Source organism: Allobosea vaviloviae, from assembly GCF_001298265.1.
GTDB lineage: Bacteria > Pseudomonadota > Alphaproteobacteria > Rhizobiales > Beijerinckiaceae > Allobosea > Allobosea vaviloviae_B.
This window is the reverse complement of sequence record NZ_LGSZ01000047.1, coordinates 1-56,185: the sequence shown is the minus strand read 5'-3', so window position 1 is coordinate 56,185 and position 56,185 is coordinate 1. Positions and strand designations below refer to the sequence as shown.

Sequence of the window (56,185 nt, the reverse complement as noted above, 5' to 3'; positions counted from 1 at the left end):
CGGCCTGGAGGCGATCGCCCATGCGGCGCGCCGCGTCGTGATGGACGGCGTTCCGGTCGCAGTCGGCGGCGGTGTCGAGTCGATCAGCCTCGTCCAGCCGGTGGTGCGGCGCGAGCTGACCCAGAACGACTGGCTGATGGCGCATAAGCCGTCGATCTACACCTCGATGATCGAGACCGCCGACAATGTGGCGCAGCGCTACGGCATCTCGCGACAGGCTCAGGACGAATTTTCGCTGGAGAGCCAGAGGCGCACGGCAGCCGCCCAGCAGCGCCAGCTGTTCGACAATGAGATCGTGCCGATGAGCGCCGTCATGGCGGTCACCGACAAGGCAACCGGCACGGTCAGCCAGCAGGAGGTGACGCTGTCCAAGGACGAGGGCAACCGGCCCGAGACCACGCTGGACGGTCTGCTCAAGCTCAAGCCGGTGCGCGGGGAGGACCAGTTCATCACGGCCGGCAATGCCAGCCAGCTCTCGGACGGGGCGGCAGCCAGCGTGGTGATGTCGGCCGCCGAGGCGTCGCGGCGTGGTTTGTCGCCGCTCGGCATCTTCCGCGGCTTCGCCTCGGCCGGATGCGAGCCCGACGAGATGGGCATTGGTCCCGTGTTCGCCGTCCCGCGCCTGCTCGAACGCAACGGCCTCACCGTCGACGACATCGACCTCTGGGAGCTGAACGAGGCCTTTGCCTCGCAGTCGATCTATTGTCGCGACACGCTGGGGATCGATCCCGACAAGGTCAACGTCAATGGCGGCGCGATCGCGATCGGTCATCCCTTCGGCATGAGCGGCGCGCGGCTCGTCGGTCATGCGCTGCTGGAAGGGAGCCGCCGCAAGGCGCGCTATGCGGTCGTGACGATGTGCGTCGCCGGCGGCATGGGCTGTGCCGGCCTGTTCGAAATCAACCAGGGCTGAACCAAAACGGCGCTGCCGCGTCTTGTTGACGGGGCGGCCGCGGCGGATGATCTGCCGCGCCGCCCTTCATCATGGAGACAAGACGTGGCTTCCGGATTGTTCGCGCTGCTGGATGATATCGCAGGCATCGCCAAGGTTGCCGCTTCGTCCGTGGACGATGTGGTGGCGCAGGCGACCAAGGCCGGCACCAAGGCGGCCGGCATCGTCATCGACGATGCGGCCGTGACGCCGCGCTATGCGGTGGGCTTCGCTGCGTCGCGCGAGCTGCCGATCATCTGGAAAATCGCGCTCGGTTCGCTCAAGAACAAGCTGCTCTTCCTGCTGCCGGGCGCGCTGATCCTGGCCCTCGTCGCGCCCTGGCTGATCACACCGCTGCTGATGATGGGCGGCGTCTATCTCTGCTATGAGGGCGCCGAGAAGATCCTCGAACTGGTCGTGCCGCACGCGGCGGCCACCCCGGATGAGGCCGGCAAGGCGGTGCTCGATCCCAAGCTGCTCGAGGAGCAGAAGATCGCGGGCGCGATCAAGACCGATTTCATCCTCTCGGCCGAGATCATGGCGATCACCCTGTCGACCGTCTCGACCGCCTCCTTCCAGATGCAGGCGATCGTCCTGGCGCTGGTCGGCATCGGCATCACCGTGCTGGTCTATGGCGTGGTGGCGCTGATCGTGAAGGCGGACGATGTCGGGCTCGCGTTGGCGCAGCGGCGCTTTGCGCCGGTGCGGCTGCTCGGTCGCGCGCTGGTCGTCGGCATGCCGCATTTCCTGACCGCGCTCAGCGCGGTCGGCACGGCGGCGATGCTGTGGGTTGGCGGCGGCATTATCATCCATGGGCTGGAAGAATTCGGCCTGACCGGGCTCGGCCATGCCAGCCATGGGCTGGCGGTCGCAGCCGGCGCGATGCTGCCGCTGGGCGGTGTCCTGGAATGGCTGACGGGGGCGGTGTTCTCAGCCGTGTTCGGCCTGATCGTCGGCGGCATCGCGATCGTGGCGATGCACTATGTCGTGCAGCCGATCATGAAGAGCGTGCGCAAGACCGGCCAACCGGCCTGAAGCCGCCCGCAGCGTTTAATCGAGCCAGGTCGTGAAGCCCTCGACCGGCTCGCGCTCCGGCACGAGCGCGTTCTGCGGCGCGTCGGGGTCCGCGTGCCCGATGGCAATGCCGCAGACCACGACCTCGCTTTCGGGAATGGACAATTCGCGTCGCACCACCGGATGGAAGCGCGCGAAGATCGCCTGCGGGCAGGATTGCAGGCCGTTCCCCTGCGCGGCGATCAGCAGGCTCTGGACGAACATGCCGAGATCGAGCCAGGAGCCGATTTCGAGATCGCGGTCGACGGTCAGCATCAGCGCGACCGGCGCGCCGAAAAAGCGCAGATTGGCGGCGCTCTGGCGCTTCATACCCTCGATGTCGCCCTTGGTCACGCCAAGCAGGCCATAGAGATCCCAGCCGACCTTGCGGCGGCGCGAGAGGTAGGGCTCGCGAAGGCGCTCGGGGTAATAGCGATACTCCTCCTCCGCCGGCAGATCGGGCGAATCGAGTGCCGCGATCAAGGCTGCTTCCAACCGTTCACGCGTATCCGGGCCAATCACCCGAAGCTTCCAGGGCTGCATGTTGGTGCCACTGGGGGCCCGGGCCGCGACCTCGATCAGGCGGCGGACGAGGGCGGGGTCGATGGGATCAGGCAGGAAGGCACGGATGGCGCGGCGGGAGGTGATGGCTTGCTCGACGGTACGGGCAGACACCGTCGTCAGATCGTCTTCAGCCATGTCGCAAGGGTCCTGCAGGGTCCGGGTGAACAGCTTGGTTGGTTCCCAAGCCCAGACTAACGTCGGCCCGCCTTGCGCTCCAATCCCCTGGCCATGCGACGCTGCATCTGGCTGGGCCGACGACCGTCCGTCGTCCTGCCCGCTGTCGTAGCCTCACGCGCTCGTTTGCGGCTCAGCGTGCCTGCTCAGAGCCGCCCCTTCCCGGCGCCATCGGCTGCCCTGACCGCTTGCACCTCGTCCTGAAGCGGGATCACACGCTGGATCACGTCGGGACGGCGCAGCCGGGACGACGCCATGCCGGTCGCGGGGAGAAAGTCGGCCTGTCGGTTCCAATTACCGTTGAACTGCCAGCCGAACATGTCTTCGGCACCGGGCGAACCGACGTAATAGCCCGAGGGTGTCCAGGCGACGAAGCGCAGATCGTGCCGGTTGACGAACACGGCGAGGAGTTCGGCTCCGTCGCTCCAGCGGAACCACCGGATCGTTCCATCCATATAGGCGACGATCACGAGGCTGCCGTTTGCTGCGAGCTGAACGCCGCCGACAGGCGTCGCCAGCTTGCCCTTCCAGCGCCGCTTGCCGGTGCCGTCGTAGCTGCGCAGGCTCGACCAGGAGCCGAGCACGAAGCCGCCGCGATCGGGCCGGATGGCGAGCGTTTGCCCGGAATAGTCGGGACCGGAGCCGCGAGGCCGCACGCTCCTGCCGGTGTCGACCGCGCCTGTGCTGCGATTGATGGCCAATGTGTCGGTGACGGGGCCGGCGAGATCGTCCGCATCTCCGAGGGCAGGACCGACCGTGCCGGCTGCGACATCGATCAGCACCGGCATCGCCGTCGCCTCGAAACCGAGATGAAACCTCACCTTCGTGCCATCCGCCGAGACCCTGAAGGCATCGCCCGTCTTGAAGCGCATGTCGGCTGCGTCGCTGTCGACGAGCGTCTTCAAGACGCCGTCGGGCTGGAGCAGGGCGAGCGCCGGCTCGACCGCCGAGAGGATCATCGCATCGCCGCAGGGCTGCAGGTCGAGGAGATAGTGAACCGGGTCGAGATCGCGCAGATGCCGGCCCGACTTGTCGAACAGATGCAGCGGCGAGGCGGGACGGCCGGTGTCGCCGCCGGCGACGATGCGTCCGGCAGCATCCCAGCCGACCCGAGAAATGTTGTCGTCGGCCCATTTCGCCGAGTTGGTCAGCGCGACCGGAGCTAGCGTCGCTGCATCGAGAATCTCGACCTGGCGTGAATCGGCGAAGCCGACGGAGATGGTCTGGCCGTGGCGGGAGACGGCGACCGTGTAGGGCATGCGCCCGCTTTTCGTCGCGACCTTGTGCGTGCGGGCGCCGCTGGCATCGTAGCGCCGGACATAGCCGTCATAGCTCGCGGCGAAGAGGCTGCCGTCCGGCCCGAAGGCCAGGCCGTTGGTGGACTCGGAGACATCGGGATCGCTCGCCATCGGCTCGCCGCCGGGCATGGCGAGGATGCGGATGCCATCATCGCCCGCCGCGATGGCGAGCCGTTTGCCATCGGGGGAGTAGGCCAGTGCGCCCACCTGGTTGCCGAAACGGGCAAGCGCGCGGACCGGCTGTTCCGCCTGCGTGTCCCAGAGGAATGCCGTGTTCCCGCTTTCGCGCGCATCCCAGCCGCCGACGGCGATCCATCGTCCATCCGGCGACATGGCGAGGCCGTCGAATTCATCCCCGACCGCGAAGGGAAAGCGGACGACCCGCAGCGGCTTGCCGTCGGGCAGCGACCACAGGCGCAGGGTCTTGTCATAGGACACCGTCGCGGCGACGCGGCATTCGCGATCGACGGCGATACGCCGGATGGGTGTCGTCGGCCGCCCGGTTTCGATGGACAGGAACGGGGTGGGGTCCGGGCAGCGCTTGAGCATCTCGCGCAGCGCGGCGCGGGTGTCGAGACCGGAAGGCCCAGCGGCGCAGCCGAGTTCGCGCAGACGCCGATGGGCGATCGCGATCTCGGCCGGAGACATAGCGTTCAGGTCAGGGGCCGCGATCGCCGCACTGGGGCAGATGGACAGCAGGAGCAAGCAGCCGAACAGCGCCGCGCTGGCGAAGCTCGCCAGTCCGCGCCGCGCCGCAATCGGCGAAGCCATCCGGGATCGGCGGGCAGGAAGCTCAACTGTCATGCCGCATCTCCCGCCTTGCTCACATCGGAGCATTGAGCGCGGAGACGGAGGCGACCGCATCCTCCAATCGGATGACGGCCGCCTTCGTGGCAGACCTAGCCCGCTTTGCGCGTCTCGACGAAGGCGGCGTGCTCCTCGACCAGCCCGCCAGCCAGCGCCTTGGCGATCAGGGCGCGGGTGTTGGGCAGGCCGTAGATCGCGGCAAACGAGCCGAAGCGCGGGCCCTGCTCCTCGCCGAACAGCACCTGGTAGATCGCCTTCCACCAGTCGCCGGAGACGCCGGGTCGTTCGGGGGTGGCGTTCTTGGCGGTCAGGTTCTGGTAGCGCGGCACGGCGCGGGCGACATCGAGCGCGGTGTCCTGCACCATCTCGGCTGTGGCGTCGGCCGGCAGCGCGGCGATGGCGGCGTCGAGCGCCAGGAAGGCCGCGGTTTCCGTCTCGTCGGCGAGGCGGTAATGCTTTGCCGGCTTCACGAAGTCGCGGAAATAGGCGATGGCGTAGCCGACCAGCGCATCGAGGCGCGGATGGGTCGCCGGCGAGATGCCCGGCGCATAGCGCTGGAGGAAGCCCCAGAGAACGGCCTTGTCCTCGGAATTCGCGACCGCGACGAGGTTCATCAGCAGGCCGAAGGTGATCTGCGCGCGCGACGCGTTCTCGCCTTCGCCGGTCGCGATGATCTCAGGCTCCGGCGGCTCGCCGCCGTGGAGATGCCAGACAGGATTGCCGAGGCGGTTCTTCCAGTCCTGCTTCTCATAGCCGCCAAGGAACTGCAGATACTCGTCGACCGCGCGCGGGATGACGTCGAAATGCAGCTTCTTGGCCTCGCGCGGGCGCTGGAACATGTAGAGCGCCAGGCTCTCCGGGGGGCCGTATTCGAGCCAGTCCTCGATGGTCAGGCCATTGCCCTTCGACTTGGAGATCTTCTGGCCCTGCTCGTCGAGGAAGAGTTCGTAGTTGAAGCCTTCCGGCGGCGTGCCGCCGATCGCGCGGGCGATCTGGGAGGAGACCTTGACCGAGTCGATCAGGTCCTTGCCGGCCATCTCGTAGTCGACGCCGAGCGCGACCCAGCGCATCGCCCAGTCCGGCTTCCATTGCAGCTTGACGTGGCCGCCGGTGACGGGCGTGACGAAGCGTTCTCCAGTGGCCGGGTCGGCCCAGGCGATGGTGCCGGCGTCGACATCGACCTCGTCGATGGGCACCTGCATGACCACGCGCGTCACCGGATGGATCGGCAGGAAGGGCGAATAGGTCGCGGCCCGCTCCTCGCGCAACGTCGCCAGCATGATCTTCATGACGGCATCGTAGCGCGCCAGCATCGTCAGCAGCGTCGCGTCGAACTCGCCGGCCCGGTAGCTGTCGGTCGAGGATTTGAACTCGTAGTCGAAGCCGAACTGGTCGAGGAAGGCGCGCAGGCGCGCGTTGTTGTGCCGCCCGAAGGAGTCATGCGTGCCGAAGGGGTCGGGCACCTCGGTCAGCGGCTTGCCGAGATTGGCCGCCAGCAGCTCCTTGTTGGGAACATTGTCGGGAACCTTGCGCAGGCCGTCCATGTCGTCGGAGAAGGCGATCAGGCGGGTCTTGATCGTGTTGCCGGTGAGGACGCGAAAGGCGTGGCGGACCATCGAGGTGCGCGCGACTTCGCCGAAGGTGCCGATATGGGGCAGGCCCGAGGGACCGTAGCCGGTCTCGAAGACGACCTCCTTCTTGCCCGATTTCTCGATCCGCGCGACGAGCTTGCGAGCTTCCTCGAACGGCCAGGCGGCCGAACGCTGGGCGGCGTCCACAAGGGCGGGGTCGAAAACGGGCATCGGGACTGGTGTCCTCTCCGGATCTGGCGAAAAGCGGGCTAGGGCTTTCGCAGATTGCCAAGGGGGGCGTCAATGCGTCTGACCCGCTCCGGCGTCGCCGAAGGTTGTTCATGCTGTCGCCGGGTATAGTGTGCTGGGCTTCTTGCCTTGAGAAGGACGCCTGCCTTGACCCCTGAACTGTGCGAAAAGCTGACCACCTGGCGCCGACATCTGCATGCCCATCCCGAACTGGGGCGGCACGAGGCGCAGACCAGCGCCTTCGTGCAGGCCCGGCTGACCGAGCTCGGCGTTCCCTTCACCCCCGGCATCGGCGGCCATGGCGTGGTGGCGACGCTGAAGCGCGGCGGTTCGGAGCGGTCGGTGGGCTTGCGCGCCGACATGGACGCGCTGCCGATCGCGGAGGCGAACGACCTGCCCTACAAGTCGGGCACACCCCATGTGATGCATGCCTGCGGCCATGATGGGCACACCACCGCGCTGCTGGGCGCCGCGGCGCTGCTGGCCGGCGACGCGGACTGGAGCGGAACGGTCCAGTTCGTCTTCCAGCCGGCGGAAGAGGGCGCCGGCGGCGCGCAGGCGATGATTGCCGACGGCGTGCTCGAGCGGTTTCCGATGGAGCGCATTTTCGCCCTGCACAACTGGCCGGGGCTGGATGCGGGCACGATCGCGGTCCATCGCGGGCCGGTGATGTCCGAGCCGGGTCGATTCAAGATCACGCTCACCGGCACGGCAGGCCACGCCGCCCTGCCCGAGACGACGCGCGATCCGATCGTCGCCATGGGGCATCTCATCGTCGCGCTGCAGACGATCGTCTCGCGCAATGTCGGTCCGATGGAATCGGCGGTGGTCTCGATCGGGCAGGTCCATGGCGGCTCGGCCTCCAACCAGATCCCGACCAGCGTCTTCATCGAGGGCACCTTTCGCACCTTCGTGCCGGCTGTCCGCGAGCGTTTGCTGGCGCGGCTCAACGGCATCGCCCAGAATATCGCCGCGACCTTCGAGATGACGGCCGAGGTCGAGACGACGCATGGCGCGGCCACGGTCAACACGGCCGCCGAGGAGGAACTGGCCGCCGCAGCGGGCGAGGCGGCGGGCCTGCCTGTCCGGCGCGACCTGAAGGCCAGCACCACGGGCGAGGATTTCGCCTATTTCCTTCAGCGCCTGCCGGGCTGCTACATCTGGATCGGCAACGGGCCGGTCAAGGACGGTGGGGAACTTCACAACGACCGCTACGACTTCAACGACGCGATCCTGCCGGCTGCTGCGGGGTGGCTCGCGGCGGTGGCGAAGCAGGCGCTCAGCGCGAACGCGCCGGCGGCGAAAGCCTAATATCGCGCGCGTCATGCTCGGGCGCAGACCCGAGCATCTCCTGCAAGAGATTCTCGGGTCGAAGCTTCGCTCCGCCCGAGAATGACGGGTGCGTCAGAACGGGCTGACCGGAAAGAACCTCAGATAGAGCCTGGCATAGGTGCCGTCGTCCCAGAGCGATTGCAGGGCATAGTCGAGGGCGCGCTTGAGCGCGGTCTCGTCCTTGCGGATGAGGAAGCCGATGCCCTCGCCGAAATAGCGGCTCTCGAGGAAGGGCCCGCCGGTGAAGGCGAGTTCGCTGCCGCTTGTGCCGGCGAGCAGCAGCGACAGCGCGACGCCGTCGGCGAAGACGAACTCGGCATCGCCGCTGCGCAAGGCCGTGATGGCCGCCGTCAGGGTGCCGGTCTCGCGGCGCTGGACGAAGGGCATGAGCCGTTCGAGAAAGGCCTGATGCGCCGTGCCGCCGACCACGGCGACCCGCTTGCCCTGCAAGGAGCGCGTGTCGATCTCGGCCTGGGCGTTGCCGCGTGTGGTGGCGAGGCGGGCGGTGCTGCGGAAATAGAGATGGCTCGCGGCAAAGCGCGCGCGGATTTGCGGGCTCAGGTTGATCGCGGCCGCCAGCACATCGCCGCGCCCCTCTGCCAGCGACTCAAGCAGCGTGTCGAAGCGGCGCGCCTGCACCGTGCAGGTCCAGCCCAGCTTTTCGCAGGCGGCGCGGGCAAGCTCGACCGAGAAGCCGGTGAGCCCGCCATCGGGCGCGGCAAAATGCAAGGGGGGATAGTCATCGTCGGTCAGGAAGCGGATGACGCGGGGCGGGCCGGCTTCTGGCCGGTCGAGCCTGATGCGCTGGTCCCAGAAATTCGGCACGGTGACCCGCGATTGGGCGAGTGCGCTGTGGCCCGCAAGGAGTGCCAGCAAGACCGTGACGGTTGTGAGAGCGCGCATCATCGGGATCGGGGGTGGTGAGGGGTCGGCCGTTTGAAGCGATAGCTGTACCCAACTGCAGGCATTGTCTATAGCGCCCCACCGGTCCAGGGGCCGACACCTCACCCCTGCCCCTCTCACTGATCTCGGCCTGCCCGAGATCAGCACCTTGAGTGTCGAAGGCGGGTCGACCCGACTTCGATGCAGGAGAGGGGTTCCCCGCGCCTGATCTCAAGCTGACAGAGAAGCCGCGGTCGCCTTCGCGCCCTTTTCGAACAGGGCCGCCAGATGCCGCTCGACGGCCTGCGTGAACCGCTCCTCGCGCGGCAGATCGGAGCCGAAGATCGCCTCGATGCCGAGCAGCGACCGGCTCAGCGCCGCAGCATTGCGGCCGGCCTCCTTGGCCTTCTCTGCGAAACTCGCCGCCAGCGGGTCGCGCACGTCGATGGCGGCGCCCTTCTCGTCGGTACCGCTGACATAGCGCATCCAGGCGGCGACGCCGAGCGCGAGATGATCGATCGGCGCGCCGGCCTTGAGCCGGTCGCGGATGGTGCCGAGCAGGCGCTGCGGCAGTTTCTGCGACCCGTCCATGGCGATCTGCCAGGTGCGGTGGCGGATGGCGGGATTGCGGAAGCGGGCCAGCAGCGCATCGGCGTAATCGGCGAGCACGACGCCCTGCGGCGCCGGCACGGTCGGGATGATCTCTGCCCAAAGCCCCTGCAGGAAGCGGGCGAGGACGGGATCGCCGCTGGCCTCGGCGACCGTCTCGTGGCCGGCGAGATAGCCGAGATAGGCGAGGCTGGAATGGGCGCCGTTGAGCATGCGCAGCTTCATGAACTCGAAGGGCGCGACCTCGGAGACCATCTGCGCGCCAACCTCGTGCCAGGCCGGGCGGCCCGCCGCGAAGACGTCCTGGATCGCCCATTGCCGGAAGGGCTCGCCGATCACGGGCGCGGCATCCTCAAGCCCGGTCAGCCCTGCGACCTCTGCGATATCGGCCTCGGTGGTGGCCGGCACGATGCGGTCGACCATGCTGGCGGGAAAGGCGCCGTTGGCCTCGATCCACTGGCTCAAGCCATCATCGCTCAGCGCCGCGAAATCGCGCACCAGGCCGCGCAGCACGCCGCCATTATGGGGAAGGTTGTCGCAGCTCAGAGCCGTGAAGGGGCCGAGGCCTGCCGCGCGGCGCGCCTTCAACCCGGCGACGATGATGCCCACGGCCGAGCGAGGCGCCAGCGGATGGCTGAGGTCATGGATGATGTCGGGATGGTCGGCCTTGAGCTTGCCGGTCGCCGGATCGTGGCAGTAGCCCTTCTCGGTCACCGTCAGCGAGACGATGCGGGTTTCCGGCGCGGCGATGCGGGCGATCAGCGCGACCGGGCTCTCCGGCGCGACCAGCACCTCACCGATGCAGCCGATGATGCGCAGCTCCGGCCCAGCGGGCGCGCGCTTCAGCAGCGTGTAGAGCCCGTCCTGCGGCGCCAGGCGGTCACGCTGGTCGGGCCGTTGCAGGCTCGCGCCGGTCACGCCCCAGGCGCCGAAGTCTAGCTCCAGCGCGTCCTCGGTGTATTCGCAGAGATGGCCGCGGGCGAAGGCGCCCAAGCCCAGATGGACGATTCCGGGCGTCAGCCGCGCGCGGTCATAGGCGGGGCGGCGAACGCCGGCCTTCAGACCGGCGAGGTTTGCGACAGTCAGTCTCGTCAACGGAATACGCCCGGAAGCCAGAGGGAGAAGGCCGGGACATAGGTGATCAGCAGCAGCACGGCAACGCTGGCTCCATAGAACGGCCAGATCGTCTTCATGGATTCGCTGATCGAGACCTTGCCGATGGCACAGGCGACGAACTGGACCGAGCCGACGGGCGGCGTGTTCAGGCCGATGCCGGCGTTCAGGATCAGGATGACGCCGAAATGCACGGGATCGACACCGATGGCCTTGACCACGGGCAGGAAGATCGGCGTGCAGATGATGATCATCGGCGCCATATCCATGAAGGTGCCAAGCACCAGCAGGATGACGTTGATCATCAGCAGGATCACCAGAGGGTTGTCGGAGATCGACTGCATCAACGCGATCGTCGCCTTGGGCACCTCGAGGAAGGCCATCAGCCAGCCGAATGAGCTTGCCGCACCGATGATCAGCAGCACCATGGCGGTTGTGCGGACCGCGCCGAGCGTGGCGTGGGGGAACCCCTTCAGGTCGAGCCCGCGATAGACGAAAATTGTGATCAGCAGCGCGTAGATCACTGCGATGCAGGAGGATTCGGTTGCGGTGAAGATGCCGGAACGGACGCCGCCGAAGATGATGCCGATCAGCAGCAGGCCTGGTGTCGCCGCCACGAAGAGGCGGGCGACCGTCAGGAAGCCCGGGAAGATATCGGCCGGGTAGCCGCGGTTTACCGCCACAGCCCAGGCTGCGACCATCAGAGCAAGGCAGAGGATTGCGCCGGGAATGACGCCGGCGGTGAAGAGATCGGCGATCGAGATCGTGCCGCCCGCCGCCAGCGAATAGATGATCATGTTGTGCGAGGGCGGGATCAGGAGCGCGATGATCGCCGCGTTGGCGGTGACGTTGACGGCGTAATCGGGCGCATAGCCGCGCTTGACCATTTGCGGGATCATGATGCCGCCAACCGCCGAGGCATCCGCCACGGCCGAGCCGGAGATGCCGCCGAAGAGCGTGCAGGTGATGACGTTGACCTGGCCGAGCCCGCCGCGCAGATGCCCGACCAGCGAGGAGGCAAACTGGATCAGCCGGTCGGCGATGCCACCGCGGATCATCAGGTCGCCGGAATAAATGAAGAACGGGATCGCCAGCATGGCGAAGGCGTTCATGCCGGTGGACATCTGCTGGAAGATCACGACCGGCGGGATGCCGATAAAGAGCACGGTCGCCATCGAGGAGAGGCCGAGACAGAAGGCGACGGGCACGCCCATCAGCAGCAACGTGGCGAAGGAGGTGAAGAGGATCGTGATGGCCATGGCTCAGGCCTCCCCGCCGAGGCCGTTGGCGTTCAGCGGCATCGGTGCGAGTTCTTCGCCTGTGATGAAGAGCAGGAGCTTTTCAATCGAGAACAGCGCGATCAGGCATCCGCCGGCGATGATCGGGACATAGTCCCAGCCCTTGGAGATGCCGATCATCGGCAGCCGGTCGCTCCAGACCTTGGCGGCGAGTTCGGTGCCGTACCAGACCATGGCGAAGGCGAAGAGCGTGACCAGCACCTCGTTGGCGATGATCAGGACGCTCTTGGCTGTGCCGCGGAGGTAGTGGAGTCCGACATCGAAGCCCATATGGTCGAGTTCGCGGACACCGACGGAGCCGCCGAGCAGGATGAACCAGAGCATCAGGAACAGCGAAGCGGGCTCACCCCAGGTCGGAGTCGCATTCAGGATGTAGCGTCCGAAGACTGTCCAGGCGACGATCGCGGTCATCGCGATCAAACCCAGTCCGGCCGCGAGCAGGGCGATCAGGCTGAGGCGCGCATTGATACGCGTAAGCATCCGGGCGAAACCGCTCATGGACAGGTCCTGGCACTGGGGCTCGAAATGAAAACGGGCGGCGGAGGCCGCCGCCCGTCGATCGATGGAGCGGCGTTACTTGACCGCCTGGATCTTGGCGACGAGGTCCTTGAGGGCCGCATCGGTGACGAACTTGTCGTAGACCGGCTTCATCGCGTCGATGAAAGGCTGCTTCTCGACGGCGTTGATCACGGCGCCGCCGGCCTTGACCTTGGCTTCCGAGGCCTTTTCGCGCGCGTCCCAGAGCTCGCGCATCTTGGCGACCGATTCCTTGGCGGCGACCTTCATGATCTCCTGGTCTTCCTTGGAGAGCTTGTCGAAGGAGCGCTTGGACATCACCAGCACCTCGGGCGAGAGCGAGTGCTCGGTCAGCGAGTAGAACTTCGAGACCTCGAAGTGCTTCGTCGATTCGAAGGACGGCCAGTTGTTCTCGGCACCGTCGATGACGCCGGTCTGCAGGGCGGAGTAGACCTCGCCGAAGGCCATCGGGGTCGCGTTGGCGCCGAGCGCGGAGACCAGCGCGACGAACATGTCCGACTGCTGCACGCGGATCTTCATGCCCTTCATGTCGGCGGGTGTGTTGATCGGGCGCTTGGAGTTGTAGAAGGAGCGCGAGCCGGAATCGTAGAAGGCGAGACCGACCAGATCATGCTTCTCGAATTCCTTGAGGATCGAGTCGCCGATCGGGCCGTCCATGACGGTGCGCATATGTGCGACCGAGCGGAAGATGAAGGGCAGGGACGGCACGTTTGTCGCCGGGATCAGGTTGTTGAACGGCGCCATGTTGATGCGGTTCAGGTCGATCACGCCGAAGCGGGTCTGCTCGATCGTGTCCTTCTCGTTGCCGAGCTGGGCCGAGTGGAAGACGTTGATCTTGATGCGGCCCTTGGTGCGCTCTTCCAGCAGCTTGCTGATGTGGCGGACAGCCTCGACCGTCGGATAGTCGGTCGGGTGGATGTCGGTCGAGCGCAGGGTGGTCTGGGCGGCCGCGGGAAGCGCGGCGAAGGCGAGCATGGCGGCGCCCGCAAGCAGGCCGAAAGTCCTCTTGGTGATCGTCATCGGTGTCTCTCCCGTTATGGTTCGCCGGATTTTCCGGTCGTTGTTGCCCCGTGATGGGAGCCCGGCCGACACCCGCCGGCGGGCCTGCTTCTAAAGAAATTCCTCACGCATCGGCGTGAAGGAATCGACGAGCTGCCCAGCCTCGACCGCGGTGACGCCGTGGACGAGATTTGTGGGCACGAAGAACGTGTCGCCGGCGGCGAGCCGCTGCGTCTTCCCATCGATGGTGACGTCGAAGACGCCGCTCTCGACATAGGACGCCTGGCGGTGCGGGTGCCGATGGGCCTTGCCGACGGCGCCGGCCTCGAAGACGACGCGGACCACCATGAGGTCGCTGCCATAGGCCATGATCTTGCGCTTCACGCCGGGCTCCGTCGGCTCCCAGGCGAAGTCGGCGTCGTGCTGGAAGAAGGAGTCGAGATGGTCAGTCATCGGGCGAGCCAGCCTCCGTCGACGGGAATGATGGCGCCGTGCATGTAGGCGGCGGCGTCGCTTGCGAGGAACACCGCGGCGCCGCCGATATCGGACGGCTTGCCCCAGCGCGCGGCCGGGATGCGGGCGAGGATGGCGCGGTCGCGGTCCGGGTCGGCGCGCAGCGCCTGCGTATTGTTGCTCTCGATGTAGCCGGGAGCGATGGCGTTCACATTGATGCCCTTCTGCGCCCATTCGCAGGCCAGAAGCTTGGTCAGCCCGGCCAGCCCGCTCTTGCTTGCGGTGTAGGAGGCGACGCGGATCCCGCCCTGGAAGGAGAGCAGCGAGGCGATGTTGACGATGCGCGCGCTGCGTCCGGCCTCGACCGCCGTCTTCGCGAAGGCCTGGGCGAGGAAGAACGTTGCCTTGAGGTTGACGTTCATCACCTCGTCCCAGTCGCTCTCGCTGAAATCGAGCGCGTCGGCACGGCGGATAATGCCGGCGTTGTTGACGAGGATATCGAGCGGGCCGGCGAGGTCCGCCGCCTGCGCGATCACATCAGGCGCAATGCCCTGCTCCTGCAGATCGACCTTCAGGGCGTGAGCGCGGCCGCCTTCAGCCGCGATCAGTTCCAGCGTCTCGCCCATGTCGGAACGCCCGGCCGCCACCACCGTGGCGCCGGCCTGCGCGAGCGCGAGCGCGATGCCCTGGCCGATGCCGGTATTGGCGCCGGTCACCAGGGCGGTGCGCCCCGTGAGGTCGAAGGGCGACGCTGCCGTCATCAGCGTAGAGTGTCCACGGGGGCTGCGTCCATGTCGGTGAACTCGACATTGTCGCCGGCCATGGCCCAGACGAAGGCGTAGTTGGAGGTGCCGCAGCCGCAATGGATCGACCAGTTCGGCGCGATCACGGCCTGCTCGTTGGCGACCAGCAGATGGCGGGTCTGCTGAGGCTCGCCCATGAAGTGGAAGACGCGGTGGGCCGGGTCGAGGTTGAAGTAGAGATAGGCCTCCATCCGCCGCGTATGGGTATGGCAGGGCATCGAGTTCCAGACCGAGCCCGGCTCCAGCGCCGTCATGCCCATCACCAGCTGATTGGTGCCGGTCGTGTTGGGCATGATGTATTGCCGGATGGTGCGTTTGTTGGAGGTTTCCGACGAGCCGAGATGGATCGTGTTGGCGTCATCCTTGCGGATGAGCTGATGGGGCGCCTCGCGATGGGCGGGCGCGCTGGTCAGGTAGAACTTGGCCGGGTCGGCGGCATCCGCGCTGGCGAAGGAGACCTCCTTCGCGCCCAAGCCCACATAGAGCGCATCGAGATGGGGCAGATCGAAGACGGTCCCGTCGACGGTGACGTGGCCTTTGCCGCCAAGGTTGATCACGCCGAGTTCGCGTCGGGCCAGGAAGAAGGGCGTGCCGGTCGGGGCGAAGGGGTCGAGCGTCAGCGGCTTGGCCGAAGGCGTCGCGCCGCCGACGATCATGCGGTCGTAATGGCTATAGGTCAGCGTGACCTCGCCAGCCACGAAGATGCGTTCGATCAGAAAGTCCGCGCGCAGCGTCTGCGTGTCGTAGCCCTTGACGTCGCGCGGGTGCGAGGCCTGGCGTTCGTCGATCGTCTTGGCGGCGGTCACAGGCGATAGGCCTCCTTGGCCAGTCGATAGGCGAGGTCATGGGCGACTTCGACAGCCTCGTCCTCGTCGAGCCGGTGTTCGGCGACGAGCTTGGCGAGATAGGTGCAATCGCAGCGGCGGGCGACGTCATGGCGCGCGGGGATCGAGAGATAGGCGCGGGTGTCGTCGTTGAAGCCGACGGTGTTGTAGAAGCCGGCCGTCTCGGTGGTGAGTTCGCGGAAGCGCAGCATCGCCTCGGGAGCATCGAGGAACCACCAGCCGGGTCCGAGCTTCAGCGCAGGGTAGTGGCCGGCCAGCGGCGCGAGTTCGCGCGAATAGCTGGTCTCGTCGAGGGTGAAGGCGATGACGGTCAGGTTGGGCTCATTGCCGACCGCGTCGAGCAAAGGCTTGAGCGCCGTGACGTAGTCGGTCTGGCGCGGGATGTCGGCGCCCATGTCGCGCCCGAAATGCTCGAACAGCGAGGCGTTGTGGTTGCGCGAGGAGCCGGGATGGATCTGCAGGACGAGGCCGTCGTCGAGGCTCATCTTGGCCATCTCGGTCAGCATCTGGCCGCGGAAGAGGTCTGCTTCCTCGGCCGAGACGGGCCCCGCGACGACCTTGGCGAACAGCGCCTTGGCATCCGCCGTCGAGAGATTGGCGGTGCGCGCGGTAGCATGGCCGTGGTCGGAGGAGGTCGCGCCGCGCTGGCGGAAATAGTCGCGGCGCTGGCGGTGGGCGGCGAGATAGCCGGTCCAGCTATGGGCATCCTCACCGGTGAGTTCGCCGAACTGCTCGAGATTGGCGGCAAAGCCCTCGAATTCGGGATCGACGACGCTGTCGGGGCGATAGGCGGTGACGACCTTGCCGGTCCAACCGGAGGCCTTGATCATGTCGTGCCACTTCAGGTCGTCGAGTGCGCCCTCAGTGGTCGAGATCGCCTCGATGTTGAAACGCTCGAACAGGGCGCGGGGGCGCAGCTCGGGCTGCTCCAGCTTCTCGGCGATGCGGTCGTAGATATTGTCGGCGTTCTGGGGCGACAGGCGCTCGTTGATGCCGAAGACCGATGAGAGCGCGTGCTCGAACCAGAGCCGGGTCGGGGTGCCGCGAAACAAGTACCAATGCTTGGCAAAGAGCTTCCAGATCGCGCGCGGATCGGTCTCGACCGCGGCGCCGTCCTTGCGCGGAATGCCAAGCTGCTCGAGCCGCACGCCCTGAGAATACAGCATGCGGAAGATGTAGTGGTCCGGCTTGACCAGGAGCGTTGCGGGATCGGCGAATGGCTGGTCTTCCGCGAACCAGCGCGGGTCGGTGTGGCCATGCGGCGAGATGATCGGGAGGTCGCGAATCGTCGCGTAGAGCCGGCGCGCGATGCCGCGCGTCACGGGGTCGGCGGGAAACAGGCGATCATCGTGAAGCAGCATCGGATCGGCACTCTTCGAAAGGCCCTGGGCAGGCGCCGGCGGACCATAATCACCGCAGGGTCGCAAGGTCAATATACTAATATACTAGTATGTCGGGCGAGCCCATGCTATTCGCAGAAGGGCGTAGGCGGCGTCCGCTGGGCGGCCGTCAAGCTTGCTGAATCGGCGTGGGTTCGGGACCAAGGCGAGGCGATGTCGCAGATCACGATCCCTCCGCAAGCCAACGATGAGAGCCCGCGCCGCGAGCGCCGCCGCCAGCCACTCGGCGGTGTCCCGGCCGGGCGCTCGACCGCGGCCTCGCTGGTGCAGGACGAGCTGAGGCGCGCCATCCTGGCGATGGAGATCACGCCGGGCGCGGCACTGGTCGAGAAGGACCTGACGGCGCGATTCGGCACCAGCCGCACGCCGGTGCGCGAGGCCCTGATCCGGCTCAAGGAGGAAGGCCTCGTCGAGATCTTCCCGCAGGCCGGCACCTTCGTGGCGCGGATCCCGACCGAGGCGATTCCCGAGGCCGTCTTCATCCGGCAGGCGCTGGAATGCGCCACGGTCGCGCTTGTGGCGCAGACCGGCACGGAGCAGGCCATTGCCAGACTGGACGCGACGATCGCGCGCCAGCACGAGGCGCTGGAGGCGGGGAACCAGGAAGGTTTCCACCTCGCCGACGAAGCCTTCCACGAGACGCTGGCCGTCATCGCCGGCTATCCCGGCATCTGGAAGATCGCCCATGCCGCCAAGAGCCAGATCGACCGCTGCCGGCGCATGACATTGCCGGTGCCCGGCCGCATGGCGATGGTGATCCGCGAGCATCTGTCGATCGTCGATGCCGTCCGCCGCCATGACGGGCCTGCGGCCGAGGTCGCGATGCGCAAGCATCTGGGCACGCTGCTGCCCGACCTGCTGCATCTGCAGGTGGAGAATCCCGGCTATTTCGTCTGAGGTGCTTTTCGTCTGATCTGCGCTTCGGCGCGGCGCTTGCTTGGCTGGACGCTGCGTGGAGGCCGGCGTGGGTTGCGCCGCGCGGTCGCGCGGTTTCAGATCAGCCGTGGCATGGATCCATGCTGCGCCGTGCCATGCCTGACGAGGATGACTGCCGATGCCCGATCCCGCCGATCTCAACGCCGTCGAACTGCTCGACGCTTATCGTTCCAAGGCGCTTTCACCGGTCGAGGTCACGGATGCCGTGATCGCCCGGATCGAGGCCTGCGACCCCAAGATCAAGGCGCTCTATGCCTATCAACCCGAGGTGGCGCGCGCGGCAGCGAAGGCTTCGGAGGCGCGCTGGATGAAGGGCGAGGCCCTGCCGCTCGACGGCGTGCCCGGCACGATCAAGGAGAACATCGCTACCCGGGGCACGCCGATGCCGATCGGCACCGCGGCGCGCGATCTCGTGCCGATGCCGCAGGATGCGCCCGTGGCGGCGCGGCTGCGCGAGGCGGGTTTCGTCCTGCTCGCCAAGACGACGATGCCCGATTACGGGATGCTGTCCTCGGGGCTGTCGAGCTTTCATGAACTGACCCGCAACCCCTGGGACCTGACAAAAAATCCTGGCGGCTCATCGGCCGGCGCCGGGGCGGCCGGCGCCGCCGGATACGGCCCGCTGCATGTCGGGACCGATATCGGCGGCTCGGTGCGCCTGCCGGCGGGCTGGTGCGGGCTGGTCGGCCTGAAGCCGAGCTTCGGGCGGGTGCCGATCGATCCCAGCTATTATGGCCGTGTCGCCGGGCCGATGACCCGCACCGTCACTGACACGGCGCTGATGATGCGCGAAATCTCGAAGCCCGATGCGCGCGACGGCATGAGTCTGCCGCCCCACGAGATCGACTGGCTCGCGCTCGACCTCGATGTGAAGGGCTTGCGGATCGGCCTGCAGCTCGATCCCGGCATCGGGATCCCGGTCGAGCCTGAAACGAAGGCTGCGATCGAGGCGGCGGCAGCCGCTTTTGCGGCCGCAGGGGCGATCGTCGAGGAGGCGCCAGCCTTCATGACGCGGCAGATGCTCGACGGGCTCGACGATTTCTGGCGCCAGCGCGCCTGGGCCGATATCGGTGCGCTGTCGACCGAGAAGCAGGGCAAGGTTTTGTCCTACATCTACGCTTGGGCCAATGTCGGGGAGTCGCTGTCGGGCCTTCGCGTCTACAATGGCATGAGCCAGATGCTGGCGATCAAGGATGCGGCTCTGAAGCAGAGCGCGCCGTTCGATTTCGTGCTCTCGCCGGTTTCGCCGGTCCCGACCTTTCCGGCCGATTATGCATCCCCGATCGACGATCCGCGCGAGCCTTTCGAGCATATCGTCTTCACGCTGCCGGCCAACATGTCGGACCAGCCCTCGATATCCGTCCATGCCGGGCTGACGGTGGGCGGGCTCCCGATCGGCCTGCAGATCACCGGACGGCGTTTCGACGATCTCGGCGTCCTGCGGATGGCGCGGGCGTGGGAGCAGTTGCGCGGCGGCGAGGTGCCGTGGCCGAGCTTGCCGCAATAGCAGGCGAAATCATAACCGGAGAGGCAGCCAACGACCCCCTGCCGACAACGACAGAGCTTGCGATTCCATGCATTGGAGGACATGCTGCTGCCGCTCAGACCCGACTTTATCGCGGAGATTTGCATGGCAAAGGCATATTGGATTGCAACCTACCGCTCAGTCAGTGACTCGGATGCATTGGCGGCATACGCTAAACTGAGTGGGCCAGCGATCATTGCCGGTGGGGGCCGGATCTTGGTGCGAGGCTTGCCAGCACTGACATACGAAGCCGGTCTGCAGCAAAGAACGGTCGTTATAGAGTTCGATAGCGTTGACCATGCGAAACAGGTTCACGACAGCCCAGCTTATCAAGAAGCGTTGGCCGTGCTCGGCAAAGGTGCCGAACGAGATATTCGCATCGTCGAGGGCGCCTGACGCCCGACGGGGAGTCCCTATTTTGTGTGCGTGGCTGGTGAGGTCGCGTTGCCGGCTCTTGCTGAGGTTCCGTTTGCGACCCCTGGCTAACGCCCGCTGATGACTTCACTGGCATGGCCCCGGCGCAGCGTCACGGCTTAAAACAGGGCGGTCGGCGCCAGTTGCGCCACGAACATCAGGGCCAGCGCGGCAAGACCGAGCGCTCCGCCGGTCCAGGCGAGCAGGCCGATGCCGGTGATGATCGCGGCCGAGGAGATCACGATCGCGATCTGCAGCAGGCCTGAGACGATGTCGTATTTGTCGTCGCGGGCGCTGGAGATGTCGCGCTGGGCCTCTGCCGCCTTGGCGCGGACCATCAGCTCCTTGCGGCCTTCGTTGGTCTCAGGTTCGGAATCGTAGCGGGCGATCGTCGCCTTCCAGCTATCGATGCGCTTCTGCAGGCGTTCGCGGGCGGCGGGGTCGGTCGCTCCGGCCAGCTCGACCTCCATGGCTTCGGCTGCGGTCCGCAAGGTGGTGCCGCGAATGGTCTTGGCCTGGAAGAAGGCCCAGAGATTCGAGGCCTCGACATTTTTGGCAAGCGCATCCTGCTCGGCGTTCTTGCCACCGATCTCTGAGAAGGCGAGCATCAGCGCCAGGATCGCGATGAGCAATGCGATGCGCTTGTTGCCGCCTTGCGGTGTTTCGATTTCGGTCGACATGAATCAGGCGGCTCCGCGCGATGGGAGCCGCGCTTTACGTCATTCCGTTGCGGCAGCAAACCGCTTTCTGAGCGGCATCCGCCTGCCGTTGCGCGTCAGCGCCCGGCGCGCGGATGAGCGGCGTCATAGGCCGCCATCAGCCGGGTGGAATCGATGCGGGTGTAGATCTGCGTGGTTGAGAGCGAGGCGTGGCCGAGCAGTTCCTGGATGGCGCGCAATTCGCCGCCGCGCCCCAGCAGATGGGTGGCGAAGGAGTGGCGCAGCGAGTGCGGCGTCGCCGTGGACGGCAGGCCGAGCGCGCCGCGTAAGGACTCCACCGCAAGCTGGATGATGCGCGGCGACAAGGGCCCTCCCTTGGCCCCGAGAAAGAGCGGGCCGTCCGGCGGCAGGCGCCAGGGGCAGAGCGCAATGTATTCGGAGATCGCCGTGACGACGACCGGCAGCACCGGGACCATGCGGGTCTTGGCTCCCTTGCCGAGGACGGTGAGCGTGTCGCCTGCATGGACGGGGGCCTGGGCGCGGGTCAGCGACAGCGCCTCGGAGATGCGCAGGCCGCAGCCATAGAGCAGGGCCAGGACGGCTGCGTCGCGGGCAAGGATCCATTCCTCGCGGTCCTCGCCGGCGCGGGTGTCGGCCTGCGTCACGGCCTTCGCCGCGCTGGCGTCGAGCGGGCGCGGCAGGGACTTGCCGATGCGTGGGCCGCGCGTCGCGGCGAAGGCGGCGGCCTTGAGCTTGCCGGTGCGTTCGCCGAAGCGGGCGAGCGAGCGCAGCGCCGCGAGCTGGCGCATCAGCGTGCGGTTGCCGACGCCGTCGCGGCGGCGCCGGCCGAGAAAGGCGCGCAGATCGGCGGGCTTCAGCGCGGCGATGTCGGCAAGCGTGGGTTCGCCGCCGAGATGCTCGGTGATGAAGGCCGCAAACTGCCTGATGTCTCGGCCATAAGCTTCGAGCGTCTTAGGCGAGAGCCGGCGCTCATGGGCGAGGTGGTTCAGCCAGCCGCGGGTCAGGGTGTCGAAGTCGGTCACGAATGCGGTCGCCCTTGGCCGTCATGGTCGGGCTTGACCCGACCGTCTCTCGCCGCGCTCTCGTCCGCGAGATGCTCGGGTCAAGCCCGAGCATGACGCGGGTACCTTAACGCAGTGCGAACCGCCGCCCAGCAGCATTACGTCCTGGGGCAGGCGAAGGGCATGAAGGTGCTGGCCATGCCCTGGTTCATGCCCATGATGACCATGACATTGGCGAGGTCGAGCTCCTCCTTGCTGCGCGGGCAGACCTCCCCCTTGATGCTGCAGCCGGACGTCAGAAAAGCCTCATGCGCCTCGATGAAGGGCTGGCCGAGCCCCTTGCGTCCGAACTTCGCCAGCGCCTCGCCCCAGGCCTTGGTGTAGCGCTCGCATTTGATCGCGGGCCAGTTCTCTGGCGGCACCGGTTGCGCGAGGCTTTGCGAGGCCGTGGCGACGACGAGGCTCGCGGCGAGGGCAGCACCGACACGGCGAAGGGCAACGCTCGTCATAGATCTGCTCGCGGTTGGTGTCAGACGGCGGCAGACATCACGCGATCGCGGCAATGCCAAGGCAGGCGATTGCCGCTCCCGGCGCGAGAGGCTAGGCACGGGCCATGAACGGCGACGCGGGGCAAATAGCGGAAGGCGACACGGTGGATGTGCTGATCCCGCTCGGGCTCGACCAGGCCTACAGCTATGCGGTTCCGCCGGGGCTCGTGCTCAAGCCCGGCGATGTCGTGCAGGTGCCGCTGGGAACGCGCGAGACGGTCGGCGTGGTCTGGGAGATCGGCTCCGGGCGCGGCGGCAATCTCAAGACAGTCACCGGCAAGCTCGACATGCCGCCGCTCGACGCCGCGCTGAGGAAGCTGGTCGATTGGGTGGCCTGGTACACGCTGGCGCCCAAGGGCTCGGTGCTGGCCTTGGCGCTGCGGCGCCCGCCCGACGATACGCCGGAGCGGCCCAAGCTCGGTATCCGGCTCGTCGGGCCGCCGCCCGCCCGGATGACCCCGGCCCGTGCGCGCGCCATCGCAGCGGCCGAAGGCGGATTGCTGATGGCCAAGGGCGCGCTCGCCGAGGCGGCCTCGGTCAGCGCGGCGGTGATCGATTCGCTGGTCGATGCCGGCACCTTCGCCATCGAGCCGTTGCCGCGCGAGGCGATTGCCGCGCTGCCCGATCCGGATCACGCACAGCCGAAGCTCTCCGAGGATCAGGCTGCCGCGGCCGCGGCGCTCGTCGCGTCGGTGAAGGCAGCCGCCTATGGCGTGACGCTGCTCGAAGGCGTCACCGGCTCGGGCAAGACCGAGGTCTATTTCGAGGCGGTGGCGGAAGCCGTCAGACTCGGCCGCCAGAGCCTGATCCTGATGCCCGAGATCGCGCTCACCGCGCAGTTCATCGACCGCTTCGAGGCGCGTTTCGGCGTGCGGCCGGGGCTGTGGCATTCGGCGGTGACCGGCCGCAAGCGCGAACGCCTTCAGGCGGCCATCGCCAGCGGCGAGGCCAAGGTCGTGGCCGGGGCGCGCTCGGCGCTGTTCCTGCCCTACAAGGACCTCGGGCTGATCGTCGTCGATGAGGAGCATGAGGCCGCCTACAAGCAGGAGGACGGCGTCGCCTATCATGCCCGCGACATGGCGGTGGTGCGCGGCCGCATCGAGAATGCGCCGGTCATCCTGACCTCGGCAACGCCCTCGCTGGAGACGCGCGTCAATGCCGAGCGCGGGCGCTACACCCATCTCAAGCTGCCCGAGCGTTTCGGCGGGCGCTCCCTGCCCACGCTCGGCCTCGTCGATCTGCGCCAGGACAAGCCGCAGCGCGGGCGCTGGATTTCGGACACGCTGGCGAAGGCCATCGCGGTCAATCTGGAGGCCGGCGAGCAGTCGCTGCTGTTCCTGAACCGGCGCGGCTATGCGCCGCTGACCTTGTGCCGCGACTGCGGGCATCGCTTCCAGTGCCCGAACTGCTCGGCCTGGCTGGTCGATCACCGCTTTCGCCGCGCGCTGGTCTGCCACCATTGCGGCCATGTCGAACGCCGGCCGAACGAATGCCCGCAATGCCATGCCGTCGACAGCCTCACCGCCTGCGGGCCGGGCGTCGAGCGGCTGGCCGAGGAGGTCGCGACGCTGTTTCCGCAGGCGCGCGGCATCGTCCTGTCGAGCGACTTCCCTGGCGGCACCGAGCGCCTGAAGCAGGAGCTGATGGCGGTGGCCTCGGGCGAGTTCGACATCGTCATCGGCACGCAGCTCGTCGCCAAGGGCCACAACTTTCCCGGCATGACGCTGGTCGGCGTGATCGATGCCGATCTCGGCCTGACCTCGGGCGATCCGCGCGCCGCCGAGCGCACCTTTCAGGTGCTGCGGCAGGTCACCGGCCGGGCCGGGCGTGGCGAGAGGCCCGGCCGGGCGCTGCTGCAGACGCATGATCCCACCCATCCCGTCTTGAAGGCTCTGGTCTCTGGCGACCCGGAGCGGTTTTATGCCGCAGAGGCGGCCTCGCGGGAGGCGGCCGGCTTGCCGCCCTTTGGCCGCCTCGCCGGGCTGATCGTTTCAGCCAGCAGCCAGGCGGAAGCCGAAGGCCATGCGCGGATGCTGGCGCGCTGCGCCGATGCTCCCGAGGGGGTCGCCGTGCTGGGGCCGGCTGAAGCGCCGCTTGCCGTGCTGCGCGGGCGCCATCGCATGCGGCTGATCGTGAAAACGGAGCGCGAGGTCAACCTGCAGGACTATCTGCGGGCCTGGCTGAAGCGTGGCGGCAAGCCCAAGGGCTCGGTGCGCGTCGCGGTCGATGTCGATCCCCAGAGTTTCCTCTGACGGTTTTTTCGAGAGCAGGGTTTTCTTCGAAGCCTTGAAAGGACGGGCAAAACCGCGTCTTCAATCGGCATCAACGGATTGCGCACCCCAAAACCGCATGCTAGTGCACCGCCACATTTAGGTCGCGAAGCCGTCTTGCCGGGTTCTCGTCCGTGATACATCGCAGCGCCAGGACATCGCACTCCGCCTTCGCCAAGAGGGTCGCCGGGAGCAGTCCTTTGAAACGAGAGATTTGACGCGTGGCTGAAGGCGGATCGCAAGGATCACTGGTTTCGGGCGTGGCCGGTCGCTACGCCACGGCCCTTTTCGAACTGGCCGAAGAGGCCAACGCAATCGACGCCGTCTCCGCCGATCTCGACAGCTTTTCCGCGATGCTCGCCGAGAGCGAGGATCTGCGCCGTCTGGTCGGCAGCCCGGCCTTCTCCGCCGAGGAGCAGACCGCTGCGATCAACGCGGTTCTGGCCGCCGCCAAGATTTCCGGCATCGCCGCCAATTTCATCGGCTTCGTCGCGAGCAAGCGCCGCCTGTTTGCACTGCCGGGCATGATCGCCGGCTACAAGGCGCTCGTCGCGCAGGCCAAGGGCATCGTCAGCGCGCAGGTCACGCTCGCAGAAGTGCCTGCGCCCAAGCGTGTCGATGAGATCCGCGCCGCGCTCGCCGCCGTGGCCGGCAAGGATGTCGATGTCGCGATCAAGATCGATCCGTCGCTGATCGGCGGGCTCGTCGTGAAGATGGGCTCCCGGATGGTCGACGCCTCGCTGAAAACCAAACTCAATTCAATTCGTCTTGCCATGAAAGAGGTCGGCTGATGGAAATCCGCCCCGCTGAAATCTCCGCGATCCTGAAGGCCCAGATTTCGAACTTTGGGTCCGAAGCCTCCGTCACCGAGGTCGGCCAGGTTCTCTCCGTCGGCGACGGCATCGCCCGCGTCTACGGCCTCGACAAGGTCCAGGCCGGTGAGATGGTCGAGTTCGAGAGCGGCGTGCGTGGCATGGCGCTCAACCTCGAAAGCGACAATGTCGGCGTCGTGATCTTCGGTTCCGACCGCGAGATCAAGGAAGGCCAGACGGTCAAGCGCACCGGCGCGATCGTCGACGTGCCGGTCGGCAAGGAGCTGCTCGGCCGCGTCGTCGACGCGCTCGGCAACCCGATCGACGGCAAGGGCCCGATCAAGGCGACCCAGCGCTCGCGCGTCGACGTCAAGGCGCCCGGCATCATCCCGCGCAAATCGGTGCATGAGCCGATGGCGACCGGCCTCAAGGCGATCGACGCCCTGATCCCGATCGGCCGCGGCCAGCGCGAGCTGATCATCGGCGACCGCCAGACCGGCAAGACCGCCGTGGCGCTCGACACGATCCTGAACCAGAAGGCCAACAACGACGGCACCGACGAGAACCAGAAGCTGTATTGCGTCTATGTCGCGATCGGCCAGAAGCGTTCGACCGTCGCGCAGTTCGTGAAGGTGCTCGAAGAGCGCGGCGCGCTGGAATATTCGATCGTCATCGCGGCCACGGCTTCCGACGCCGCCCCGATGCAGTTCCTGGCGCCCTTCGCCGGCTGCGCGATGGGTGAGTATTTCCGCGACAACGGCATGCACGCCGTCATCATCTATGACGACCTCTCCAAGCAGGCCGTCGCCTACCGCCAGATGTCGCTGCTGCTGCGCCGCCCGCCGGGCCGCGAGGCCTATCCGGGCGACGTGTTCTATCTCCACTCCCGCCTGCTCGAGCGCGCCGCCAAGATGGGCGACGAGGCCGGCAACGGCTCGCTGACGGCGCTGCCGGTCATCGAGACCCAGGCCAACGACGTCTCGGCCTATATCCCGACCAACGTGATCTCGATCACCGACGGCCAGATCTTCCTCGAGACCGACCTGTTCTACCAGGGCATCCGCCCGGCGGTGAACGTCGGCCTCTCGGTGTCGCGCGTCGGCTCGGCCGCCCAGACCAAGGCGACCAAGAAGGTCGCCGGCAAGATCAAGGGCGAGCTCGCGCAGTATCGCGAGATGGCCGCCTTCGCCCAGTTCGGCTCGGACCTCGACGCGGTGACGCAGCGCCTGCTCAACCGCGGCGCCCGCCTGACCGAGCTTCTGAAGCAGGCGCAGTTCTCGCCGCTGAAGATGGAAGAGCAGACGGTCGTGATCTATGCCGGCGTCAACGGCTATCTCGACCCGCTGCCGGTCAACAAGGTCCGCGCCTTCGAGGACGGGCTGCTGGCGCTGGTGCGCGGCAAGCATGTCGATCTGCTCAACGAGATCGGCAAGACCAAGGATCTTTCGGACGCGAACGCCGCGAAGCTGAAGGAACTGGTCACGGATTACGCGAAGTCGTTCTCGTAAGGCCTCCCGTCATGGTCGGCCTTGTGCCGGCCATCCACGCCTTGCCCGCTTCGGGCCTGGCGTCGGTGGGATCGAAGTGGGTGCAGACGTGGATGCGCGGGACGTGCCCGAGCATGACGGGGTGAGACAAAACCTATGCCTTCATTGAAGGACCTACGAAACCGCATCGCTTCCGTGAAGGCGACGCAGAAGATCACCAAGGCCATGCAGATGGTCGCGGCTGCCAAGCTGCGCCGGGCGCAGGCGGCGGCGGAAGCCGCGCGTCCCTACGCCGAGCGCATGGAGACGGTGCTGGCCAATCTGGCATCGGGCGTCACCGGTTCGAGCGCGCCGCGCCTGATCGGCGGAACCGGCTCCGACAAGGTGCATCTGCTGGTGGTCTGCACGGCCGAGCGCGGCCTGTGCGGCGCCTTCAACTCCTCGATCGCCCGTCTGGCGCGCGACAAGGCGAATGCGCTCAAGGCGCAGGGCAAGACCGTCAAGATCATCTGCGTCGGCAAGAAGGGATACGATATCCTGCGCCGCCAGTTCGAGAAGGACATCATCGAACTGATCGACCTGCGCGCTTTCAAGCAGGTCGGCTACGTCAATGCCGAGGGCATCGCCCAGAACATCCTGGCGCGTTTCGCCGCCGGCGAGTTCGATGTCGCGACGCTGTTCTTCTCTCGCTTCAAGTCGGTGATCTCGCAGATCCCCACCGCCCAGCGCATCATTCCGGCGGAGATTCCCGCCGAGGCGCCCAAGACCGACGCCGTCTATGATTACGAGCCCGATGAGGGCGAGATCCTCGAGACGCTGCTGCCGCGCAACCTCACGGTGCAGGTGCTGCGCGCCATCCTCGAGAATGCCGCTTCCGAGCAGGGCGCGCGCATGTCGGCGATGGATTCCGCCACGCGCAATGCCGGCGAAATGATCAAGAAGCAGACGCAGCTCTACAACCGCTCGCGCCAGGCGATGATCACCAAGGAACTGATCGAGATCATCTCCGGCGCGGAAGCGCTCTAAACGCCTAGCCATTAGGCCGGCATGCCGGCCACCCGACACGCTGTACCCGAGGTTCGAAACCATGGCCAAAGCCGCTACCAAGAAGACCGCCGCCACCGACAAGCCCGCCAACACCGGCACGGGCCGCGTCGCGCAGGTCATCGGCGCCGTCGTCGACGTGCAGTTCGACGGCGAGCTGCCTGAGATCCTGAACGCGCTCGAGACCAACAATCTCGGCAACCGCCTCGTTCTCGAGGTCGCCCAGCATCTCGGCGAGAACACGGTCCGCACCATCGCGATGGACTCGACCGAAGGTCTGGTCCGCGGCCAGTCGGTGACCGACACCGGCTCCCCGATCATGGTTCCCGTTGGCGACGAGTGCCTCGGCCGTATCATGAACGTCATCGGCGAGCCGGTCGACGAGGCTGGCCCGATCCTGACCACCGCCACGCGCGGCATTCACCAGCCGGCTCCCTCCTATGCCGAGCAGGCGACGGACGCGCAGATCCTGGTCACCGGCATCAAGGTCGTCGACCTGCTCGCGCCTTACGCCAAGGGCGGCAAGATCGGCCTGTTCGGCGGCGCCGGCGTCGGCAAGACCGTGCTGATCATGGAGCTGATCAACAACGTGGCGAAGGCCCATGGCGGCTACTCGGTGTTCGCCGGCGTCGGCGAGCGCACCCGGGAGGGCAACGATCTCTATCACGAGATGATCGAGTCCGGCGTGAACAAGAAGGGCGGCGGCGAGGGCTCCAAGTGCGCCCTGGTTTACGGCCAGATGAACGAGCCCCCGGGTGCCCGCATGCGCGTCGCCCTGTCGGGCCTCACCGTTGCGGAAGACTTCCGCGACAAGGGCCAGGACGTGCTGTTCTTCGTCGACAACATTTTCCGCTTCACGCAGGCCGGCTCGGAAGTGTCGGCGCTGCTCGGCCGCATCCCGTCGGCGGTGGGCTATCAGCCCACGCTCGCCACGGACATGGGCAACCTGCAGGAGCGCATCACCACCACCAACAAGGGCTCGATCACCTCGGTGCAGGCGATTTACGTCCCCGCCGACGACCTGACCGACCCGGCGCCCGCCACCTCGTTTGCTCACCTTGACGCCACGACCGTGCTGTCGCGCTCGATCGCGGAAAAGGGCATCTACCCGGCGGTCGACCCGCTCGACTCGACCTCGCGCATGCTGTCGGCCGCGATCGTCGGCGAGGAGCACTACGCCATCGCCCGCCAGGTCCAGCAGATCCTCCAGCGCTACAAGGCCCTGCAGGACATCATCGCGATCCTGGGCATGGACGAGCTCTCGGAAGAGGACAAGATCTCGGTCGCCCGCGCCCGCAAGATCGAGCGCTTCCTGTCGCAGCCCTTCTTCGTCGCCGAAATCTTCACGGGCTCGCCGGGCAAGCTGGTCGCGCTCGAAGACACGATCAAGGGCTTCAAGGGCCTGGTCGAGGGCAAGTACGATCACCTGCCGGAGGCGGCCTTCTACATGGTCGGCTCGATCGATGAAGCCATCGAGAAGGCCCAGCGCCTGGCGGCCGAAGCGGCGTAAGCAATACCGCGGGCTTAAGACGGCGTCATTCTCGGGCTTGCCCCGAGAATCTCATGACCAGAGGACGCTGGTTTCCGAGATGGTCGGGTCAAGCCCGACCATGACGCGCCGAGGAGAAATATACGATGGCCACCTTCAAGTTCGAACTCGTCTCGCCCGAGCGCATCCTGTTCTCCGGCGACGTCGTCAGCGTCATCATCCCCTCGACCGAGGGTGAGATGACGGTGCTGGCCGGCCATGCGCCGCTGGTCGCGACGCTGAAGGCGGGCATCGTCTTCGTGCAGACGAGCGGCGACAACGGCAAGGAATTCTTCGTCAATGGCGGTCTCGTCGAGATCAACGCCGCCTCGACGACGATCCTGGCCGAGCAGGGCCGTTTCCTGGAGGATGTGAACAGCACCGTTCTGGATCAGGAAATCCTGACCGCCGAGACGAAGCTGACCGGCTCGCATGACGAAGACGAGAAGAAGCGCCTGCATGACGCGCTCGTCCAGCTGCGCGAGTTCAAGAACGTCTTCGAGCAGCGCAAGGCGGCGTGAATCCTCTCCCCTTCCGGGGAGAAGGTGTCTGCGAAGCAGACGGATGAGGGAAGGGTCGCGCAAGCGGCCTTTTTTTATTTGTGCCGAGGCTCTTCCCTCATCCGTCAGCGCTACGCGCTGCCACCTTCTCCCCCGGAGGGGAGAAGGACGGATCTCACTCCCCCATCGCGATCAGGCTGGCATTGCCGCCGGCCGCGGCCGTGTTGATCGTCACCGTCTGCTCGGTGGCGAAGCGCATCAGGTAGTTCGGCCCGCCGGCCTTGGGGCCGGTGCCGGAGAGGCCGTGGCCGCCGAAGGGTTGGACGCCGACCACCGCGCCGATGATGTTGCGGTTGACGTAGATATTGCCGGTCGAGAGCCCGCGCGTGACCTGCTCGACCGTGGTCTCGATGCGCGAGTGGATGCCGAGCGTCAGGCCGTAGCCGGTCGCCTCGATGTCGTGGATGACCTTGTCCAGCTGGCCGGATGTCCAGCGCACGACATGCAGGATCGGGCCGAAATGCTCACTGGCCAGCTCCCCGATGCTGTTCAGCGAAATCACATGCGGTGCGACGAAGGTACCGCCGAGCGCCGGTGTCTCGCCAGCCCATGTCAGGCGACCGAGCTTGCGCATCGCCTCGACATGGCCGTCGAGCCGCTGCTTGGCGGCAGCATCGATGACCGGGCCGATATGGGTGTCGATCGCGCGCGGGTCGCCGAGCTTCAACTCCTTGGCGGCGCCGGTGATCATCTCCAGCATCTTGTCGGCGACGTCGTCCTGGACCACGAGCAGACGCAGCGCCGAGCAGCGCTGCCCGGCGGAGCGGAAGGCCGACATCACGACATCGTCGGCAACCTGTTCGGCGAGAGCGGTGGCATCGACGATCATGGCGTTGAGGCCGCCGGTCTCGGCGATCAGCGGGACGATCGGGCCGTCCTTGGCCGCAAGCGTGCGGTTGATGGCGCGGGCGGTTGTGGTCGAGCCGGTGAAGGCGACGCCAGCGACGTCCTTGTGGGCGACCAGGGCCGCGCCGAGCGCGCCGTCTCCGGGCACGAGATGCAGGGCCGAGGCCGGGACGCCGGCTTCGTGCAGCAAGCGGATGGTCTCGGCCGCGATCAGCGGGGTCTGCGGCGCCGGCTTGGCGACGACGCTGTTGCCGGTGACGAGTGCGGCCGCGATCTGGCCGGTGAAGATCGCGAGCGGGAAGTTCCAGGGCGCGATGCACAGGAACGGGCCGCGCCCGCGCAGGACGAGGCGGTTGTCCTCGCCAGTCGGGCCGGGAAGGGCGGTCGGCGTCGCGAATTTCGCCTCGGCCTCGGCAGCATAGTAGCGGCAGAAATCGACCGCCTCGCGCACCTCCGAGATGGCGTCGTCGAGCGTCTTGCCCGCCTCGGCCTGAAGCAAAGCGAGCAGCAGGCCACGGCGCGTCTCCATCAGCTCGGCAGCCTTGCGTAGCGCGGCGGCGCGGGTGCGGGCCGGCGTCGCATTCCAGCCGGCAAAACCCGCCTTCGCCGCCTTCATTGCGGCCTCGGCCAGGGCGGCATCGCCCTCGCGGACGCGGCCGATGACCTTGTTGTCGATCGGAGAGCGGACGTCGCGTGCCGTGCCGCCCATCGCCTCGCCGTCGATGATCGGGCCGCCTTCCGGGAAGGGCTTGGCGGAGGCAGCCTTGATCTCCGCGAGCAGCGCGTCGAGGCTTTCGGCATGGCCGAGTTCGACACCGGCCGAGTTTTTCCGGGAGGGGCCGAAGAGATCGGCTGGCAGCGGAATGCGGCGATGGCGCGCGGCCCCGGCATTGCCGATGATGTCTGCGGGCGGCACGAGCAATTGCGCGACGGGCACATCCGGATCGCCGGAGACGCTGACGAAGGAGGAGTTGGCGCCGTTTTCAAGGAGCCGGCGCACGAGATAGGCGAGCAGGTCCTGATGGCCGCCGACCGGCGCATAGGTGCGGCAGGCGAAGCCGCCCTCGTCTGCCAGCAGCTTCTCGTAGAGCGCCTCGCCCATGCCATGCAGGCGCTGGAACTCGAAGCCCTCGGAACCGCCCGCCATCTCTGCGACCGTCGCAACGGTCTGGGCGTTATGGGTGGCGAATTGCGGGATGATGCGCGGGCGCAGGGCCAGCAGCTGCGCGGCGCAGGCCTCGTAGTTCAGGTCGGTCATCGCCTTGCGGGTGAAGACCGGGTAGTCGGGCAGGCCCCGTTCCTGGGCGCGCTTCAGTTCTGTGTCCCAATAGGCGCCCTTGACGAGGCGGACCATCATGCGCCGATCATACCTCTCAGCCAGCGAGCCGATATGGGCGATCACCGCCGAGGCGCGCTTCTGATAGGCCTGGATCGCCAGACCGAAGCCGTCCCAATCCGCCAGGGAGGGATCGGCGACGACAGCGTCGATGACGTCGAGCGAGAGCTCGAGCCGGTCCGCCTCCTCGGCATCGACGGTGAAGTTGAGATCGTAGCCCTTGGCCTGCTGCGCCAGCTTGATCACCTTCGGCGTCAATTCGGCCAGCACGCGCTCATGGTTGGTCGCGTCATAGCGCGGATGCAGCGCCGAGAGCTTCACCGAGATGCCGGGCCGGTTCGGCAGCGGCTCGTTGCCAGCCGAACGACCGATGGCGTCGATGGCGGCCGTGTAGGAGGCGAAATAGCGGTCGGCATCGGCTTGCGTGCGGGCGCCTTCGCCCAGCATGTCGAAGGAGTAACGGTAGAGCTTGCCGCTCTTGGAGCCAGCGCGCTTCAGCGCCTCTTGAATCGTCTGGCCGAGGACGAAATGGTTGCCCATGACGCGCATCGCCTGCCGCGTCGCGGTGCGCACGGTCGGCACGCCCAGGCGCTTGGCGAGGCCGCCGATGATGCTGGTGGGCGTCTCGCCCGGCTGGATGACCCGGGCGGTGATGCCGAGCGCCCAGGCGGAGGCCGAGACGAGGAAGGCATCGGATTTCGATTCGTGATGGGCGAAGTCGCCCTGGCCGAGCTTGTCCTCGATCAGCCGGTCGGCGGTGGCGGCGTCGGGTACGCGCAGAAGCGCTTCGGCCAGCACCATCAGGGCCAGGCCCTCGCGGGTCGAGAGCGAGTATTCCCGCAGCAATTCCTCGATGCCGCCCAGCCCGACCTTGCGGGTGCGGATCGCCTCGATCAGCCCGGTCGCGCGGGCATCGATCCGCGCCTTGGCCGCTGGTTCGCGGCGGGCGCCTGCCAGAAGCTGTGCGGCGATCTCGCCGTCATCCTGCGCAAAGGGGGCGCGAAAAGGCGGAAGAGGGGTGGCCATGATGCAGCTCCGAACCGGTTAAACGGATGATCTGAAGCATCGTGCGGTATCGGCGTCATATCAATTGGCTGTTTTGGCTCCATGGCTGTATATTATCCCGCTCATGGAGTTTGTTCCGGAGATTTATCCAGTGCTTGATCGAACCGACCGCCGCATCCTGTCGCTGATCCAGGCAGACGGCCGGATCGCCGGTGTCGAGCTGGCCGAGAAGGTTGGCCTGTCGCCGACGGCGGTGGGCGAAAGGCTCAAGCGCCTGACGCGCGAGGGTTACATCACCGGCTACCGCGCGACGCTCGATCCGCTCAAGCTCGGGCTCAACCTGCTCGTCTTCGTCGAGGTCTATCTCGACAAGACGACGCCGGACGCCTTCGAGCGCTTCGCTGCGGCGGTGAAGCGGGCGCCGGAGGTGCTGGAGTGTCATATGGTGGCGGGCGGGTTCGATTATCTGGTCAAGACCCGCGTCGCCGACATGAACGCCTATCGCCGCTTCCTCGGCGAGGTATTGCTGGCCCTGCCGGCCGTGCGCGAGACGCGGACCTACGCCGTGATGGAGGAGGTCAAGACAGACGGAGCACTGCCGCTGTAGGGCGTTGTTGCCGATCTTTTGTGCGTTCGCCGCTTTCAGGTGCCGCTTTCAACTTGACCTGCCGTGACGTTGCTCCAGTCTTGAAAGGTGAGGCCGCCCGGCATGGCGTTTGCTGGGCCTCGTGCGCTTTTTCGAGATTTCCGTCCCGCCCGTCCGTCCGGAGCCCATGATGTCCAGCGTATCATCCCTCGTCGCGTTCCTGTCCCGGCGCGCTGTTCTGAGCGCGGTGGCCGCGACGGCTCTTGCCGCCGGCCTGTGCGGCGCGCAGCCGGCGCAGGCGCAGACACCGGTGCGCTTCACGCTCGACTGGCGCTTCGAGGGGCCGGCCGCGCTGTTCCTGATGGCGATCGAGAAGGGCTATTTCAAAGCCGAGGGCCTCGACGTCACCATCGACACCGGCAACGGCTCGCGCGAGGCGATCCCGCGCGTCGCGTCGGGCACCTATGATGCCGGCTTCGGCGACGTGAATTCGCTGATCCGTTTCCGCGACGAGAATCCGACGATCGATCTCAAGGCCGTGATGATGGTCTATGACAAGCCGCCCTTTTCGATCGTCGGCAGAAAGAGCCGCGGCGTGACGGCGGATGTGAAGAGCCTGGAGGGCAAGAAGTTCGGGGCACCTGCGGCCGATGCCGCCTTCGCGCAATGGCCGATCTTCAAGACGGTCAACAAGCTCGACGACAGCAAGATCCGGCTGGAGAATGTCGGGTTTCCGGTGCGCGAGCCGATGCTGGCGTCGGGCGAGGTCGATGCCGTGTTCGGCTTCGCCAACTCGTCCTACATCAACCTGAAGTCGCGCGGCGTGCCGGTGGACGACATCGTGGTGATGCTGATGTCGGATTATGGCGTCGAGCTCTATGGCAACGTCGTGATGGTCTCGCCGAAATTCGCAGCCGAGAAGCCCGAGGCCGTGCGCGGCCTGCTGCGGGCGATCACCAAGAGCGTCAAGGACACCGTTGCCAATCCCGAACTCGGCGCGCAGCTCGTGATCAAGCGAAACGATGTCGCGAAGGTCGAGGTCGAACTGGAGCGGCTCAAGATGACGCTCGAGCAGAACGTGATGACGTCCTGGGTCAAGGCGAACGGCTTCGGCGGCATCGACAAGGCGCGCTGGGACCGGGCGCTGGATCAGATCGGCCTGACCTTCACCTTCAAGGACAAGGCGAAGGCGGGTGCAGCCTTCACCGACGCATTCCTGCCGGCCTCGGCCGAGCGGGTGTTCTGAGTTTCCGCAAGACCGACCCTCAACGGTCATCCCGGACAAGCCGCGTCAGCGGCGCCGATCCGGGATCCATGCCTGACCGTTCCGGCATGGATCCCAGGTCTCTGCGGAGTTCATCCTTGGGCCGATCGACGATCGGACCCGAGGGCTCCGCCTGGGGTGACGGCGCTTGGAAAGAGCCCGCTTGACCGCTTTCGTCGAACTTCACGATGTCACCCATGTCTATGGTGGGGGCGATGGCCCTCCGGCCGTCGAAGGGCTGTCGCTGAAGATCCGAGAGGGCGAGTTCGCCGCGATCGTCGGCCCGTCGGGCTGCGGCAAATCGACGATGATGAAGCTCGCCACCGGGTTGCAGCGGCCGAAATCGGGCACGGTCATCGTCGCCGGCAGCGAGGTGACCGCGCCGATCAAGATCACCGGCATGGCGTTCCAGAACCCGGTGATGCTGCCCTGGCGCACCACGCTGCAGAACCTGCTGCTGCCGCTCGAGATCGTGCAGCCGCACCGCTCGCGGCTGCGCGCCAACAAAGCCGAGTATGTCGCGCGGGCCGAGGGGTTGCTGGAGACGGTCGGCCTCAAGGGGATGGGCTCGAAATTTCCCTGGCAGCTTTCGGGCGGCATGCAGCAGCGGGCCTCGCTCTGCCGCTCGCTGATCCACGAGCCGAAGCTTCTGATGCTGGACGAGCCGTTCGGCGCGCTCGACGCCTTCACGCGCGAGGAACTCTGGTGCGTGATCCGCGACCTGCATGCGCAGCGCGGCGTCACCGTGATCCTCGTGACACACGACCTGCGCGAGGCTGTGTTCCTGGCCGACCGGGTGTTCTGCATGTCGGCGCGGCCGGGCCGGATCATCGCCGAGCGCGAGATCGGCTTTGCCAGACCGCGCGATCTCGACATCACCTATACGCCGGAATTCGCCGGTATCGTCCACGAATTGCGCGGCCATATCCGCGAGGCGAGGGCGGTGGCATGACCCGCTCGAACTGGCTCCGCCTCGCGCCTTACCTCTTCACGCTCGGCTTCTTCGCGCTCTGGGAGATCGCCTGCCGTGCCCTCTCGATCTCGTCCTTCATTCTGCCGCCGCCCTCGGCGATCTGGGGCGCGCTCGTGCAGTACCAGAAGCCGCTCTACACCAACGCCTTCCATACGCTCTGGATGACCTCGCTGGGCTTCGCGCTGTCGATCCTGTTCGGGCTGGCGCTGGGGCTTCTCGTCGGCTCGTCGAAGCTGATCTATGCGGGGCTGAACCCGCTGCTGGTCGGGTTCAACTCGATCCCGAAGGTCGCGGTCGTGCCGATCCTGGTGATCTGGTTCGGCGTCGGCTGGCTGCCGCCGGTGCTGACCGCCTTCGTGATCTCGTTCTTCCCGATCGTGGTCAATGTGGCGACGGGGCTGGCGACGATCGAGCCGGAGACCGAAGACGTGCTGAAGGCGCTCGGCGCCAGCCGCATGGACATCATGACCAAGGTCGGGATTCCGCGCTCGCTGCCCTATCTGTTCGGGGCGCTGAAGGTCTCGATCACGTTGGCTTATGTCGGCTCCGTGATCGGCGAGCAGAACGCGTCCAATCTCGGGCTCGGCAACCTGATCACCCGCGCCTCGGCCGATTTCAACGTGCCGCTGATCTTCGCGGCGCTGCTGGTGCTGGCCGTGCTCGGCGTCTTCCTGGTCGCGATCGTCGATGTCGTTGAAAACCGGATGACCGGCTGGGCCAAGCGCTCGCAGCTTGGCAACAGTTGAGAGCTTGGAGCGGGCCGGCTCAGACCATGCCGGTGCTTTTGAGCTGCTGGTAGGCTTTCAGGATTTCCTGGAGCGTGCCCTCGCGCGACCGGTCGCCGCCATTGGCATCGGGATGGAAGCGCTTCACCAGTTCCTTGTAGCGGGCCTTGATCGCGACGGAATCGGCGTTCTCGTCGAGACCGAGCGCCTCCAGCGCCTTGCGGGCGACGATGCCGACGCGCGGCTCGGGCTGTGCCGCCTGCTGGGTGCGCCTGCTGCCGAAGATGTTGAAGGCGTCCTGGACGTCCTCCTGCTCGCCGTTGGTGGTACGGTTGCGCTGTGCCATGCGCGCGGCCTTGGAGTTGACGCCGAGCTTCCAGGTCGGCCGGTGGCCGATCGCCGCGTCCTTGGCGTATTCGGCCAGCGCTTCGTCGTTCATGCCGGCGAAATAGTTGTAGGTCGCGTTGTAGGCCTTCACATGCTCCATGCAGAACAGGAAGAACTTGCCCTCGCGCCCGCGCCCCTGAGGCGCGCGGAATTCGCCGGGCCGCTTGCAACCGGGATGGTCGCAATGCGGCGCGCCGGAATCCTTGACCTCTTCCGCCACGGAAGGGCCGATCCTGATGCGGTCGAACAGACGCGAGTTGAAGTTCATGATCGAATGGTTATGAGACGCGGGATCGAAACCGGCAAGTGCGATGCAGCATGCATGCGCCTGCGCGGCGGGTAGAGGCCGGGCGAAGCACGGCCTGACGAACGGATCGGTGAGAACGGTGGCGCGATCATGACCGGAATGGCTGAACGGATCACCAACAAGCTGGAACGGGCACTTTCGCCTCAACGGCTGACCGTCATCGACGAATCGCACCAGCATCAGGGCCATGGCGGCTGGCGCGAGGGCGGCGAGACCCATTTCAGGGTCGATATCGTGTCCGAGGCCTTCGTCGGCAAGAGCCGCCTCGACCGTCACCGACTCGTCAACGCGGCGCTGGCGCAGGAACTGGCGGATCGGGTTCACGCGCTGGCGATCGTGGCGCGCGCGCCGGGCGAAGGCTAGCGCCGGTCGCCCGTTCAGGGCGCGATCAGTTGTAGGGTCGGGAAATAGGCGCAATAGCGTTTGGTGTCGCGCGTGAGGAGCGGAACCTGCGTGACTGCCGCGTGAGCGCCAATGAAGAAATCGGACAAAACTCCCGTACGCGTCCCCCCTGACAACCGGTAGCGGCGATACGCTTTGCCTGCGAGAAACAGTGCGGCGCGTGGTGTTGGCGTCAGCACGATTCCCATTTGAACAAGCAGTGCATCGATATCGTCGGGCGCAGGGAAGTTCACGGAGAGCTCCGCATAGACGATATCATTGACGACGAGCGGGCCGATGAGTGCCAAACGGTCAAGCTGTGCGCCAGACCAGCCTGCCCAGCGCGGATCGTTCGTGAAAAGATCCAGCAGGATGTTGGTGTCGACCAGGGTCACCTAGTCGTCGCCACGCAGCATCGTCATGATCTCGTCGGTGCTCGGGCTTGGAGCCAGAATTCCACGCCACTTGTCGAACGGATTGTTGGTTGGGGCACCCACCTTCTCCAGGACGATGCGCCCGTCCGCGTCCATCCTGAATTCGACGGCATTTCCGGGCTCGATGCTCAGACGATCGCGGACGGCCTTGGGGATCGTGACCTGGCCCTTGCTGGTGACTGTGGTCGCCATCGTACCCTCCGTATTACCGACGCTGCCGAAGGTAATACGGGAGGCTGAGGCCGACAAGCGGGCGGATCGCTGCTATGGCTTCGGCCGCTCCGGCGTGAAAGCATAGACCGCTGCCGAGACCAACAACAGGCCTGCGAAGATCCAATGCAGATGGGCGAAGGTCGCCGCCGCGTCGAGGCCGGCGGCGCGCTGGCCCGCGATGAACCAGCCGGAGCCCGACTGCGCCAGCGCGGCCCCGGAAATGAAGAGGAAGTTCACGGCGGTCATGCCGCGCCCAAGCAGATGCGCCGGGAAGAACAGTCGCGCATGCGCCATCAGGATGGCATAGGTGAAGCCGGCCGCGCCTATCACGGCGAAGAGCAGGGTCGCCATGGCCGCCGAGGAGGCGCCGAAGCTTGCGAGCAGCGCGAAGGTTGCGGCCGTGCCGATCGTTCCCCACAGCACCAAAGGCTTGACCCGCCCGAGCCATTTCTCCAGCCCGCCATAGATGAAGGCACCCGCCACCATGGTCAGCGCCATGGCGGTCGCGGCATTGCCGGCGGCAACCGCGTCGAAGCCATGCACATCGGCCATGAACGGCGCGACCCAGAGGCCGCGCGCGGTCGCCAGGATTGCGTAGCCGGTGAGCGTGATCGGCGCGAGCAGCCAGAGCGGGCGCAGCTTGAGTATGCTGGCGAGGCCGGCGACCAGTCCCTCGGCCTTGCCCGACGCGCTCTCTGCCCGTGGCGGATCGCGGATCAGAAGCCCCGCCAGAGCCGTCGCGACCATGAAGCAGGCCGCCATCGCCAGCATGGAGGGGCGCCAGCCATAGCGCGCGGCGGCGATGGCGAGCGGCGCGGCCCCGACCAGGTTTCCGAGAGAGCCCAGCCCGATGAAGACCGAGGTCAGGAAGGCGAATCGTGCAGGCGCGGCCGTGCGGGCGAAGAGGAACAGGCTCGCCATGAAGATCGGCGCGCAGCCGACCCCGATCAGCGCCATCGCCAGCGTGCCGGTCAAGGCTCCCGTCGCGTTGGCGAACAGGAAGGCGCCGGCACTGCCGATCGTCATCGTGGCCGTGACGGTGCGGCGCGGGCCGAGCCGGTCGAGCGCCCAGCCGATCGGGAACTGCGACACGGCGAAGGTGCTGAACCAGGCGGCGCCCAGCAAACCGAACTCGCGTGGGCCGATCGCGAGATCCGTCATCACCGGACCGGCGATGACACTGAGGAACGAGCGGTAGAAGATCGACAGGAAATAGGCCGGCAGCAGCGCCAGGAAGATGAGCACAGGCGGATCAGTCGATTGTCTGGCGGGATGGCGAGCGGATCACTTGATCCGCTCGAGCACCGAGACGTAGTTGGCCACCGCCGAACCGCCCATGTTGAAGATGCCTCCGAGGCGGGCGTCCGCGAGCTGCATGCCCTCCGGCGCCTCGCCGACGAGTTGCATGGCGCTGAGCACATGCATCGAGACGCCGGTGGCGCCGATCGGGTGGCCCTTGGCCTTGAGGCCGCCGGAGACGTTGACCGGCAGCTTGCCGTCCTTCTGGGTCCAGCCTTCCTGTATGGCGCGCGCGCCGTCGCCTTCCTTCGTCAGGCCCATCGCCTCGTATTCGAGCAGCTCGGCGATGGTGAAGCAGTCATGCGTCTCGACGAAGGAGAGATCCTCCAGCGTCACGCCAGCTGCGCTGAGGGCCTTCTGCCAGGCCAGCGCGCCGCCTTCGAACTTCAGGATGTCGCGCTTTGAGACCGGCAGGAAATCCTGGACATGGGCCATGCCGCGGAAGCCGACGGCGCGGCGCATGGTCAGCGCGGTCTCCTCGTCGGCGAGGACGATCGCGGCGGCGCCGTCGGAGACCAGCGAGCAGTCGGTGCGCTTCAGCGGCCCTGCCACATAAGGGTTCTTTTCGCTCTCCTCGCGGCAGAAGGCGTAGCCGAGATCCTTGCGCATCTGGGCGTAAGGATTGTCGACGCCGTTCTTGTGGTTCTTGGCCGCGATCATCGCCAGCGCGTCGGACTGGTCGCCATGGCGCTGGAAATAGGCGGCCGCAATGCCGCCGAAAACGCCGGCGAAGCCGCCCTGCGTGGCGCCTTCCTCGGGAAGATAGGAGGCCTTGAGCAGGTTCTTGCCGATCTCGGGGCCGGGCGTCCTCGTCATCTGCTCGACGCCGACCACGAGCACGATCTTGGCCGCACCCGCCTTGATCGCGCGCACGCCCTGCTGGACGGCGGCCGAGCCGGTGGCGCAGGCGTTCTCGACGCGGGTCGCGGGCTTGAAGCGCAGGGCCGGATCGGCCTGAAGCACGAGCGAGGCGGTGAAGTCCTGGGCGGAGAAGCCGGCGTTGAAATGGCCGAGCACGATCTCGTCGACCTGGTCGGCGGTGATCCCGGCATCGACCAGCGCGTCCGTCGTGACCCGGACGATCAGGCTCTCGATCGTCTCCGCATCCTGCTTGCCGAACGGCGTATGGGCCCAACCGACGATTGCAGCGCTCATGGCGTTTTCTCCGATACCGACATTATGCGGCTTTATCGTCTTAAGTGCGCTTGCCGGCCGCGCCTCGCAAGCAGGCAGTCATGCATTCCGGTCGTGCACGGAACGGGGGACCATGATGCGGACCGCAAGGCTTACAGCGCGGTCAGCAGCAGCAGGCCGACGCCGCCGACGATGAGGGCCATGCCGAGCATCTCGCGCCAGCTGGTATCCTCGGAAAAGATGCGGCGCGAGGCGATCTGCGCCAGCGGCACCTCGATCAGTGCCAGCGTGCGGACATTGGCCGCGCTCGTCAGCGAAAAGCCGATGAACCAGCATTGCGAGGCGGCTGCGCCGAGGAAGCCTGCCGAGAGCGATTTGCGCCAGTTGCGCAGGCTCAGGACCAGCGCCTGCCGGTTGGCGATCAGCATGTAGAGGGTCAGGATCAGCGTCTGCAGGAACAGGCCCAGTGCCAGGATGGTGGTCGCGCGGAGGAAGAAGCCACCCTCCGGCAGGGCCTGGATGCCGCCGCGATAGCCGATGGCCGAAAACGCGAAGAAGGCGCCCGCGCCGACACCGAGCACAGCCGGGCCAAGGCCCGCGCGGCTGAGCTTCTCGCCGGGCTTCCAGGACACCATGACGACGCCGATGGTGGCGAGCACGATGGCCGCGAATTTCGCGAGCGTCAGCGCGTCGCCCAGCAGCAGCGCGCCGAAGATGGCGACCTGGACGGGCTCGGTCTTGGTATAGGCGGTGGCAACCGCGAAGGAGCGATCGCGCATCGCCGCCAGCATCAGCGCCGTCGCCGCGATCTGGGTGAGCGCGCCCCACAGCGTATAGGAGAAGGTCCTGGCGCCGATCTCCGGCGGCAGGCGGCCGGCAACCAGGCAGACGATGACGAGAAAGATCAGCGCGAAGGGCAGTCCGAACAGGAAGCGCACCTGCGTCGCGCCGACGACGCCGATGATCTGGGTCAGCGAGCGCTGGGTGAGGTTGCGCGCCGTCTGCAGCAGCGAGGCCGCGATCGTCGCGGGAATCCAAAGGAGGGCGAGGCTCACGCGGCGAATCCGGTTTGTGCAGGCGGCATCGGGCTTGTGAACCCTTGCCCGCGACTAGGCAAATCGCTCCGCTAGGGGTAGGTATGCGTCCATGGGCGGGCCACGTTTTTCCGGCCGTCTCGAAAATGCCGCACGCGTCGCGTTGAACCCTCGCATCTGCAGTTCCTGCGCCTTCAACCCTCGTCAAGACAGGTTCAAGACCGCCCTATGATCGCATCCCGCCTCACCGCCGCCTTCGTCTTCGGGCTGGCCCTGATCGGCCCGGCCTCCGCCGGCACCAGCCTCGTGATCGATGCCGCCAGCGGCGCCGTGCTCTCTGCCGAGAATGCCAGCCAGCCCTGGCACCCGGCCTCGACGACGAAGATGATGACCGCCTATCTCGCGCTGAAGGCGGTGCGGGAAGGCCGGATCGGGTTGGAGACCGCGATCCCGGCCTCGAAACTGGCGGCGAGCCAGCCGCGCGTGAAGGTCTACATCAAGGCCGGGCAGGAGATCACGCTCGACAACGCGCTGCGCATCATGATGGTGAAGTCGGCCAACGACATCGCCTATGTCGTGGCCGAGGGCGTCGGCGGCGACGTGCCGACCTTCGTGTCGATGATGAACGCCGAGGCCGCCCGGCTCGGCATGAGCGACACGCATTTCGTCAATCCCAACGGGTGGCACCACCCGGACCAGCAGGTCAGCGCGCGTGATCTCGCCATCCTCGCCATGGCCCTGATGCGCGAGTTTCCCGATTACTCGGATTACTGGAACACGGCTTCGGTCCAGCTCGGCAAGCAGGTCATCAACAACACCAACGGGCTCGTCGGGCGTTATGCCGGCATCGGCGGCATGAAGACGGGTTTCGTCTGCGCCTCCGGCTTCAACGTCGTCGCCACCGCGACGCGTGGTGGACGGACGCTGATCGCCGTGGTGCTCGGCGCATTGTCTGGCACGGAGCGCACGATCAAGGCGGCGCAGTTGCTCGATGACGGCTTCAGCAAATGGGGCGGGGCCGGCTACACTGTTGCGTCGCTACCCTCGCAGGGCGGGCGCGCTTTCAGCGTCTGCGGCGATGTCCAGCGCAAGGGCGGCGGCGTGGCTCTGGCCGACGACGCCGACAGTTCGGGCGCGATCGCGGCCCAGGCGTCGAATATCGGCGGCAATGCCGACGATGGCGGCCGCTTCGCCACTGCGTCGGCTCCGAGCTATTCCAGCACCTCCGTGCTGACACGCTTGCCCTCCGGCCGCGTCTCGCTCGGCCCCCGCGCCGAGACGATACCGATTCCTGTCGCCTTCGGGCGCACGCCGGGCTCTGCCTCGGCACCGCTGGCAGCCAATGTCACGGGGGGCAACGACAGCCGTGTCGCACGCGGGGGCGCTCCCGTCATCGCGCCGTCGGCGCCTGTCGCCGCCGGATTGTTGGGCAACCAGACCGGCGGGCTCTTCGCCGATCGCGGCCGCACGGCCTCCCGAAATGGCGGGATTCCCAGCTCGACCACGGCCTTCGCGCCGACCGAGCCCGAGACGGCACAGCCGGCGGGCCAAGGCGGACCCTTGCGTCTGCAGGGTGCGGTCCAGCCGGGAGCCGCTTCTGCCGCGAGCCTGCGCCCCAGCGCGGCGGCGGGCATCAAGCCTGCGGCCCGTCCGCCGGCCAAGCCGCTGCTGGTGAAGCCCTCGCCCAAGGCGGAACCTGCGACGGCGGCCGTCAAGCCGGCACCGAACAAGCCCGCCCAGGCGGCGGCCAAGCCGTCGCCCGCCAAGCCGCAGGTCAAAACCAAGACCAAGCCGAACGACGACGCCTGAGCATCGGCCGTTGCCCCCCGTTTCCGGCGAGGCCGCGCAGCGGCGGGGCATGCTCCTGGCGCTGGCCTCGGCCTGCGCCTTCGGCACCAATATCGTCAGCGCGCAGATTGCCGGCCAGGCCGGGCTGAGCGGGCCAGTCCTCGTCTTCTACCGCGTGCTGATCATGCTGGCGCTGATCGGGCTGGCGGCGGCGGCGTTGCGCGCCTCGCTCGCCGTCTCTCGGGCGGAGCGGCCAGCCGTGCTGGTGTTCGGCGTTGCCACCGCGCTGGTCGGGGTGGCCTATCTGTCCTCCGTCTCCTTCGTTCCGGTCTCGGTCGCGGCTGTGATCTTTTACACCTTCCCGGTGGTGATCGTCGTGGCCGAGCCGCTGCTCACGCCGGCGCCTTTCAGGGCCGACCGGCTGGCGGTGGCGGTCATCGCCTTTCTCGGGATCGCGCTGGTCGTCGGGCCGGACTGGCGGGGGCTGGATCCGCGCGGTCTGGCGCTGGCGGCGCTGGCGAGCGTCAGCGCGGCGGTGCAGTTCTTCGCGGCGGCCGGCTGCGCCCGTGTCGCCACCGTCTCGAAGCTGTTCTGGTCGCATGTGGTGATCCTGCCGGTGACCGTCGCGATCCTGCTGCTGGTGGGCGGCTTTCTGCCGGTGACGGCCTTCGCGCTGGCCCCGATCGCCGTCGCGGTGACCTTCGGCGGCTACCTGATCGGTTTCGTGTTGCAGATCCTCGCACTGGCGCGCGTCGCGCCGGGGCCGGCTGGCCTCGCCTTCTGCGCCGAGCCGGTCTGCGCGGTGCTGATCGCGGCCGTGGTGCTCGGCGAGAGGCTGGGACCGCTGCAATATGCGGGATGCGCCCTTGTCGTCGCGGCGCTGGTGGTTAATGTAACATTAGAACATATACGGCGCACACCGGCGCCGACCCGACGCAGAGCGTGACGACCATGACGAGCCCGCAGAGCCGGCCGGAGCCGCTCCCCCTGACGCTGCTGACCGGCTTCCTCGGTGCCGGCAAGACGACGCTGCTGAACCGGCTGCTGAAGGATCCGGCGCTCGCGCAGACCGTGGTCATCGTCAATGAATTCGGCGAGGTCGGTCTCGACCATGTCCTGATGCAGGGCCTGGAGGACGGCATGATCCTGCTGGAATCAGGCTGCCTGTGCTGCACGATCCGCGACGATCTCATCGTCACGCTCGAGGATCTGCTGCGCCGGCGCGACAATGGCCGGATCAGCCCGTTCAGCCGCGTGGTGATCGAGACCACCGGCCTCGCCGATCCGGCGCCGATCCTCAACGTGCTGATCAACCACCCCTATCTGGCGATGCGCTTCCGGCTCGACGGCGTGGTGACGCTGGTCGATGCGGTCAACGCCATGGCGACGCTCGATGCGCATGAGGAGGCACGCAAGCAGGTCGTGGCGGCGGATCGTCTCGTGTTGACGAAATCCGATCTCGTTTCGAGCTTCGCCGAGCTGGCCCCGCTGCGGCAGCGGCTGGCGCTCCTCAATCCGGGCGTCGCGCTGCTCGGTCCCGAAGCTGCGGCAAGCTCGTTGTTTGGTGCGGGGCTCTACGATCTGGCACAGCGCCCGAGCGAGATCGGGCAATGGCTGGCGCGCGAGACCCTACCGGGCGGCGGTCACGCGCATCACAGCCATAATGATCACCATCATAGCCATGACCATGGACACCACCACGACCACGGGCATCACGACCACGCCCATCATGACGTCAACCGCCATGATGCCAGCATCCGCGCCTTCGCCCTGACGGCGGAGGTGCCGATCCAGCAGGCGACGGTCGATCTGTTCTGGACGCTGCTGCGCTCGGTCCATGGACCCAAGCTGTTGCGCCTGAAAGGGCTGGTGCAGGTCGCGGACCATCCAGACCGGCCGCTGCTGCTGCATGCCGTGCAGCAGATCCTGCATCCGCCGGTTGTCCTCGACGCCTGGCCGGATGCCGACCGGCGCTCGCGCCTCGTGCTGATCGTCAAGGATATCGACGAGGCCGTCGTGCAAAAGCTCTGGGCGGCCTTTCTGGGACAGGCGCAGGGTCGCACTGGCCTGGAGACCGCTACCGCCTGAGACCAGCAGCGCTGGCCCTGTTTTTGAAGCTTCCCCTGCAATCGACTGACGGGTGTGTCGCGGCTCGCCAATTTGGCACAGCCTCGCGCCAGATCGGTCCAGCGCAGCGGTGGGCAGGGTCGGATGAACCAGATCATGGCTTTGAAGGGCGCTCCATCCGGCAGCGCCGGCGGTGCAGCGCTCGATGTCGGCTACGCGCCGACGCAGCAGTCCACGGGCGCGATCACGATCGAGGTCCGGACGCTTGCGGGCTGCACCGACATCGCCGACGCCTGGAGCCAGCTCGCTGCGCACGCGCTGGAGCCGAACCCATTCTTCGAGCCGGGCTTCGCGCTGGCAGCCGTGCAGCACCTCGTCGCCTTCCGCGACGTTGTCGCGATCCTGGCCTGGCAGGGCGGCGCGCGCGACGGGCAGAGGCGGCTCGTCGGGTTGATCCCCTGCTTTCCGCGACAGGGGCTCTTCGTGCCGGACGCGCTGATCGGCTTCTCGGACCGGCGCATCTTCAACGGCGCGCCGCTGCTCGACCGGCAGCAGGCGCAGGCGGTCATCGCAGCCGTGCTCGATCCCAGTCGCCAGCGGCTGATCGAAGGCCGCGGGCTGGTGCTGCGCCATGTCGATCTCGCCGGTCTGCTGGTGTCCAGTTTGCGTCAGGAGACGCAGCGGGACGGTCTCACCGTCAGCGTGCGCCCGGTCTTGTCGGCCATGGGCGCTGTCGCGCCGGCGGATTCGGTCGAGACCTTGCGCGAGGCGCTGGCGCTGAAAGGCGAACTGACACTGGTCGAGAGCCGGACGCAGTCGGGATTGCGCGATGCCGTCGAGATCATCCTGGCGATGGAGGCGTCCGGCCCTCGTGCGCAGGCAGGGGCGGCGACGCTTCAGGATACGCGCGAGGTCGGCTTCCTGCGGGCTATGACGCGCGGCTTGAGCCGGGTGCGGCAATGCCGCGTCGCGCTGCTGATGCTCGACGGGCAGCCGATCGCGGGCGCGATCGTGCTCGGCCGGGGGCCGCGCGGCTGGCTTTATCTCGGCGCGCAGGAGCAGGCCCATGCGGCACTCGCGCCGAAACGCATCCTGCTCGCGATGATGCGGCGGGCGGCGCCGTCTCGGACGATCCTGCTGCCGGGCGGGCTGGCCGCCAGCGGGACGGATGCGGTCTCGCTCGGCGATCTGCATCTCTCGCATGGGACCGCGCGAAAGCCTCGCGATCTCGCCGGCCGCGCTCGAGCAGCGCTGCGCCGGTCTCTGTTCAGGCTTCCGCGCGCAGGAGCCGCCGGATGATCTTGCCGGTGGTCGTCAGCGGCAGCTCCTCGCGAAACGCGATTTCGCGCGGATATTCATGCGCCGAAAGCCGCCGCCGCACGAAGGCCTGAAGCTCGGCGGCGAGCGCGGGTGTGGCGGCGTGGCCGGGTTTCAGCACGACGAAGGCCTTGACGATCTCGGTGCGTAAGCGGTCCGGCTTGCCGACGACGGCAGCCAGCGAAACCACCTCGTGCCGCAGCAGGCAATCCTCGATCTCGCCCGGCCCGATGCGATAGCCCGAGGAGGTGATAACGTCATCGTCGCGGCCGACGAAGCGAACATAGCCGTCTTCGTCCTGCACCGCCTGGTCGCCGGTCTTCATCCAGTCGCCGATGAACTTGTCGGCCGTCGCTTGCGGGTTGTTCCAATAGCCGAGGAACATCACCGGATCGGGCCGGCGAACGGCGATCTCGCCCTCCTCGCCGACGGCGCAGACGGAGCCGTCCGGCCGGACGACCGCGACCTCGTGGCCGGGAACCGCCTTGCCGATGAAGCCCGGCCGGCTGACGCCGATCCGCGCGCAGGAGGCGAGCACGAGATTGCACTCGGTCTGGCCATAGGCCTCGTTGATGGTGAGGCCCAGCGCCTCGCGGCCCCAGGCCAGCGTCTCGGCACCCAGCGCCTCGCCCGCGGCAGCGACGGTGCGCAGGTCGAAGGAAAAGCGCTCGCGCGGGCGCTCGACGCTGCGCAGCATGCGCAAGGCGGTCGGCGGCACGAAGGCGTTGCGGATGCCCAGATCGGCGATCAGGCGAAAGGCCTCCTCCGGCTCGAAGCGCGTCACCGGCCGTGCCACCACCGCGACGCCGAAATGCAGCGCCGGCAGCAGCATGTTGAGCAAGCCGCCGGCCCAGGCCCAGTCGGCCGGCGTCCAGGCGAGATCGCCCGGCTGCGGCATGAATTCATGCGGCATCTGCACACCCGGCAGATGGCCGGGCAGGACGCGGTGGCCGTGCAGCGCGCCCTTGGGATTTCCGGTCGTGCCGGAGGTGTAGATCATCAGCGCGGGATCGTCGGGGCTGGTATCGACGGCGGTGAAATCGGGGCTCGCCTCGGCGAGCAGCGCGTCCCAGCCGAGCCCATCGCGGTCGGCGCCATCGGTCGAGATCAGAATCCTGAGCTTCGGCAAGGGCTCGGCGATCTCGCGGGTCTTGGCGAGGCCGGCGGCGTCGGTGATCAGCACGCCTGCGCCGCAATCGCCCAGCCGATAGGCCAGCGCATCGACCCCGAACAGGGCCGCCAGCGGCACCGCGATGGCGCCGAGCTTGTAGGCCGCGAGATGGGCGGTGAGCACGCAGCGCCCCTGCGGCAGCAGGATGGCGATGCGATCGCCGCGCGCGACGCCGCGAGCACGCAACGCATTCGCGAGGCGGTTCGAGGCTTCGCGCAGATGCCCGAAGCTGACCGGGGAGACCTGCCAGTCGCGGGAAACCTCGACGATCGCGGTGCGGTCCGGGTCGAGCGCGGCCCAGCGGTCGCAGACGTCACCGGCGATGTTGTAGCGCGGTGGAATCTGCCAGCGGAAGGCGCGGCGGAGCGCCTGATGATCACGAAGCTCGGGAAGGATCACATCGATGGTCCGGAGGAAGGCGATGAGATAGTCCGGCCGCGCGGCTCTGTCACCATGACGTTGCGCGAGCCGGCTCTCGCCAGCGAGATGGCGTCGTGGCAGGCTGCGAGGCGTGGAGGGGCCGGAATGACCGGCGAAACAGGACCGATCAATGCAGGATGTCGCTGCATTCCTCGCCATCATGGCGATTCCGCTGATCTTCGTCATCGCCATGGTGAGGCGCGCTGCGCGGACGGGCGAGACTTCGACAAGCGACGATGGCGGCGGCGGCTGGTTCTCGCAGGACGGCGACGGCGACGGCGGAGGTGATTGAGCAATCCGGCACGGTCAGGGCCGCCCCTTCGCAGCCAGCCCGGCGACGTCGGCGATGATGCCGTCCAGCTCGAAGTTCTTCGGGGTGTAGACGGCGGCGACGCCCATGTTGCGCAGCGCGTTCTCGTCGTCGGGCGGGATGATGCCGCCGACGACGACCGGCACATCCATCCCGGCGACACGCAGGCGCGCGGTGACGTCGCGCACCAGCGGCAGATGCGAGCCGGACAGGATCGACAGGCCGATGATGTCGGCTTTCGTCTCCTGCGCCTGGGCCACGATCTCCTCGGGTGTCTGGCGGATGCCGCCATAGCTGACCGCCATGCCGGCATCGCGGGCGCGCACCGCGATCTGTTCGGCGCCGTTTGAATGGCCGTCGAGGCCAGGCTTGCCGACGAGGAAGCGCGGCGTGCGGCCGAGCTTTTCGGTGGCGCGGGCGACGGCTGCCTTGACCGTGGCGAGGTCGGCATTGTCGCCGAGCTTGCTGGTGTCGACGCCGGTCGGGGCGCGGTATTCGCCGAAGATCTCGCGCAGGGTTTGCGCCCATTCGCCGGTGGTGACGCCGGCCTTGGCGCAGGCGATCGAAGCCGGCATGACGTTGCGGGCTTCCCTGGCAGCCAAGGCGAGTTCGGCGAGCGCGCCCTCGCAGGCCTTGGTGTCGCGCGCCGAGCGCCAGGCTTTGAGCCGACTGACCGCTTCAAGCTCGACGGAATCCGGCACGGTGACGACGTTGCCTTCGCCAGCGGAGAGCGGGGAGGGCTCGCTGCTGGTGAACTTGTTGACGCCGATGACGATCTGCTCGCCGCGCTCGATCGCCTCGATCCGGCGCGCGCCGTTCTCGACCAGGGCCTGCTTCATGTAGCCGGTCTCGATGGCGGCCAGCGCGCCGCCCATGTCGTCGATCTTGGCCAGTTCCTCCAGCGCGGCCGCCTTGAGGTCGGCGACCTTGGCGTCGATCACGGTCGAGCCGTCGAAGATATCGCCGAATTCGAGCAGATCGGTCTCATAGGCCAGCACCTGCTGCATGCGCAGCGACCATTGCTGGTCGAAGGGGCGCGGCAGGCCGAGCGCCTCGTTCCAAGCGGGAAGCTGCACGGCCCGCGCGCGGGCCTTCTTCGAGAGGGTCACCGCCAGCATCTCGATCAGGATGCGGTAGACGTTGTTTTCGGGCTGCGGCTCGGTGAGGCCCAGTGAATTCACCTGCACGCCATAGCGGAAGCGGCGCATTTGTTCGTCGGTAACGCCATACCTACCTAATGTGATCTCGTCCCAGAGTTCGACGAATGCCCGCATCTTGCAGAGCTCGGTGACGAAGCGCATCCCGGCATTGACGAAGAAGGAGATGCGGCCGACCACCTCGGGGAACTGCTGCGCCGAGACTTCGGGCCGGGCGCGGATCGAATCCAGCAGCGCGATGGCGGTTGCGAGCGCGAAGGACAGCTCCTGCACCGGCGAGGCGCCGGCCTCCTGAAGATGGTAGGAACAGACGTTGGTGGGGTTCCATTTCGGCAGTTCGCGCGCCGTGAACACGACGATGTCGGTGGTCAGCGCCATCGAGGGGCGCGGCGGGAAGACATAGGTGCCGCGGGACAGGTATTCCTTGACGAGATCGTTCTGCGTCGTGCCCTGGAGCGCCTTGCGGTCGGCGCCCTGCTCGTCGGCCACCGCGATGTAGAGCGAGAGCAGCCAGGCCGCCGTCGCGTTGATCGTCATCGAGGTGTTCATCTGGGCGAGCGGGATGTCGGCGAAGAGCGCCCGCATGTCGCCGAGATGGCTGATGGGCACGCCGACCTTGCCGACTTCGCCGCGCGCCAGGACATGGTCGGGGTCGTAGCCGGTCTGGGTGGGCAGGTCGAAGGCGACAGAGAGGCCGGTCTGCCCCTTGGCGAGGTTGTTGCGGTAGAGCTTGTTGGATTCCGCCGCGTCGGAATGGCCGGCATAGGTGCGGAAGATCCAGGGTTTGTCGCGCGAGGCCGGTTTGTCGCGCGGCGTGGCCTGTTCGCGTGGCGCGGGAGTGCTGCCAACAGTGTCGCTCGCGTTCATGCCGTTCCACCCTCTTTTCAGAGCAATCTCAATGTTGCACTGCGGCGAGAATAACGCCAGAGGGGCGGCCAAGTCGCTTGAGACCTTCGGATGAGCGCTCGGCGGCCTCAACTGGGCTTGGGTACGCCGAATGTCAGCGTCATCGGCAGTTCAGTGGCGGCTCCCGGTGCGAGCAGGATCACGCCTGCGCGCTTGTCGAGCGGCTCGTCGGGGTCCGATGGCGAGGGCAGGCCGTGCCAGGGCTCGATGCAGATGTAGGGGCCGTTCGGCTTGGTCCAGATGCCGAGATGGGGCATGCCGGGGAAATCGACCGCCACGCCCGGCCATCCGTCCGCGCCGTACCAGAGGTGGTGGCCGGCGCCTTCGGCGATGATCAGCGCATCATCGACGAAGAGCGCATGGTCGAGCGTCAGCACGCCATCTTCGAAGACTGACGCGTGGCTTTGGGGCGCGCGCTGGCCATCGGCGCTGAGACGCAGATGCCGGGGGCTCGCGCCATTGCCGAGGTGGATGCGATGCGGCAAGCCATCGGCGCCCGGCAGCGGCCAGAGGACGGCCGGGTGATAGCCGAAGCAGAAGGGCATCGGCACAGTGCCGGTGTTGGCGATGCGAGCGGTCAGGGTCAGAGCCGGCCCGTCCAGCCGGTAGGTCATGTCGAGCGCGAAGGCGAAGGGATAGGCCTGCCTTGTCTCGTCGTTGTCCGTGAGCCGCAGCGTGCAGGCGGCGTCGTCCTGCGTCACGAGCTGGAACGGGCTGGTGCGGGCGACGCCGTGGCTCTTGATCGGATAGCGCTTGCCGTCGATCAGCACCTTTCCATCGGGGTGCTTGCCGATCACCGGGAAGAGCAGCGGCGAGCGCCCGGCCCAGATCGCCGGGTTGCCGTTCCAGAGCCAGTCCTGGCCTTGCGCATCGGTGACGGATTGCAGTTCGGCGCCCAACTCGGCGATCGTGATCGTCAGGGCGTCGCCGCGCAGCTGGATCATGATCGCTCCTAGTTCCCCGTGCCGGGCAGGCGCGGCAGCGGCAGGAACTCGACGCCCTCCTCGTGCAGCATCCGGGCATCCTCGAGCGAGGCCTCGCCGTAGATCGGGCGGCTGTCGCTTTCGCCGTGATGGATCTTCAGCGCCTCGTCGGCGAAGCGCGGGCCTACATGCTCGGCATGGGCCGTGACATGGGCGTGAAGCGCGGTCACCATTTCGCGGAAGGCGATTTCCTTCTCGCCGATCAGAGCGACGGGGGCAGCCCCTGCAACAGCCTGGGCCGGCTCGGCCGAGACGGGCTGCGCCTCGATCTGCATGTCGCCGCGAGCCTGTTTGCGACCGCGATCGGTGCGCGCGACATTGGGCGCCATGATCGCGCGCTCGACCTTGATGCTGTTGCAGACCGGGCAGGAGACGAAGCCGCGTTTCGCCTGGTCCTCGAAGCTGGCCGATGTCGAGAACCAGCTTTCGAAGTCGTGACCATTGTCGCAGATGAGGGCGTAGCGGATCATGTCATGCCAGCCGGCGCGGCGCCGTTCCAGACGCAGCGGCCGTCGGGATGCGCATATCGGGAAGCGTTCAAGCGGCGAGCAGCTTGTCGAGCTCGCCACGGGCGTCGAGCGCGTGGATGTCGTCGGAGCCGCCGACATGCTTCTCGCCGATGAAGATCTGCGGCACCGAGGTTCGCCCTCCGGCGCGTGCCGTCATCGCCTGCCGGAGTTCGGGCTTGCCGTCGACGTCGATCTCGTCGAAGGCGACGCCCTTTTTCGTCAGCAGCGACTTCGCAGCCTTGCAATAGGGGCACCAGGAGGTGGTGTAGATCGTGACGGCGGGCATCGGGGCATCCAGAGATGTTGCGCTGCCACCAATGTAGTGTCTCGTCATCCGTTCGTCACGACCCGTCGGTCACGACGCGCGCAAAGGTGAGAATGTCGACCGCGCTGGCGCCCGCCCGCAGCAGGGCGCGCGCGGCGGCATTGGCCGTCGAGCCGGTGGTCAGGACGTCGTCGACCAGCAGGATGCGACGGCCCTCAACCTGCGCCCTCGCTTCAGGGTGAACCTTGAAGGCGCCCTGCAGATTATCGGCGCGCTGGGCTCGCGTCAGCCCGACCTGCTGGTGCGTGCGCTTGACCCGTGACAGCGCCATCGGTGCGAGCGGGACGCGCGCTTGCCGCGCCACGACCTGCGCCAGCACGGCCGCCTGGTTGAAGCGCCGGCTCCAGAGCCGCGTGCGATGCAGCGGCACGGGGACGATCAGGCCGGCGTCGCAGGTGAGGTCCCGCCCTGCCTGCGCCATCATGCGGCCGAGCGTCGAGGCGAGATCGGTGCGGTCGCCGTATTTCAGGCGGTGGACCAGTTCGCGCGCCGTGCCGTCGAAGCGGCAGACGGCCCGCGCCCTCGCGAAGACCGGCGGATCGGCGATCGCCGCGGGCGAGACCAGCCCCTCGCCGAGATCGACGGCGAAGGGCGTGCCGAGCCTTTCGCAATAGGGCCGCTCGATGAAGCCGATGCCGCTCCAGCAGGCCGGGCAGAGCGCCTGCGCCTCCCCGGTCGCGGCCTGGCAGGCGATGCAGGAGGGCGGGTAGACGATGCCGACGGCGCCGTTCCAGCCGAGGCGCAGCATCATGGCGGCCTGCCGGACGGCACGCGATGGCATCCGCAGGGAGAATTTTCGTCTCTCCGGCTCGGCCTCCTCGACATGCGTCATCTGTCGGTGCTCCTCCGGAGGGAACAGTGAACTTCTTGCGGCAGGCGATCAACGCCGCCCCTGTCATGTTGCAGTGCAGTACCTATCTTGGCATCGACGGCTGCATGAGGCCGCCTTTCGACCACCGTCCGGTCTTACCGTCCGAAGGACAATCCCGATGAGCTCTTCCAGCGAATCCGTTCCGGCGCTTTTCACGCCGTTCCAGATCGGCGACATCGCCGTCAGCAATCGCGTCTTCATGGCGCCGCTGACGCGCAACCGCGCCACCCACGGCAATGATGCGCCCAACGCGCTCAATGTCGAGTATTATCGCCAGCGTGCCGGCGCCGGGCTGATCATCACCGAGGCCACGCAGATCTCGCAGCAGGGCCAGGGCTATGTCTGGACGCCCGGCATGTATACCGCCGAGCAGGTCGAGGGCTGGAAGGAGGTCACCGACGCGGTGCATCAGGCCGGCGGCAAGATCGTTGCGCAGCTCTGGCATGTCGGCCGCATCAGCCATGTCTCGCTGCAGCCGGGCGGGCAGGCTCCGGTCGCGCCGTCTGCGATCCCGGCCAAGGGCAAGACCTATATCGAGAGCGGCTTCGCCGACGTCTCGCCGCCGCGCGCGCTGCGGCTCGACGAACTGCCCGGCATCGTCGCCGACTATGTGAAGGCGGCCGAGAACGCCAAGGCTGCCGGCTTCGACGGCATCGAGATCCACGCTGCCAATGGCTATCTGCTGGACCAGTTCCTGCGCGACGGCACCAACACGCGCGAGGACGCCTATGGCGGCTCGATCGAGAACCGCGTGCGGCTGACGCTGGAGGTGGTCGATGCGGTGACGAAGGTGTTCGGCAAGGGCCGCGTCGGCATCCGCATCTCCCCGGTGACGCCGGCCAACGACGCCAGCGACAGCAACCCGCAGCCGCTGTTCAACCATCTCGTCGCCAAACTGGACGAGGCCGGCATCGCCTTCATCCATGTCGTCGAGGGCGCGACCGGCGGGCCGCGCGATATCCTGCCCTTCGACTACGATGCGCTGCGCAAGGCCTTCAAGGGCGCCTATATCGCCAATAACGGCTATGACCGGGCGATGGCGATCGACGCCGTCGCAAGCGGCCGCGCCGATGCGGTGGCGTTCGGCAAGCTGTTCATCGCCAATCCCGACCTGGTCGAGCGCCTGAGGGTTGACGCAGCCCTGAACGCGCCCGAGCCGTCGCTGTTCTATGGCGGCGACGAGAAGGGCTACACCGACTATCCCGCGCTTGCCGACAAGGCCGCCTGAGGCGGAACGCCCAGCGCCTCGATCCGGGGGCGCCGATAGTGCCGGAAAGGGCGCGCCCTGTGCGCGCCCTTTTGAATTTTATGGACTCGCTGCAAAAACAGTTGCGGGCCGGTCGAAGCCCGATTAAACAGCAGCCCTCGACCAGCGCTCGCAAGGCGTTGGCCGGGTATCCTGCCGTTTGGAGCGCCTGGCGCGAAACGGTCTATGCTCCATTCGTCTATCGGTTAGGACGCTGGCCTCTCACGCCGGAAAGAGCGGTTCGATTCCGCTATGGAGCGCCATACATGTGGCAGCCACGAAGACAGTGGGTCTAGGATACGGGTCGCTAAAATTTCGCGGCGAGTTCCAGAACGTTCTTGTGTATGGAACTTTGGTGCCCCCTCAGATCATCGCGCGACCGCCGGTTTGCCGAGCCATGTTGAGCATGGCGTTACCAACTTCATTGAGGGTTAGGCTACGCTTCAATTCATAGACAAGATCGCCGCTTCGTGTCGTCAAATGCCGGACGTCATTTAGACTACCCCAAAGGTCTCCGTTGCCCTTCTTGAGCAAATAATGAAGCTGATCAATGCTCAGCCACCAAGTCGACATCGCAAAATTGAACAGTTCTCGATCTGCTGCGCCGGGTGATTCTGTAATTAATTTCAGATTTTTGTCTAGTTTATAAAGACGCTTGTTAAAGGCTTTCGCAACGTCTTGTCCCTCGGGCACATCAATGGAAATCTGCGCGCCGGCCATGGCCTCTATGAACGCGATCGTAAAATCGCGATTCTGTAGCGAACCGTGATCGAAGAGGCTAATGCCAATCTTTTCGATGGCGCGTCCCTTCAGTTCCAGAACTTCCCCTCCGACGAACCTGATCTCTCCTTTGGTTCGCAATTCGGCTTCGTGACCAGCTAGCTGCTGCACGAGCTTTAGGAAGCTACCTTCAATATCGCGGAGTGCCGAAAGCGTCGCGCCGCGCCGTGCGTCGTTTGTAAGGGGCTTTTTAGTGCATTCAATAAGCAAGATTCGGTCAACCGTCTCGATAGCCAAATCGACCTCTGGTCCCTGATCTTTCGGGTATCCCGTATAGCGACCATTTATGATGCTGGGGCGGATGCCGAACTGTTCGAGAAGCGATATGGTCAATCTTTCGAGCGCGCTGCCCATCTTGTTCTCAATATCGACATCTCCTGCCGCGCGCATGACCGTGTAGAGGCGTTCACAAAACGCTCGAGCGGCAACCCCGCTGGGGTGAACAAAGAAGCCTTTGTCTTTCGTTCGAATGATGGGTGCCTGCGTGCTGGTTCTTGCCGAGGTATCGACCGGAGTCCGGTAGTGGTGGTTGAGGCGACCCGAGTCCTGACTTAGGAGCTCTGACCTGCCACTGAGTTTTTCCTCCACGCGGAGTTAGAGTCCGGCCCTGATGAGGACGGACTGATGAAGCGAGCAAGATTCACGGAAGAGCAGATCATTGCGGTGCTGAAGGAGCACGAGGCTGGGG

The 56,185-nt window shown here is 66.8% G+C and carries 52 protein-coding genes and 1 tRNA gene (1 of these 53 cut by a window edge); 24 read left to right on the top strand and 29 right to left on the bottom strand.

Going from position 1 to position 56,185, the window contains the following annotated elements; genetic code table 11:
• Positions 1-913, top strand: partial view of an acetyl-CoA C-acyltransferase gene (locus tag AE618_RS15195; RefSeq protein WP_054209919.1) — the 3' portion only. It extends 275 nt beyond the left edge of the window; only the last 913 of its 1,188 coding nucleotides appear in the window; the start codon falls outside the window, past its left edge; it ends in the stop codon at positions 911-913.
• An 84-nt stretch (positions 914-997) separates the two neighbouring features.
• On the top strand, positions 998-1,966 hold the full coding sequence (locus AE618_RS15190; protein ID WP_054209918.1) for a DUF808 domain-containing protein: 969 nt from the start codon (positions 998-1,000) through the stop codon (positions 1,964-1,966).
• 15 nt (positions 1,967-1,981) lie between these two features.
• Here the strand turns inward: AE618_RS15190 and AE618_RS15185 are convergent, their stop codons facing one another.
• The 3 genes from AE618_RS15185 to AE618_RS15175 all read right to left on the bottom strand — a co-directional run bounded on the left by AE618_RS15185 (position 1,982) and on the right by AE618_RS15175 (position 6,629).
• Complete coding sequence (locus AE618_RS15185) at positions 1,982-2,683, bottom strand: nitroreductase (protein WP_054209917.1); 702 nt, start codon at positions 2,681-2,683, stop codon at positions 1,982-1,984.
• Positions 2,684-2,868: 185 nt separating this feature from the next.
• A complete protein-coding gene (locus AE618_RS15180) occupies positions 2,869-4,824 on the bottom strand; it encodes a hypothetical protein (protein ID WP_156330293.1) in 1,956 nt (651 codons plus the stop codon).
• Between the two features lie 95 nt (positions 4,825-4,919).
• Positions 4,920-6,629 (bottom strand): lysine--tRNA ligase, encoded by a 1,710-nt coding sequence (locus AE618_RS15175; RefSeq protein ID WP_054209915.1) that lies wholly within the window; start codon positions 6,627-6,629, stop codon positions 4,920-4,922.
• A 165-nt stretch (positions 6,630-6,794) separates the two neighbouring features.
• Between AE618_RS15175 and AE618_RS15170 the strand changes: the two genes are divergently transcribed.
• A complete protein-coding gene (locus AE618_RS15170; RefSeq protein ID WP_054209914.1) occupies positions 6,795-7,958 on the top strand; it encodes an amidohydrolase in 1,164 nt (387 codons plus the stop codon).
• A 93-nt stretch (positions 7,959-8,051) separates the two neighbouring features.
• Here the strand turns inward: AE618_RS15170 and AE618_RS15165 are convergent, their stop codons facing one another.
• The 9 genes from AE618_RS15165 to uxaC all read right to left on the bottom strand — a co-directional run bounded on the left by AE618_RS15165 (position 8,052) and on the right by uxaC (position 16,879).
• Positions 8,052-8,882, bottom strand: coding sequence for a transporter substrate-binding domain-containing protein (locus AE618_RS15165; protein ID WP_054210091.1), 831 nt, complete (start codon positions 8,880-8,882; stop codon positions 8,052-8,054).
• Positions 8,883-9,092: 210 nt separating this feature from the next.
• A complete protein-coding gene (locus tag AE618_RS15160) occupies positions 9,093-10,565 on the bottom strand; it encodes a mannitol dehydrogenase family protein (protein WP_054209913.1) in 1,473 nt (490 codons plus the stop codon).
• The gene (locus AE618_RS15155) at positions 10,562-11,842 is read right to left on the bottom strand and encodes a TRAP transporter large permease (protein WP_054209912.1); all 1,281 of its coding nucleotides are present in this window, start codon (positions 11,840-11,842) and stop codon (positions 10,562-10,564) included. Before AE618_RS15155 ends, AE618_RS15160 begins: the two co-directional genes overlap by 4 nt.
• Before the next feature lie 3 nt (positions 11,843-11,845).
• Complete coding sequence (locus AE618_RS15150; protein WP_054209911.1) at positions 11,846-12,379, bottom strand: TRAP transporter small permease; 534 nt, start codon at positions 12,377-12,379, stop codon at positions 11,846-11,848.
• Between the two features lie 75 nt (positions 12,380-12,454).
• Positions 12,455-13,438, bottom strand: coding sequence for a TRAP transporter substrate-binding protein (locus AE618_RS15145; RefSeq protein ID WP_054209910.1), 984 nt, complete (start codon positions 13,436-13,438; stop codon positions 12,455-12,457).
• Positions 13,439-13,528: 90 nt separating this feature from the next.
• A complete protein-coding gene (locus AE618_RS15140; protein ID WP_054209909.1) occupies positions 13,529-13,870 on the bottom strand; it encodes a cupin domain-containing protein in 342 nt (113 codons plus the stop codon).
• The gene (kduD, locus tag AE618_RS15135; RefSeq protein ID WP_054209908.1) at positions 13,867-14,631 is read right to left on the bottom strand and encodes a 2-dehydro-3-deoxy-D-gluconate 5-dehydrogenase KduD; all 765 of its coding nucleotides are present in this window, start codon (positions 14,629-14,631) and stop codon (positions 13,867-13,869) included. The genes AE618_RS15140 and kduD overlap by 4 nt, the downstream gene beginning before the upstream one ends.
• Positions 14,631-15,479 (bottom strand): 5-dehydro-4-deoxy-D-glucuronate isomerase, encoded by an 849-nt coding sequence (gene kduI, locus AE618_RS15130; RefSeq protein WP_248310889.1) that lies wholly within the window; start codon positions 15,477-15,479, stop codon positions 14,631-14,633. The genes kduD and kduI overlap by 1 nt, the downstream gene beginning before the upstream one ends.
• Positions 15,476-16,879, bottom strand: coding sequence for a glucuronate isomerase (gene uxaC, locus AE618_RS15125; RefSeq protein ID WP_054209907.1), 1,404 nt, complete (start codon positions 16,877-16,879; stop codon positions 15,476-15,478). Before uxaC ends, kduI begins: the two co-directional genes overlap by 4 nt.
• Positions 16,880-17,071: 192 nt before the next feature.
• Here uxaC and AE618_RS15120 point away from each other — a divergent pair, with 192 nt between their 5' ends.
• The 3 genes from AE618_RS15120 to AE618_RS15110 all read left to right on the top strand — a co-directional run bounded on the left by AE618_RS15120 (position 17,072) and on the right by AE618_RS15110 (position 19,775).
• Positions 17,072-17,815 carry a GntR family transcriptional regulator gene (locus tag AE618_RS15120; RefSeq protein ID WP_082365291.1) on the top strand — a complete coding sequence of 248 codons (744 nt, stop codon included), beginning with the start codon at positions 17,072-17,074 and terminating at the stop codon, positions 17,813-17,815.
• Between the two features lie 157 nt (positions 17,816-17,972).
• Positions 17,973-19,361 carry an amidase gene (locus AE618_RS15115; protein WP_054209906.1) on the top strand — a complete coding sequence of 463 codons (1,389 nt, stop codon included), beginning with the start codon at positions 17,973-17,975 and terminating at the stop codon, positions 19,359-19,361.
• 81 nt (positions 19,362-19,442) lie between these two features.
• The gene (locus AE618_RS15110; RefSeq protein WP_248310888.1) at positions 19,443-19,775 is read left to right on the top strand and encodes a DUF1330 domain-containing protein; all 333 of its coding nucleotides are present in this window, start codon (positions 19,443-19,445) and stop codon (positions 19,773-19,775) included.
• A 137-nt stretch (positions 19,776-19,912) separates the two neighbouring features.
• Here AE618_RS15110 and AE618_RS15105 read toward each other — a convergent pair whose 3' ends face one another.
• From AE618_RS15105 to AE618_RS15095, 3 genes are all read right to left on the bottom strand, one after another.
• Positions 19,913-20,473, bottom strand: coding sequence for a DUF4337 domain-containing protein (locus AE618_RS15105; protein WP_054209905.1), 561 nt, complete (start codon positions 20,471-20,473; stop codon positions 19,913-19,915).
• Positions 20,474-20,568: 95 nt separating this feature from the next.
• The gene (locus AE618_RS15100) at positions 20,569-21,495 is read right to left on the bottom strand and encodes a tyrosine recombinase XerC (RefSeq protein WP_054209904.1); all 927 of its coding nucleotides are present in this window, start codon (positions 21,493-21,495) and stop codon (positions 20,569-20,571) included.
• A gap of 137 nt (positions 21,496-21,632) precedes the next feature.
• Positions 21,633-21,983 carry a hypothetical protein gene (locus tag AE618_RS15095; RefSeq protein ID WP_054209903.1) on the bottom strand — a complete coding sequence of 117 codons (351 nt, stop codon included), beginning with the start codon at positions 21,981-21,983 and terminating at the stop codon, positions 21,633-21,635.
• A 104-nt stretch (positions 21,984-22,087) separates the two neighbouring features.
• On the opposite strand from AE618_RS15095, the gene AE618_RS15090 reads away from it, so the two are divergent.
• From AE618_RS15090 to AE618_RS15065, 6 genes are all read left to right on the top strand, one after another.
• Positions 22,088-24,274 carry a primosomal protein N' gene (locus tag AE618_RS15090; protein WP_054209902.1) on the top strand — a complete coding sequence of 729 codons (2,187 nt, stop codon included), beginning with the start codon at positions 22,088-22,090 and terminating at the stop codon, positions 24,272-24,274.
• Between the two features lie 239 nt (positions 24,275-24,513).
• Positions 24,514-25,083 (top strand): F0F1 ATP synthase subunit delta, encoded by a 570-nt coding sequence (locus tag AE618_RS15085; RefSeq protein ID WP_054209901.1) that lies wholly within the window; start codon positions 24,514-24,516, stop codon positions 25,081-25,083.
• Complete coding sequence (gene atpA, locus AE618_RS15080) at positions 25,083-26,612, top strand: F0F1 ATP synthase subunit alpha (protein ID WP_054209900.1); 1,530 nt, start codon at positions 25,083-25,085, stop codon at positions 26,610-26,612. The genes AE618_RS15085 and atpA overlap by 1 nt, the downstream gene beginning before the upstream one ends.
• A gap of 135 nt (positions 26,613-26,747) precedes the next feature.
• Positions 26,748-27,617 (top strand): F0F1 ATP synthase subunit gamma, encoded by an 870-nt coding sequence (locus tag AE618_RS15075; RefSeq protein WP_054209899.1) that lies wholly within the window; start codon positions 26,748-26,750, stop codon positions 27,615-27,617.
• Between the two features lie 61 nt (positions 27,618-27,678).
• Complete coding sequence (atpD, locus tag AE618_RS15070; protein WP_054209898.1) at positions 27,679-29,145, top strand: F0F1 ATP synthase subunit beta; 1,467 nt, start codon at positions 27,679-27,681, stop codon at positions 29,143-29,145.
• A gap of 125 nt (positions 29,146-29,270) precedes the next feature.
• On the top strand, positions 29,271-29,684 hold the full coding sequence (locus tag AE618_RS15065) for a F0F1 ATP synthase subunit epsilon (RefSeq protein WP_054209897.1): 414 nt from the start codon (positions 29,271-29,273) through the stop codon (positions 29,682-29,684).
• A 154-nt stretch (positions 29,685-29,838) separates the two neighbouring features.
• Here the strand turns inward: AE618_RS15065 and putA are convergent, their stop codons facing one another.
• Positions 29,839-32,931, bottom strand: a complete 3,093-nt coding sequence (putA, locus tag AE618_RS15060; protein ID WP_054209896.1) for a bifunctional proline dehydrogenase/L-glutamate gamma-semialdehyde dehydrogenase PutA — start codon at positions 32,929-32,931, stop codon at positions 29,839-29,841.
• 103 nt (positions 32,932-33,034) lie between these two features.
• Between putA and AE618_RS15055 the strand changes: the two genes are divergently transcribed.
• The 4 genes from AE618_RS15055 (at position 33,035) to AE618_RS15040 (ending at position 36,479) form a co-directional block, all read left to right on the top strand.
• Positions 33,035-33,517 carry an Lrp/AsnC ligand binding domain-containing protein gene (locus tag AE618_RS15055; RefSeq protein ID WP_054209895.1) on the top strand — a complete coding sequence of 161 codons (483 nt, stop codon included), beginning with the start codon at positions 33,035-33,037 and terminating at the stop codon, positions 33,515-33,517.
• 169 nt (positions 33,518-33,686) lie between these two features.
• Entirely contained in the window at positions 33,687-34,742 is a 1,056-nt protein-coding gene (locus tag AE618_RS15050; RefSeq protein WP_054210087.1) for an ABC transporter substrate-binding protein, read from the top strand.
• 181 nt (positions 34,743-34,923) lie between these two features.
• Entirely contained in the window at positions 34,924-35,712 is a 789-nt protein-coding gene (locus AE618_RS15045; protein WP_054209894.1) for an ABC transporter ATP-binding protein, read from the top strand.
• Positions 35,709-36,479 (top strand): ABC transporter permease, encoded by a 771-nt coding sequence (locus AE618_RS15040; RefSeq protein ID WP_054209893.1) that lies wholly within the window; start codon positions 35,709-35,711, stop codon positions 36,477-36,479. The genes AE618_RS15045 and AE618_RS15040 overlap by 4 nt, the downstream gene beginning before the upstream one ends.
• Before the next feature lie 19 nt (positions 36,480-36,498).
• Here AE618_RS15040 and AE618_RS15035 read toward each other — a convergent pair whose 3' ends face one another.
• Entirely contained in the window at positions 36,499-37,113 is a 615-nt protein-coding gene (locus AE618_RS15035) for a DnaJ domain-containing protein (RefSeq protein ID WP_054209892.1), read from the bottom strand.
• A 129-nt stretch (positions 37,114-37,242) separates the two neighbouring features.
• Between AE618_RS15035 and AE618_RS15030 the strand changes: the two genes are divergently transcribed.
• Positions 37,243-37,515, top strand: coding sequence for a BolA family protein (locus AE618_RS15030; protein WP_054209891.1), 273 nt, complete (start codon positions 37,243-37,245; stop codon positions 37,513-37,515).
• A gap of 14 nt (positions 37,516-37,529) precedes the next feature.
• Here AE618_RS15030 and AE618_RS15025 read toward each other — a convergent pair whose 3' ends face one another.
• From AE618_RS15025 to AE618_RS15005, 5 genes are all read right to left on the bottom strand, one after another.
• Positions 37,530-37,928: a type II toxin-antitoxin system VapC family toxin gene (locus AE618_RS15025; protein WP_054209890.1), complete on the bottom strand. Its 399-nt coding sequence runs from the start codon at positions 37,926-37,928 to the stop codon at positions 37,530-37,532.
• Complete coding sequence (locus AE618_RS15020; RefSeq protein WP_054209889.1) at positions 37,929-38,159, bottom strand: AbrB/MazE/SpoVT family DNA-binding domain-containing protein; 231 nt, start codon at positions 38,157-38,159, stop codon at positions 37,929-37,931. It lies immediately after the preceding gene.
• A 72-nt stretch (positions 38,160-38,231) separates the two neighbouring features.
• The gene (locus tag AE618_RS15015) at positions 38,232-39,425 is read right to left on the bottom strand and encodes an MFS transporter (RefSeq protein WP_054209888.1); all 1,194 of its coding nucleotides are present in this window, start codon (positions 39,423-39,425) and stop codon (positions 38,232-38,234) included.
• A gap of 39 nt (positions 39,426-39,464) precedes the next feature.
• A complete protein-coding gene (locus AE618_RS15010) occupies positions 39,465-40,634 on the bottom strand; it encodes an acetyl-CoA acetyltransferase (RefSeq protein WP_054209887.1) in 1,170 nt (389 codons plus the stop codon).
• 131 nt (positions 40,635-40,765) lie between these two features.
• Complete coding sequence (locus AE618_RS15005; protein ID WP_054209886.1) at positions 40,766-41,668, bottom strand: DMT family transporter; 903 nt, start codon at positions 41,666-41,668, stop codon at positions 40,766-40,768.
• A 207-nt stretch (positions 41,669-41,875) separates the two neighbouring features.
• On the opposite strand from AE618_RS15005, the gene AE618_RS15000 reads away from it, so the two are divergent.
• The 4 genes from AE618_RS15000 to AE618_RS14985 all read left to right on the top strand — a co-directional run bounded on the left by AE618_RS15000 (position 41,876) and on the right by AE618_RS14985 (position 46,801).
• Positions 41,876-43,456 (top strand): D-alanyl-D-alanine carboxypeptidase family protein, encoded by a 1,581-nt coding sequence (locus AE618_RS15000; protein ID WP_054209885.1) that lies wholly within the window; start codon positions 41,876-41,878, stop codon positions 43,454-43,456.
• Positions 43,457-43,466: 10 nt separating this feature from the next.
• Positions 43,467-44,381 (top strand): DMT family transporter, encoded by a 915-nt coding sequence (locus AE618_RS14995; RefSeq protein ID WP_156330291.1) that lies wholly within the window; start codon positions 43,467-43,469, stop codon positions 44,379-44,381.
• A 5-nt stretch (positions 44,382-44,386) separates the two neighbouring features.
• The gene (locus tag AE618_RS14990; RefSeq protein WP_054210086.1) at positions 44,387-45,523 is read left to right on the top strand and encodes a CobW family GTP-binding protein; all 1,137 of its coding nucleotides are present in this window, start codon (positions 44,387-44,389) and stop codon (positions 45,521-45,523) included.
• Between the two features lie 135 nt (positions 45,524-45,658).
• Positions 45,659-46,801, top strand: coding sequence for a GNAT family N-acetyltransferase (locus tag AE618_RS14985; RefSeq protein ID WP_054209883.1), 1,143 nt, complete (start codon positions 45,659-45,661; stop codon positions 46,799-46,801).
• Here AE618_RS14985 and AE618_RS14980 read toward each other — a convergent pair.
• The gene (locus tag AE618_RS14980) at positions 46,770-48,386 is read right to left on the bottom strand and encodes an AMP-binding protein (RefSeq protein ID WP_054210085.1); all 1,617 of its coding nucleotides are present in this window, start codon (positions 48,384-48,386) and stop codon (positions 46,770-46,772) included. The two genes, AE618_RS14985 and AE618_RS14980, sit on opposite strands and share 32 nt — an antisense overlap.
• 154 nt (positions 48,387-48,540) lie before the next feature.
• Here AE618_RS14980 and AE618_RS28035 point away from each other — a divergent pair, with 154 nt between their 5' ends.
• Entirely contained in the window at positions 48,541-48,702 is a 162-nt protein-coding gene (locus tag AE618_RS28035; protein WP_156330290.1) for a hypothetical protein, read from the top strand.
• 14 nt (positions 48,703-48,716) lie between these two features.
• Here AE618_RS28035 and AE618_RS14975 read toward each other — a convergent pair whose 3' ends face one another.
• From AE618_RS14975 to AE618_RS14955, 5 genes are all read right to left on the bottom strand, one after another.
• Positions 48,717-50,744 carry a protein meaA gene (locus AE618_RS14975; RefSeq protein ID WP_082365289.1) on the bottom strand — a complete coding sequence of 676 codons (2,028 nt, stop codon included), beginning with the start codon at positions 50,742-50,744 and terminating at the stop codon, positions 48,717-48,719.
• A 107-nt stretch (positions 50,745-50,851) separates the two neighbouring features.
• On the bottom strand, positions 50,852-51,727 hold the full coding sequence (locus tag AE618_RS14970) for an aldose 1-epimerase family protein (protein WP_054209882.1): 876 nt from the start codon (positions 51,725-51,727) through the stop codon (positions 50,852-50,854).
• An 8-nt stretch (positions 51,728-51,735) separates the two neighbouring features.
• Positions 51,736-52,236 (bottom strand): DUF1178 family protein, encoded by a 501-nt coding sequence (locus AE618_RS14965; protein WP_054209881.1) that lies wholly within the window; start codon positions 52,234-52,236, stop codon positions 51,736-51,738.
• Positions 52,237-52,303: 67 nt separating this feature from the next.
• A complete protein-coding gene (gene grxC, locus AE618_RS14960; protein WP_054209880.1) occupies positions 52,304-52,561 on the bottom strand; it encodes a glutaredoxin 3 in 258 nt (85 codons plus the stop codon).
• Positions 52,562-52,616: 55 nt separating this feature from the next.
• The gene (locus AE618_RS14955) at positions 52,617-53,381 is read right to left on the bottom strand and encodes a ComF family protein (protein ID WP_054210083.1); all 765 of its coding nucleotides are present in this window, start codon (positions 53,379-53,381) and stop codon (positions 52,617-52,619) included.
• Positions 53,382-53,589: 208 nt separating this feature from the next.
• Here AE618_RS14955 and AE618_RS14950 point away from each other — a divergent pair, with 208 nt between their 5' ends.
• A complete protein-coding gene (locus AE618_RS14950) occupies positions 53,590-54,699 on the top strand; it encodes an alkene reductase (RefSeq protein WP_054209879.1) in 1,110 nt (369 codons plus the stop codon).
• Between the two features lie 206 nt (positions 54,700-54,905).
• Positions 54,906-54,980: transfer RNA gene (locus AE618_RS14945), tRNA-Glu, on the top strand.
• Between the two features lie 100 nt (positions 54,981-55,080).
• Here the strand turns inward: AE618_RS14945 and AE618_RS14940 are convergent.
• Positions 55,081-56,085, bottom strand: coding sequence for a hypothetical protein (locus AE618_RS14940; protein ID WP_156330289.1), 1,005 nt, complete (start codon positions 56,083-56,085; stop codon positions 55,081-55,083).
• Between the last annotated feature and the right edge of the window lie 100 nt (positions 56,086-56,185).

What these genes read in the sequence shown, in the direction of transcription:
- AE618_RS15185 (WP_054209917.1), bottom strand. Translation starts at nt 2,683, where the DNA reads ATGGCTGAAGACGATCTGACGACGGTGTCTGCCCGTACCGTCGAGCAA.
- AE618_RS15180 (WP_156330293.1), bottom strand. Translation starts at nt 4,824, where the DNA reads ATGACAGTTGAGCTTCCTGCCCGCCGATCCCGGATGGCTTCGCCGATT.
- AE618_RS15175 (WP_054209915.1), bottom strand. Translation starts at nt 6,629, where the DNA reads ATGCCCGTTTTCGACCCCGCCCTTGTGGACGCCGCCCAGCGTTCGGCC.
- AE618_RS15165 (WP_054210091.1), bottom strand. Translation starts at nt 8,882, where the DNA reads ATGCGCGCTCTCACAACCGTCACGGTCTTGCTGGCACTCCTTGCGGGC.
- AE618_RS15155 (WP_054209912.1), bottom strand. Translation starts at nt 11,842, where the DNA reads ATGGCCATCACGATCCTCTTCACCTCCTTCGCCACGTTGCTGCTGATG.
- AE618_RS15150 (WP_054209911.1), bottom strand. Translation starts at nt 12,379, where the DNA reads ATGAGCGGTTTCGCCCGGATGCTTACGCGTATCAATGCGCGCCTCAGC.
- AE618_RS15145 (WP_054209910.1), bottom strand. Translation starts at nt 13,438, where the DNA reads ATGACGATCACCAAGAGGACTTTCGGCCTGCTTGCGGGCGCCGCCATG.
- AE618_RS15140 (WP_054209909.1), bottom strand. Translation starts at nt 13,870, where the DNA reads ATGACTGACCATCTCGACTCCTTCTTCCAGCACGACGCCGACTTCGCC.
- kduD (WP_054209908.1), bottom strand. Translation starts at nt 14,631, where the DNA reads ATGACGGCAGCGTCGCCCTTCGACCTCACGGGGCGCACCGCCCTGGTG.
- uxaC (WP_054209907.1), bottom strand. Translation starts at nt 16,879, where the DNA reads ATGCTGCTTCACGATGATCGCCTGTTTCCCGCCGACCCCGTGACGCGC.
- AE618_RS15120 (WP_082365291.1), top strand. Translation starts at nt 17,072, where the DNA reads ATGTCGCAGATCACGATCCCTCCGCAAGCCAACGATGAGAGCCCGCGC.
- AE618_RS15115 (WP_054209906.1), top strand. Translation starts at nt 17,973, where the DNA reads ATGCCCGATCCCGCCGATCTCAACGCCGTCGAACTGCTCGACGCTTAT.
- AE618_RS15110 (WP_248310888.1), top strand. Translation starts at nt 19,443, where the DNA reads ATGCTGCTGCCGCTCAGACCCGACTTTATCGCGGAGATTTGCATGGCA.
- AE618_RS15105 (WP_054209905.1), bottom strand. Translation starts at nt 20,473, where the DNA reads ATGTCGACCGAAATCGAAACACCGCAAGGCGGCAACAAGCGCATCGCA.
- AE618_RS15095 (WP_054209903.1), bottom strand. Translation starts at nt 21,983, where the DNA reads ATGACGAGCGTTGCCCTTCGCCGTGTCGGTGCTGCCCTCGCCGCGAGC.
- AE618_RS15090 (WP_054209902.1), top strand. Translation starts at nt 22,088, where the DNA reads ATGAACGGCGACGCGGGGCAAATAGCGGAAGGCGACACGGTGGATGTG.
- atpA (WP_054209900.1), top strand. Translation starts at nt 25,083, where the DNA reads ATGGAAATCCGCCCCGCTGAAATCTCCGCGATCCTGAAGGCCCAGATT.
- AE618_RS15075 (WP_054209899.1), top strand. Translation starts at nt 26,748, where the DNA reads ATGCCTTCATTGAAGGACCTACGAAACCGCATCGCTTCCGTGAAGGCG.
- atpD (WP_054209898.1), top strand. Translation starts at nt 27,679, where the DNA reads ATGGCCAAAGCCGCTACCAAGAAGACCGCCGCCACCGACAAGCCCGCC.
- AE618_RS15065 (WP_054209897.1), top strand. Translation starts at nt 29,271, where the DNA reads ATGGCCACCTTCAAGTTCGAACTCGTCTCGCCCGAGCGCATCCTGTTC.
- putA (WP_054209896.1), bottom strand. Translation starts at nt 32,931, where the DNA reads ATGGCCACCCCTCTTCCGCCTTTTCGCGCCCCCTTTGCGCAGGATGAC.
- AE618_RS15055 (WP_054209895.1), top strand. Translation starts at nt 33,035, where the DNA reads ATGGAGTTTGTTCCGGAGATTTATCCAGTGCTTGATCGAACCGACCGC.
- AE618_RS15050 (WP_054210087.1), top strand. Translation starts at nt 33,687, where the DNA reads ATGTCCAGCGTATCATCCCTCGTCGCGTTCCTGTCCCGGCGCGCTGTT.
- AE618_RS15040 (WP_054209893.1), top strand. Translation starts at nt 35,709, where the DNA reads ATGACCCGCTCGAACTGGCTCCGCCTCGCGCCTTACCTCTTCACGCTC.
- AE618_RS15035 (WP_054209892.1), bottom strand. Translation starts at nt 37,113, where the DNA reads ATGAACTTCAACTCGCGTCTGTTCGACCGCATCAGGATCGGCCCTTCC.
- AE618_RS15030 (WP_054209891.1), top strand. Translation starts at nt 37,243, where the DNA reads ATGACCGGAATGGCTGAACGGATCACCAACAAGCTGGAACGGGCACTT.
- AE618_RS15020 (WP_054209889.1), bottom strand. Translation starts at nt 38,159, where the DNA reads ATGGCGACCACAGTCACCAGCAAGGGCCAGGTCACGATCCCCAAGGCC.
- AE618_RS15010 (WP_054209887.1), bottom strand. Translation starts at nt 40,634, where the DNA reads ATGAGCGCTGCAATCGTCGGTTGGGCCCATACGCCGTTCGGCAAGCAG.
- AE618_RS15000 (WP_054209885.1), top strand. Translation starts at nt 41,876, where the DNA reads ATGATCGCATCCCGCCTCACCGCCGCCTTCGTCTTCGGGCTGGCCCTG.
- AE618_RS14990 (WP_054210086.1), top strand. Translation starts at nt 44,387, where the DNA reads ATGACGAGCCCGCAGAGCCGGCCGGAGCCGCTCCCCCTGACGCTGCTG.
- AE618_RS14985 (WP_054209883.1), top strand. Translation starts at nt 45,659, where the DNA reads ATGGCTTTGAAGGGCGCTCCATCCGGCAGCGCCGGCGGTGCAGCGCTC.
- AE618_RS28035 (WP_156330290.1), top strand. Translation starts at nt 48,541, where the DNA reads ATGCAGGATGTCGCTGCATTCCTCGCCATCATGGCGATTCCGCTGATC.
- AE618_RS14975 (WP_082365289.1), bottom strand. Translation starts at nt 50,744, where the DNA reads ATGAACGCGAGCGACACTGTTGGCAGCACTCCCGCGCCACGCGAACAG.
- AE618_RS14970 (WP_054209882.1), bottom strand. Translation starts at nt 51,727, where the DNA reads ATGATCCAGCTGCGCGGCGACGCCCTGACGATCACGATCGCCGAGTTG.
- AE618_RS14965 (WP_054209881.1), bottom strand. Translation starts at nt 52,236, where the DNA reads ATGATCCGCTACGCCCTCATCTGCGACAATGGTCACGACTTCGAAAGC.
- grxC (WP_054209880.1), bottom strand. Translation starts at nt 52,561, where the DNA reads ATGCCCGCCGTCACGATCTACACCACCTCCTGGTGCCCCTATTGCAAG.
- AE618_RS14955 (WP_054210083.1), bottom strand. Translation starts at nt 53,381, where the DNA reads ATGCCATCGCGTGCCGTCCGGCAGGCCGCCATGATGCTGCGCCTCGGC.
- AE618_RS14950 (WP_054209879.1), top strand. Translation starts at nt 53,590, where the DNA reads ATGAGCTCTTCCAGCGAATCCGTTCCGGCGCTTTTCACGCCGTTCCAG.